62 protein-coding genes and 3 pseudogenes (1 of these 65 running past the window's edge) are annotated in these 54545 nt (G+C 56.7%); 38 read left to right on the forward strand and 27 right to left on the reverse strand.

Translation table 11 applies throughout. The annotated features are described in order from the left end of the window. Positions 1 to 139 precede the first annotated feature (139 nt). From QRN60_RS20400 to QRN60_RS20430, 7 genes are all read right to left on the reverse strand, one after another. Positions 140 to 427, reverse strand: coding sequence for a MurR/RpiR family transcriptional regulator (locus tag QRN60_RS20400; RefSeq protein ID WP_077998740.1), 288 nt, complete (start codon positions 425 to 427; stop codon positions 140 to 142). A 35-nt stretch (positions 428 to 462) separates the two neighbouring features. Beyond that, positions 463 to 1392 carry a myo-inosose-2 dehydratase gene (gene iolE, locus QRN60_RS20405; RefSeq protein ID WP_020808112.1) on the reverse strand — a complete coding sequence of 310 codons (930 nt, stop codon included), beginning with the start codon at positions 1390 to 1392 and terminating at the stop codon, positions 463 to 465. A 137-nt stretch (positions 1393 to 1529) separates the two neighbouring features. After that, positions 1530 to 2549 (reverse strand): Gfo/Idh/MocA family oxidoreductase, encoded by a 1020-nt coding sequence (locus QRN60_RS20410; protein WP_020808113.1) that lies wholly within the window; start codon positions 2547 to 2549, stop codon positions 1530 to 1532. Positions 2550 to 2570: 21 nt separating this feature from the next. Continuing rightward, positions 2571 to 3365, reverse strand: a complete 795-nt coding sequence (locus QRN60_RS20415; protein ID WP_020808114.1) for a TIM barrel protein — start codon at positions 3363 to 3365, stop codon at positions 2571 to 2573. 82 nt (positions 3366 to 3447) lie between these two features. Next, a complete protein-coding gene (locus QRN60_RS20420; protein WP_020808115.1) occupies positions 3448 to 4236 on the reverse strand; it encodes an ATP-binding cassette domain-containing protein in 789 nt (262 codons plus the stop codon). Then, complete coding sequence (locus QRN60_RS20425) at positions 4236 to 5357, reverse strand: ABC transporter permease (RefSeq protein WP_087747263.1); 1122 nt, start codon at positions 5355 to 5357, stop codon at positions 4236 to 4238. Before QRN60_RS20425 ends, QRN60_RS20420 begins: the two co-directional genes overlap by 1 nt. A gap of 125 nt (positions 5358 to 5482) precedes the next feature. Further along, positions 5483 to 6436 (reverse strand): sugar ABC transporter substrate-binding protein, encoded by a 954-nt coding sequence (locus tag QRN60_RS20430; RefSeq protein WP_087747265.1) that lies wholly within the window; start codon positions 6434 to 6436, stop codon positions 5483 to 5485. Between the two features lie 174 nt (positions 6437 to 6610). Between QRN60_RS20430 and QRN60_RS20435 the strand changes: the two genes are divergently transcribed. Continuing rightward, positions 6611 to 7606, forward strand: coding sequence for a LacI family DNA-binding transcriptional regulator (locus tag QRN60_RS20435; RefSeq protein WP_020808118.1), 996 nt, complete (start codon positions 6611 to 6613; stop codon positions 7604 to 7606). An 812-nt stretch (positions 7607 to 8418) separates the two neighbouring features. Here QRN60_RS20435 and QRN60_RS20440 read toward each other — a convergent pair. The 5 genes and pseudogenes from QRN60_RS20440 to QRN60_RS20460 form a co-directional block, all read right to left on the reverse strand. Beyond that, positions 8419 to 8598 (reverse strand): hypothetical protein, encoded by a 180-nt coding sequence (locus tag QRN60_RS20440; protein ID WP_077998741.1) that lies wholly within the window; start codon positions 8596 to 8598, stop codon positions 8419 to 8421. 157 nt (positions 8599 to 8755) lie between these two features. Next, positions 8756 to 9010: a DUF3175 domain-containing protein gene (locus QRN60_RS20445; protein WP_336376888.1), complete on the reverse strand. Its 255-nt coding sequence runs from the start codon at positions 9008 to 9010 to the stop codon at positions 8756 to 8758. After that, positions 8985 to 9113, reverse strand: a complete 129-nt coding sequence (locus QRN60_RS20450) for a hypothetical protein (protein ID WP_284766534.1) — start codon at positions 9111 to 9113, stop codon at positions 8985 to 8987. The genes QRN60_RS20445 and QRN60_RS20450 overlap by 26 nt, the downstream gene beginning before the upstream one ends. Continuing rightward, a pseudogene (locus tag QRN60_RS20455) lies at positions 9076 to 9259 on the reverse strand (hypothetical protein); the annotation flags it as partial. The pseudogene QRN60_RS20455 and the gene QRN60_RS20450, both read right to left, overlap by 38 nt. Before the next feature lie 42 nt (positions 9260 to 9301). After that, positions 9302 to 9505: a hypothetical protein gene (locus tag QRN60_RS20460; protein WP_020808119.1), complete on the reverse strand. Its 204-nt coding sequence runs from the start codon at positions 9503 to 9505 to the stop codon at positions 9302 to 9304. Between the two features lie 146 nt (positions 9506 to 9651). Here QRN60_RS20460 and QRN60_RS20465 point away from each other — a divergent pair, with 146 nt between their 5' ends. Both QRN60_RS20465 and QRN60_RS20470 read left to right on the forward strand, forming a co-directional pair. Beyond that, positions 9652 to 9840 carry a hypothetical protein gene (locus QRN60_RS20465; RefSeq protein ID WP_087747267.1) on the forward strand — a complete coding sequence of 63 codons (189 nt, stop codon included), beginning with the start codon at positions 9652 to 9654 and terminating at the stop codon, positions 9838 to 9840. A gap of 55 nt (positions 9841 to 9895) precedes the next feature. Continuing rightward, positions 9896 to 10135 (forward strand): DUF6894 family protein, encoded by a 240-nt coding sequence (locus QRN60_RS20470; RefSeq protein WP_031233226.1) that lies wholly within the window; start codon positions 9896 to 9898, stop codon positions 10133 to 10135. On the opposite strand, the gene QRN60_RS20475 is transcribed toward QRN60_RS20470, so the two are convergent. Continuing rightward, complete coding sequence (locus tag QRN60_RS20475) at positions 10118 to 10864, reverse strand: Crp/Fnr family transcriptional regulator (protein ID WP_113100807.1); 747 nt, start codon at positions 10862 to 10864, stop codon at positions 10118 to 10120. The genes QRN60_RS20470 and QRN60_RS20475 overlap by 18 nt on opposite strands. 128 nt (positions 10865 to 10992) lie before the next feature. On the opposite strand from QRN60_RS20475, the gene QRN60_RS20480 reads away from it, so the two are divergent. After that, positions 10993 to 11562, forward strand: coding sequence for a uracil-DNA glycosylase family protein (locus QRN60_RS20480; protein WP_284766537.1), 570 nt, complete (start codon positions 10993 to 10995; stop codon positions 11560 to 11562). 170 nt (positions 11563 to 11732) lie between these two features. Beyond that, on the forward strand, positions 11733 to 12071 hold the full coding sequence (locus tag QRN60_RS20485) for a hypothetical protein (RefSeq protein ID WP_020808126.1): 339 nt from the start codon (positions 11733 to 11735) through the stop codon (positions 12069 to 12071). Positions 12072 to 12205: 134 nt separating this feature from the next. Here the strand turns inward: QRN60_RS20485 and QRN60_RS20490 are convergent, their stop codons facing one another. After that, positions 12206 to 12346, reverse strand: coding sequence for a hypothetical protein (locus tag QRN60_RS20490; protein ID WP_236731845.1), 141 nt, complete (start codon positions 12344 to 12346; stop codon positions 12206 to 12208). Between the two features lie 242 nt (positions 12347 to 12588). Here QRN60_RS20490 and QRN60_RS20495 point away from each other — a divergent pair, with 242 nt between their 5' ends. The 6 genes from QRN60_RS20495 to treZ all read left to right on the forward strand — a co-directional run bounded on the left by QRN60_RS20495 (position 12589) and on the right by treZ (position 17979). Further along, positions 12589 to 12948, forward strand: a complete 360-nt coding sequence (locus QRN60_RS20495; protein ID WP_020808127.1) for a hypothetical protein — start codon at positions 12589 to 12591, stop codon at positions 12946 to 12948. A gap of 15 nt (positions 12949 to 12963) precedes the next feature. Further along, positions 12964 to 13737, forward strand: coding sequence for a Crp/Fnr family transcriptional regulator (locus QRN60_RS20500; RefSeq protein WP_020808128.1), 774 nt, complete (start codon positions 12964 to 12966; stop codon positions 13735 to 13737). A 119-nt stretch (positions 13738 to 13856) separates the two neighbouring features. Then, positions 13857 to 14084 (forward strand): hypothetical protein, encoded by a 228-nt coding sequence (locus tag QRN60_RS20505; RefSeq protein ID WP_031233228.1) that lies wholly within the window; start codon positions 13857 to 13859, stop codon positions 14082 to 14084. A 245-nt stretch (positions 14085 to 14329) separates the two neighbouring features. Beyond that, positions 14330 to 14512 carry a hypothetical protein gene (locus QRN60_RS20510; RefSeq protein ID WP_060727472.1) on the forward strand — a complete coding sequence of 61 codons (183 nt, stop codon included), beginning with the start codon at positions 14330 to 14332 and terminating at the stop codon, positions 14510 to 14512. A gap of 93 nt (positions 14513 to 14605) precedes the next feature. Next, positions 14606 to 16159, forward strand: a complete 1554-nt coding sequence (gene glgA / locus QRN60_RS20515; RefSeq protein ID WP_087747273.1) for a glycogen synthase GlgA — start codon at positions 14606 to 14608, stop codon at positions 16157 to 16159. Continuing rightward, on the forward strand, positions 16159 to 17979 hold the full coding sequence (gene treZ, locus QRN60_RS20520) for a malto-oligosyltrehalose trehalohydrolase (protein WP_020808131.1): 1821 nt from the start codon (positions 16159 to 16161) through the stop codon (positions 17977 to 17979). Before glgA ends, treZ begins: the two co-directional genes overlap by 1 nt. Here the strand turns inward: treZ and QRN60_RS20525 are convergent. Then, on the reverse strand, positions 17939 to 18463 hold the full coding sequence (locus QRN60_RS20525; RefSeq protein ID WP_020808132.1) for a sigma-70 family RNA polymerase sigma factor: 525 nt from the start codon (positions 18461 to 18463) through the stop codon (positions 17939 to 17941). The two genes, treZ and QRN60_RS20525, sit on opposite strands and share 41 nt — an antisense overlap. A gap of 446 nt (positions 18464 to 18909) precedes the next feature. Between QRN60_RS20525 and QRN60_RS20530 the strand changes: the two genes are divergently transcribed. Beyond that, the gene (locus QRN60_RS20530; RefSeq protein ID WP_020808134.1) at positions 18910 to 19140 is read left to right on the forward strand and encodes a hypothetical protein; all 231 of its coding nucleotides are present in this window, start codon (positions 18910 to 18912) and stop codon (positions 19138 to 19140) included. 21 nt (positions 19141 to 19161) lie between these two features. Here QRN60_RS20530 and QRN60_RS20535 read toward each other — a convergent pair whose 3' ends face one another. From QRN60_RS20535 to QRN60_RS20575, 9 genes are all read right to left on the reverse strand, one after another. Then, positions 19162 to 19359, reverse strand: coding sequence for a hypothetical protein (locus tag QRN60_RS20535; RefSeq protein WP_020808135.1), 198 nt, complete (start codon positions 19357 to 19359; stop codon positions 19162 to 19164). 32 nt (positions 19360 to 19391) lie between these two features. Further along, positions 19392 to 20018 (reverse strand): cysteine hydrolase family protein, encoded by a 627-nt coding sequence (locus QRN60_RS20540; RefSeq protein WP_284766538.1) that lies wholly within the window; start codon positions 20016 to 20018, stop codon positions 19392 to 19394. A gap of 9 nt (positions 20019 to 20027) precedes the next feature. Continuing rightward, on the reverse strand, positions 20028 to 20687 hold the full coding sequence (locus QRN60_RS20545; RefSeq protein WP_020808137.1) for a DUF6766 family protein: 660 nt from the start codon (positions 20685 to 20687) through the stop codon (positions 20028 to 20030). 76 nt (positions 20688 to 20763) lie between these two features. Then, positions 20764 to 21264 carry a YciE/YciF ferroxidase family protein gene (locus QRN60_RS20550; protein ID WP_113100804.1) on the reverse strand — a complete coding sequence of 167 codons (501 nt, stop codon included), beginning with the start codon at positions 21262 to 21264 and terminating at the stop codon, positions 20764 to 20766. A gap of 47 nt (positions 21265 to 21311) precedes the next feature. Then, a complete protein-coding gene (katE, locus tag QRN60_RS20555; protein WP_031233230.1) occupies positions 21312 to 23459 on the reverse strand; it encodes a catalase in 2148 nt (715 codons plus the stop codon). A gap of 67 nt (positions 23460 to 23526) precedes the next feature. Further along, the gene (locus QRN60_RS20560) at positions 23527 to 24135 is read right to left on the reverse strand and encodes a general stress protein (RefSeq protein WP_020808140.1); all 609 of its coding nucleotides are present in this window, start codon (positions 24133 to 24135) and stop codon (positions 23527 to 23529) included. Between the two features lie 26 nt (positions 24136 to 24161). After that, a complete protein-coding gene (locus QRN60_RS20565; RefSeq protein ID WP_020808141.1) occupies positions 24162 to 24479 on the reverse strand; it encodes a hypothetical protein in 318 nt (105 codons plus the stop codon). A gap of 280 nt (positions 24480 to 24759) precedes the next feature. Continuing rightward, complete coding sequence (locus QRN60_RS20570) at positions 24760 to 25377, reverse strand: flavodoxin family protein (RefSeq protein WP_020808142.1); 618 nt, start codon at positions 25375 to 25377, stop codon at positions 24760 to 24762. A 102-nt stretch (positions 25378 to 25479) separates the two neighbouring features. Then, positions 25480 to 25887 carry a low affinity iron permease family protein gene (locus QRN60_RS20575; protein WP_080865402.1) on the reverse strand — a complete coding sequence of 136 codons (408 nt, stop codon included), beginning with the start codon at positions 25885 to 25887 and terminating at the stop codon, positions 25480 to 25482. Positions 25888 to 26218: 331 nt separating this feature from the next. On the opposite strand from QRN60_RS20575, the gene QRN60_RS20580 reads away from it, so the two are divergent. Together QRN60_RS20580 and QRN60_RS20585 are read left to right on the forward strand one after the other, a co-directional pair. Then, positions 26219 to 26893, forward strand: a complete 675-nt coding sequence (locus QRN60_RS20580; protein WP_087747287.1) for a GAD-like domain-containing protein — start codon at positions 26219 to 26221, stop codon at positions 26891 to 26893. 120 nt (positions 26894 to 27013) lie between these two features. Further along, positions 27014 to 27268 (forward strand): PAAR domain-containing protein, encoded by a 255-nt coding sequence (locus QRN60_RS20585; RefSeq protein WP_198958600.1) that lies wholly within the window; start codon positions 27014 to 27016, stop codon positions 27266 to 27268. A 193-nt stretch (positions 27269 to 27461) separates the two neighbouring features. Here QRN60_RS20585 and QRN60_RS20590 read toward each other — a convergent pair whose 3' ends face one another. Beyond that, on the reverse strand, positions 27462 to 27635 hold the full coding sequence (locus QRN60_RS20590) for a hypothetical protein (RefSeq protein ID WP_158212509.1): 174 nt from the start codon (positions 27633 to 27635) through the stop codon (positions 27462 to 27464). Between the two features lie 252 nt (positions 27636 to 27887). Between QRN60_RS20590 and QRN60_RS20595 the strand changes: the two genes are divergently transcribed. The 15 genes from QRN60_RS20595 (at position 27888) to QRN60_RS20665 (ending at position 43165) form a co-directional block, all read left to right on the forward strand. Then, positions 27888 to 28676, forward strand: coding sequence for a GntR family transcriptional regulator (locus QRN60_RS20595; protein WP_236760297.1), 789 nt, complete (start codon positions 27888 to 27890; stop codon positions 28674 to 28676). A gap of 30 nt (positions 28677 to 28706) precedes the next feature. Then, a complete protein-coding gene (locus tag QRN60_RS20600; RefSeq protein WP_080865401.1) occupies positions 28707 to 29822 on the forward strand; it encodes an ABC transporter ATP-binding protein in 1116 nt (371 codons plus the stop codon). Continuing rightward, positions 29819 to 30748: an ABC transporter permease gene (locus QRN60_RS20605; RefSeq protein WP_060727473.1), complete on the forward strand. Its 930-nt coding sequence runs from the start codon at positions 29819 to 29821 to the stop codon at positions 30746 to 30748. The genes QRN60_RS20600 and QRN60_RS20605 overlap by 4 nt, the downstream gene beginning before the upstream one ends. 11 nt (positions 30749 to 30759) lie before the next feature. Beyond that, positions 30760 to 31641 carry a carbohydrate ABC transporter permease gene (locus QRN60_RS20610; protein ID WP_020808147.1) on the forward strand — a complete coding sequence of 294 codons (882 nt, stop codon included), beginning with the start codon at positions 30760 to 30762 and terminating at the stop codon, positions 31639 to 31641. 60 nt (positions 31642 to 31701) lie between these two features. Then, positions 31702 to 33231, forward strand: a complete 1530-nt coding sequence (locus tag QRN60_RS20615; protein ID WP_031233233.1) for an extracellular solute-binding protein — start codon at positions 31702 to 31704, stop codon at positions 33229 to 33231. A 71-nt stretch (positions 33232 to 33302) separates the two neighbouring features. Then, positions 33303 to 35633: an alginate lyase gene (locus tag QRN60_RS20620; protein ID WP_020808149.1), complete on the forward strand. Its 2331-nt coding sequence runs from the start codon at positions 33303 to 33305 to the stop codon at positions 35631 to 35633. Between the two features lie 18 nt (positions 35634 to 35651). Next, positions 35652 to 36401: an SDR family NAD(P)-dependent oxidoreductase gene (locus tag QRN60_RS20625; RefSeq protein ID WP_020808150.1), complete on the forward strand. Its 750-nt coding sequence runs from the start codon at positions 35652 to 35654 to the stop codon at positions 36399 to 36401. Positions 36402 to 36416: 15 nt separating this feature from the next. Next, on the forward strand, positions 36417 to 37586 hold the full coding sequence (locus tag QRN60_RS20630; RefSeq protein ID WP_020808151.1) for an SGNH/GDSL hydrolase family protein: 1170 nt from the start codon (positions 36417 to 36419) through the stop codon (positions 37584 to 37586). Then, complete coding sequence (locus tag QRN60_RS20635) at positions 37583 to 38617, forward strand: hydroxyacid dehydrogenase (protein ID WP_020808152.1); 1035 nt, start codon at positions 37583 to 37585, stop codon at positions 38615 to 38617. The genes QRN60_RS20630 and QRN60_RS20635 overlap by 4 nt, the downstream gene beginning before the upstream one ends. Then, positions 38614 to 39411: a sugar phosphate isomerase/epimerase family protein gene (locus QRN60_RS20640; RefSeq protein WP_020808153.1), complete on the forward strand. Its 798-nt coding sequence runs from the start codon at positions 38614 to 38616 to the stop codon at positions 39409 to 39411. Before QRN60_RS20635 ends, QRN60_RS20640 begins: the two co-directional genes overlap by 4 nt. Continuing rightward, positions 39411 to 40658 carry a glucarate dehydratase family protein gene (locus QRN60_RS20645; protein WP_020808154.1) on the forward strand — a complete coding sequence of 416 codons (1248 nt, stop codon included), beginning with the start codon at positions 39411 to 39413 and terminating at the stop codon, positions 40656 to 40658. Before QRN60_RS20640 ends, QRN60_RS20645 begins: the two co-directional genes overlap by 1 nt. 425 nt (positions 40659 to 41083) lie before the next feature. Then, on the forward strand, positions 41084 to 41782 hold the full coding sequence (gst, locus tag QRN60_RS20650) for a glutathione transferase, Atu5508 family (protein ID WP_080865393.1): 699 nt from the start codon (positions 41084 to 41086) through the stop codon (positions 41780 to 41782). Between the two features lie 39 nt (positions 41783 to 41821). After that, the gene (locus QRN60_RS20655; protein ID WP_373427970.1) at positions 41822 to 42481 is read left to right on the forward strand and encodes a DUF2383 domain-containing protein; all 660 of its coding nucleotides are present in this window, start codon (positions 41822 to 41824) and stop codon (positions 42479 to 42481) included. Positions 42482 to 42528: 47 nt separating this feature from the next. Then, a complete protein-coding gene (locus tag QRN60_RS20660) occupies positions 42529 to 42693 on the forward strand; it encodes a hypothetical protein (protein WP_162694674.1) in 165 nt (54 codons plus the stop codon). 325 nt (positions 42694 to 43018) lie between these two features. Further along, positions 43019 to 43165 (forward strand): hypothetical protein, encoded by a 147-nt coding sequence (locus tag QRN60_RS20665; protein WP_020808157.1) that lies wholly within the window; start codon positions 43019 to 43021, stop codon positions 43163 to 43165. Here the strand turns inward: QRN60_RS20665 and QRN60_RS20670 are convergent. Continuing rightward, positions 43111 to 43518: pseudogene (locus QRN60_RS20670) on the reverse strand (exodeoxyribonuclease III); the annotation flags it as partial. The gene QRN60_RS20665 and the pseudogene QRN60_RS20670 sit on opposite strands and share 55 nt — an antisense overlap. A gap of 201 nt (positions 43519 to 43719) precedes the next feature. Here QRN60_RS20670 and QRN60_RS20675 point away from each other — a divergent pair. From QRN60_RS20675 to QRN60_RS20695, 5 genes and pseudogenes are all read left to right on the forward strand, one after another. Continuing rightward, complete coding sequence (locus QRN60_RS20675) at positions 43720 to 44016, forward strand: hypothetical protein (RefSeq protein ID WP_020808159.1); 297 nt, start codon at positions 43720 to 43722, stop codon at positions 44014 to 44016. A gap of 19 nt (positions 44017 to 44035) precedes the next feature. After that, positions 44036 to 45010: a TIGR03885 family FMN-dependent LLM class oxidoreductase gene (locus tag QRN60_RS20680; RefSeq protein ID WP_020808160.1), complete on the forward strand. Its 975-nt coding sequence runs from the start codon at positions 44036 to 44038 to the stop codon at positions 45008 to 45010. 48 nt (positions 45011 to 45058) lie between these two features. Then, positions 45059 to 45337, forward strand: coding sequence for a SemiSWEET family sugar transporter (locus QRN60_RS20685; RefSeq protein ID WP_049832250.1), 279 nt, complete (start codon positions 45059 to 45061; stop codon positions 45335 to 45337). A gap of 457 nt (positions 45338 to 45794) precedes the next feature. Next, a pseudogene (locus tag QRN60_RS20690) lies at positions 45795 to 46012 on the forward strand (glycogen debranching protein GlgX); the annotation flags it as partial. 443 nt (positions 46013 to 46455) lie between these two features. Continuing rightward, positions 46456 to 47889, forward strand: coding sequence for a PAS domain-containing HWE histidine kinase family protein (locus tag QRN60_RS20695; RefSeq protein WP_284766552.1), 1434 nt, complete (start codon positions 46456 to 46458; stop codon positions 47887 to 47889). A gap of 37 nt (positions 47890 to 47926) precedes the next feature. Here QRN60_RS20695 and QRN60_RS20700 read toward each other — a convergent pair whose 3' ends face one another. Then, complete coding sequence (locus tag QRN60_RS20700; protein WP_111785174.1) at positions 47927 to 48163, reverse strand: DUF6894 family protein; 237 nt, start codon at positions 48161 to 48163, stop codon at positions 47927 to 47929. A 323-nt stretch (positions 48164 to 48486) separates the two neighbouring features. On the opposite strand from QRN60_RS20700, the gene QRN60_RS20705 reads away from it, so the two are divergent. The 4 genes from QRN60_RS20705 to QRN60_RS20720 form a co-directional block, all read left to right on the forward strand. Beyond that, a complete protein-coding gene (locus QRN60_RS20705) occupies positions 48487 to 49530 on the forward strand; it encodes a helix-turn-helix domain-containing protein (protein WP_111792772.1) in 1044 nt (347 codons plus the stop codon). Positions 49531 to 49771: 241 nt separating this feature from the next. Next, positions 49772 to 50398 (forward strand): outer membrane protein, encoded by a 627-nt coding sequence (locus tag QRN60_RS20710; RefSeq protein ID WP_129567474.1) that lies wholly within the window; start codon positions 49772 to 49774, stop codon positions 50396 to 50398. Between the two features lie 54 nt (positions 50399 to 50452). After that, a complete protein-coding gene (locus QRN60_RS20715) occupies positions 50453 to 53191 on the forward strand; it encodes an autotransporter family protein (protein WP_165001899.1) in 2739 nt (912 codons plus the stop codon). Between the two features lie 1223 nt (positions 53192 to 54414). After that, positions 54415 to 54545: the 5' portion of a hypothetical protein gene (locus tag QRN60_RS20720; protein WP_080865387.1), read on the forward strand. Its footprint extends 85 nt past the window's final position; 131 of the gene's 216 nt are visible here — the first part of the coding sequence; the start codon lies at positions 54415 to 54417; its stop codon lies beyond the right edge, outside the window.

Raw genomic sequence — 54545 nt, forward strand, 5'->3', positions numbered from 1 at the left:
GGGAGTGTGACATTCCAACTTTGCAGAAACACGACACTTTAACTTTGCGGCTACAAACAATAATCGCATAAGATAGATTATGGAACTGAAAAACTTGCGAACGCTTTATTTTTGAGGCGTTCGCGCTAGATCACATCCATCATAAGCCTCTAACTCCGTTCGCTCGAACGTGATGACGGAAAATTTGTCTGAACTCCCTGAAGCTTCCAAATCCCAGCGAGATTGCCAGCCTCATGACTGTTGATTGCGAAACGCGACAATAATCGGCAAGCGAATGAGTTGTTCCGAACGCCACCATTTCGGGATGTGCGGCAGCCGTCCGCGCCACCCGTTCCTGGTCCCTGGAAAGCCTGACATGGGCCTCTGCAATCATGCCCTTGAGTTCGGCAAAAGTTGTCGGTTTTGCGATAACGATATCGTTTCTCATGATGGTTATCCCAAGACGGTGCGCAGTCTCGAAGGTTAGCCCGCTTCCACAGGCGAGCCCCTGAACTTCATTTGAATGAATTCGAATGCTTTCGCAGTATATTCCTTAGGCGGTGCGTTCGCCGGGTCCTGTTCCGCCTCGATAACCAGCCATCCGGTGTAAGCGCTGTCCTTGACGAAACGGACGACCGGATCGAAATCAACGACGCCATCGCCGGGGACGGTGAACAGACCATTCCGCACACCGTCGTTGAAGCTGAGATCCTTCGAACGCACATCATCGTGGACTGCCATGCGGATGTCCTTCAGGTGGATGTGGACGATACGGTCCCCGAAGCGCTTGATCAGCTTAGCATAGTCAAAGCCCGCTGCGGCGGCGTGTCCGGTATCGAGAAGAAGACCGGCCTCCGGCCCGGCTTTACCTATGACGGCGGAAACCTCCTCGAAGGTTTCTGCGACCATCATCAGGTGATGATGATAAGCAAGCTTCAGGCCGTAAGCGTCGAAGAGACGCTTGCCAAAGTCGGTCAGGCGTGCGGAATAGGCGGCCCTGTCCGCAGTCGGCATGACAAGACGGCGGGACATCGGGGCATCGAACGGCGCCCCCGGCGTCATCATCGCAACTTCGCCATAGACGAGAACGCTGCATCCCATCGCTTTCAGCAGCGCGGCGTGATCCCCGACAGAGGCGATCTCGTCCTCGACCGACCTTTCCGCAAGCTGTCCCGAATGCCATCCTGATGCCAGGGCAAGACCTTGATTTTCAAGCAATGGCCGTAACACCGATGCATCGCGCGGAAATTTCCGGCCGAGTTCGATGCCCGCATAACCGTTCGATGCGGCCTCGGACAGACAGGTCTGCAGCGAGATCTCGGCCCCCAGATCCTCCAGGACATCGTTCGCCCACGAAAGAGGGCTTACCGCAAGGCGGGCTTTTGACAGGGGCAATGTCGTGTTATGGCCCATGGAAAATTCTCTCCTGTTTTTGAGCCTGTCTCCGTGACGTCACGTCGGCTTCGATACTGTGCAACCGCACCTCCTTTTCGGAATATCGGTTTGCCGGCGGGAGGGATATTCGCGCGCCGTCCCCGCCACAAGCCATATCAACCCATGCGGAACGGCTGTTTCTTCGACACGGACTCGATCGCAGCAAGTGCGATCGCCAGAGCGTTGCGGGCGTCGGCGCCTGTCGGTGCATCCTTGATCTCACCGTCGCGGACAGCCTCGACGAATGACGCGAGCTGGGCCGTATAGCCCTGAACGAAATGGTCCGTGTCACGACGCCAGGTGTCGTTGGAGACACCGTCCTTGTCGAAGAGCGTCATGCTGGAGCGGCGAACGTCGCCCATGGTGATCATGCCGCCCGAACCGAAGACTTCGCCACGGATATCGTAGCCGTACATCGCGCAGAAATTTGCCTCGGCGACGGCGATGGAACCATTGTCAAAGCGGATGTTGACAACTGCCGTATCGAGAAATCCCTTATCGCGGGCGTCCGGACGGACAAGCGCATCCGCCATCGCGAAGACTTCGACGGGTTTCGCGCCGGGGTTCAGCCACAGCAGCGTGTCGAAGTCATGGATCAACGTTTCGTAAAAGACCGTCCATAGGGGAATCCTGTCTGGATCGGCCCCGAATGGACCCGGGTCGCGGGTCAGCGAGCGGATGAGTTGCGGTGCGCCCACTTTCCCTGCGTCGATGGCCGCGCGGCCTTCAGCGAAGGCCTGGTCCCAGCGGCGGTTGAAACCGACCTGAAGCGGAACGCCCGCAGCTTTGGCCGCAGCGATACCACGGTCGGCGTCTTCAAGGGTGAGCGCCATCGGCTTTTCGCAGAAGACTGCTTTGCCCGCCTCGGCAGCCTGTACCAGAACGTTGGTATGGAAGCGCGCGGGGGTTGCGATGATGACGGCATCCAGACTCGGATGCGCCAGCATCTCAGCGACATCGGTGTAGGAAGCATCGACGTCCAGAATTTCAGCAAGCTTCGCAGCCGCACCGGGCGCAGGATCTGCGATGGCTACGAGTTCGGCGTCCACGATCCTCCTGGCAACGCTTTCACCGTGGAAGGAGCCGATGCGTCCGGCACCGATGAGACCGACATTGACAGTTTTGACCTTGGCCATAAGTTTTGTCCTGTTATGAAATTAGAGAGTGAATACTTCGCGGAAGGACGAGAGCGCAGCGTCCGAATCTCCGGCCGCCCATGCTTCCATCCCGATCGGGCCGGAATAGCCCATGGCGTTCAATGCCTTGGCGACGCCGTTCCAGTTAACTTCGCCCGTGCCCGGCTCGCAGCGACCGGGAACGTCGGCGACCTGGATCTCGCCGATCCATGGCAGGCACTTACCGCACAGCTCGATCAGGTTCCCCTCGCCGATCTGCGCATGGTAGAGGTCGAGATTGAGACGGAGACGGGGATGGTCGATGCTCGATACCAGAGCCAACGTGTCTTCAGCGCGGCCAAAGGGCACTCCGGGATGGTCGACCGGGAGGTTCAGGTTTTCGAGCGTGAAGACGACGTTTTCCTCTTCCGCCAGATCAACGATGCGGCGTAGCGCGTCCTGCGCCTTCAACCACATGGCTCCCGTGACGACCTCGATCGGCTGAACGGGAAGCCCACGGTCGCCGAGGCCGGTTCCGTGAAGATTGAGCCGCTGGACGCCGAGACGCTTGCCGATCTGAGCAGTTTCGCGGGCTGTCCTGAGGAGTTCGGCCGTACCCTCGTCATCGGTGAGACGGCCCGTGAGATAGCCGTTCATGATTGTGAAGGTTGCGCCTGTCGCCTCCAGCTTGCCGATATCGTGCTCCGGCCAGTTCCAGAGGCCAACGCCGAATCCCAACTCCTTCAGGCGGGAGGCGCGCCATTCGATCGGCTTGTCCCGCCACAGCATCTCGGCGCAGGCGGCCAGTGGAAACGCGTTGTTATTGGCATTGCTCATCGGGGTGTTTCCTGGTTTTTGGAACATGGTTGTCCGAAGCGCGGCGCGAGCGCCGAGCCGCGTTTCGTTTTTGCGCGCTGCGTCAGATCGTTCCGCCGAGTTCCGCAGAGATCGACTGAAGTTCCTTGCCGCCAGCCATCAGGTTCTGGAGGCCATCGAGATTGATTTCGTCCTTAGCGAATGTCCCGAGCGTTTTGCCCCGGTTCAACGCCGTGAAACGGTTTCCCACCGCATAGGCGTGACGGACGTTATGGGTAATGAAGATTACCCCCAGCCCTTTGCTGCGCACCTGATCGATATATTTTAGAACCATCGAGGTCTGCGCCACACCAAGGGCGGAGGTCGGCTCATCGAGAATGAGCACCTTCGCTCCGAAATAGACAGCACGGGCAATCGCCACACATTGCCGTTCGCCACCGGAAAGGGTGCCGACGGCCTGCCCGGGCTCGCGGACATCGATGCCGATCCTTCTCATCTCCTCGCTTGTGACACGATCCGCAAATTCCATGTCCATGTATTTGAACGGACCGAAACCCTTGAGCGGTTCGCGACCCATGAAGAAGTTGCGGGTCACTGACATCAGCGGGATCATCGCCAGATCCTGGTAGACGGTAGCGATGCCCGCATCGAGCGCACCGCGCGGACCGTTGAAGGCGTGCGGTTTTCCTTCGACCAGAAAGTCGCCCGATGTCGGCTTGTGTACGCCAGAAAGCGTGTTGATGAGGGTGGACTTGCCTGCTCCATTGTCTCCGAGAAGGCAGAGAACTTCGCCGGCATGGACGCTCAGGGAAACGCCGTTGAGTGCGATGATGGACCCGAAGTGCTTCACGAGGTTCTTGACCTCGACGAGTGGCGTGTGAGTGTTGCTCATCAGCGTTCTCCCGTCACGCGCTTGCGAATGAGGTTGTTGAATATGACCGCCGTTAGAAGCATGCCGCCGAGGAAGACGAGGTACCAATCCTGATCGATGGAGGTGTAGGTCAAGCCGATCAGCACCATGCCGAAGATGATGGAGCCGAAGAAGGCGCCGATTGCCGAACCGTAACCGCCCGTCAGAAGACATCCGCCGATAACGGCCGCGATGATGGCTTCGAATTCCTTCTGGAAGCCGCGCCGGGCGTCGGTGGAACCGGCATCGAGAACCGTTAGTATTGCAACAAGTGTGGCGCACATGGCGGTGACGATGAACAGGGTTGTTTTCACACGGGCGACAGGCACGCCGGATTTGCGGGCGGCCTTCGGATCGCCGCCGGATGCGAAGATCCAGTTACCAAAGCGCGTCCGAAGCAAGACCCATGTGGCGACGAGCGCAATAAGGACGAACCAGAGTATTTCGACAGGGATACCCGGAACCCTGGGCGCGCCGTTCGGAAAAGTGTCGATGATCCCGGCATTGGCAAGCCATTTAAACAATCCGGGAAAGGCATCACCGGAGAACAGCGGAGCGAGCGGGCTGTCGACAACCGCTTCCTTCATTCCGCGAAGCTGGGTTGCGCCGCCGCTTGCCCATTTCAGTCCGACGAGCGTGAGGCCGCGGAGAATGAAGAGGAATGCGAGTGTGACAATGAATGACGGCAGTCCGGTGCGCATTGTAAGCTGGGCATTGGTAATGCCAATGACCACGGCGAAACCCAGCGCGATCAGGATTGCGACACTGAGCGGCAGATCAAGGACAACGAGCGCCGTGCCGAAGACGAGGCCCGCAAAGGCAACCATGGAGCCGATAGACAGATCGAACTCGCCGCCGATCATAAGAAGCGCCGCGCCAATCGCCAGAATTCCAAGCTGGGCGGCTGGCGCCATGAAATTGACCACGCCGGCAAGCGTAAACATGGCGGGGTTGGCAGTGGAAAAGAAGAATATCGTTACGACGACCAGTCCTGCGACAGCGCCGAGTTCCGGACGCCGGGCGAGTGCGGTCATGGTCGATACCTTTTTCAGGCGTTCGTCAGATCGAGCCGAAGACCCGTTCTGTTCGTTGGCCAGCGTCATGGTCGTACCTCAGAGTTAAGTTGTTTTCCGTGCGCCATCGGTTTCCACTCACGCGTCACGCGGATCGGATGTCGGGCGATGAATGCAGCTCCCGCCGGAGGAGCGGGAGCTGCCGCAGGTCCCGCTCAGCGGACCCCCTGGGAGGATTTCTCGATAACCGAAGCCGCCGCGTCCTTCTCGACGAAGCTCGGACCCGAAGCGACATTGCCGGCCGGGATCGTCCCGTAGCGGGCATTGAGCGCGAGGAGCGTGACCGGGAGATAGCCCTGAAGATAGGGCTGCTGGTCGACGGCAAAGAGCGCCTTGCCCTCGGATACAGACTTCAGAAAATTGGCCGAAAGGTCATAGGAAGCAACCTTGACCTTGTCGCCATTGCCCATCTTCTCAACGACAGCCACCGCGCGCTCACCCACGAGTGGAGCGGACAGGCCGAGAACAACGTCGATGGACGGATCGGAGGTCAGAGCAGCCTGAATCTTGGACTCGATTTCGGCAGGATCCGCAGTCGCCGGCAGAATGGTGACCTTTCCACCTTCGAAGCCCTTCTCAGTGCCGGCGCAGCGCTGGTCGAGAGCGGCGTTACCGACTTCCTGATTGACGCAGAGAACATGTTTCAGGCCGAGCGACTTGAGCTTTGCACCAACTTTCACGCCCGCCGGAAGTTCGTCCTGACCGACGTGGAGCTTGATGCCGAGCTTTTCAGCGGCGGCAATGCCCGAATTCATGGAAATGACCGGAATGCCGGCGGTAACGGCCTTCTCGATGGCCGGGCCAAGCGCGTCCGGATCGGGATTGGAAATCACAATGCCCGCCGGGCTCAGATTGACCGCAGCTTCGATAAGTTGCGCCATGGCAACCATATCGAAGGTCTCAGGCGCGCGATAGTCAACCTTAACATTGATGTCCTTACCGGCCTGCATCATCCCGTTCTTGACGATGGACCAGAATGGGTCCGACGCCTGACCGTGAGTTACGGCAATGATGCTGGGCTGTTCGTCAGCCTTCGCACCAACCGACCATGAACCTGCAAGTGAAACGGCAAGAGCTGCGGAAGCCAGATAATTCAAAATCGATTTCATTTTTTCCTCCTCAATACCATCCACTCCTCTGGACGGAAATTCGAATGCTACCGGGTGCAAATTTGTTTGCTACCGGGTGCAAGCAGGTGCATCCTATGTCAGAATACGTTAAAAGCAAGAATTAATTTCATTGATATCAAGAAATGGAATGTACGTTCCATTTCGGGAGAGGTTATGCGCAAGAGAGCAACGGCAAAGCAGGTAGCGGAAGCCGCCGGGGTATCGAAATGGACCGTGATCCGCGCATTTACGCCGGGCGCCTCGATCACCGAAGAGAGCAAACGCAAGGTGCTGGAGATTGCGGCGGCACTGAATTACACCCCTAACCTGCTGGCCCGCAGTCTCGCCACCAACACCACCGGACAGGTTGCCGTCTTCGTTGACGACTTCTCGAATCCGCAGAAACTGCCGTTCCTGGAAGCACTGACGGAGAAACTTCAGGCTGCGGGACTGGTGGTGATGCTCATCAACATCAACAACCATTTCGACCATGTGAACGCGCTGCTCCATGCCGACCAGCGGCAGGTAGACGCAATCGTGCTCTTCGGTACGGCGTTTCGCGATGAGACCCTAATCGATCTGCAGCACGGCAACGGAATACCCCCGATGTTCGTACTTGCGCGCGACAGCCAGATCGAGGGCGTTCCCGCCGTCGTCTGCGACGCGGAACTTGCGTTGAGGGAGATCGTCGATCATCTCCATGCGAAGGGCTACAAACGGCCCGGCTTCATGAGCGGAGCTGCGGCGCTGTCAACGGCATTGCGGCGTCGCCACCACTTCACCGAGTTCTGGGCGCAGAAGGGAATAACGGAAATCGCCCTTCTGTCCGCCGAGAAATACAGCGCCGAAGCCGGGGCCGTATCTGTCAGGCGCTATCTGTCCGAGACCGCAGCGCAAGATCGCGTCGATGTGCTGATGTGTGAGAACGATATTCTGGCAATCGGAGCCTTGGACGAAATCCGCGGAAAATTTGGCCTTAGAGTACCGGAAGAGATCGCCGTCGTCGGCTTTGACAATTACGAATTGAGCGGATCGTTTGCCTATGGTCTCACGACCTATGAACAACCGCGCAACGAAATGGTTGATGTGATCCTCAAGATGATCAAGGGAACGATCGAACTCGAAACGGTGACGCTGCCGGGCACGCTGATAGTGAGGAAATCGGCATAGCAGCCCCGACGTCAGGATCGTAACACTCTCCCATCATGCGAAACAGCTGGACGCGATACTCTGGTGCGAGCGTTGCCCACGCTCCAGAGGTAACAGTCGCTCAAGAAGGTTCTGGCGAAGGCTGGTTTTATGTTGGCTCGTCATCTGCATTCTTACCAGTGATCAAGCTGAAAAACTCGTGAATGGCGTGGTGGATGCTGGAGATGTTTGGTGTCAATGAAGGCGAATTTAGCAAAGGTCAGTATCCTCCCGACGACCACCGCTTGTGCCAAAAGGAGTCTTGAAGCGCGACCAGCTACGGAACATTTAAAATTGGATTGCGGAGACTGGCGACCGGTCTGTTGGGATCATAACAGCCGGGGGCGCGTCCCCAATCTCCGCAATGAGATGGTTATTCCGCACAGATGGCATGATCAAGACACAGGTGCCGTCATCTACTAACGAGATCGAAGCGCGTCCGGCGTATGAGGTTTGAGCCAATTGTCGACTGCCAGTTCCATTGCATGAGGTATAGCCACCTTTTCTATAACTCACCATCACTTGAAATATTGTTATAGCAAATCATTTTATCACTGAACGGCGCCCAAAAAGGCCTCAGACCCAATGGAGCATGGCCAGACGCGATCATGCATCACGTCACTTTAAGCGAAAATCTCCGAATTCTGCGAGGAGCGGGAGAAGCGCTTTGCGGCCTTGCGAAGTCGCTACGTCAAGAGAGCTGCGGGCAAGCGGCCATGTAACTTTCCTGTTTCATGGGGAACAGAACAAAGAAATCCCCGCGATACGCGCGGGGATTTCCCATTTTTCTGGCATCAGGAATTTTTGTGACTCTGCTGACCCGCCTTTACATGCTGCTCGTGTGTGCCGCCTCGGGTTTTACCATTATCGCTATTGTTGGAGGCCGACGCCGACTTCGAACGATTGTCGCTGTTCTTGTGGCTCTGCTGACCGGCCTTCACGTGCTGTTCGTGCGTACCACCTTGATTTGCCATGATATGTACTCCTCATATTGGTGATTTGTCACTTGCGTGCCCTGTGGCATGCCCTAACCCAACCAATCGGCACGAGAGGAGTTCCGAGATTTAATATTTCGTGAGGAACGATGAATAGTTCAAAAGGCAGGTTCGCAGGCCTCGCAACGAAGACAAATCAAGTGCGCGCTGCCGTTGTTTGCCTCACTCCTTGCGAAGCTTCCCCTTCGCGTCTTTCAGCACAACGTTGGGTCTTTCTGGCAGCACGCGGCCAGCCCAGTTGACACCGCATTGACATTGCAGATCGGAACGGATTGGCCTTGCGGCTGTAAGATTGGTCTGCGGAGTCTTTTAGAGGCCGTGCGATCTGCGAGGGCTCACTTTTCGTGAACACCTCTTTCTCGAGATCAAGCGCATTGCTTTCCCTGGTCACCTTTTGCGACGATCTTTTCCTTTTTCACCTTTTTCACCTTTTTCATCGTTCTTGCTGGCGGATCATTAATTTCGGTCGGGGTCATGGGTGTGGTGACTGTCACGCTCACCACCTCCCCCGGAAACCCTGCTCTTCGAACGCTCGTCATGTCCCCAGCGGGGTTTTTGGTTTCCAAAGGCGCCTTCGCGTTTTCATGTGATGCGTCGGCCCTCCCTGACGGGTGCTGGCCGACGTTTTTGTGGACGCGGCCTGTTTTCTCTTGTTACCGGGTGGCGTCGATAACCTGCCGGATTACTGGTCGTCGCGCGTCTTCATCGCGTCAGAAATACGTTTTTTGCGGGGGTCTTTGAGGTTCTCCCCAACAGCATCCCGATCGTGCTCGGGGTCGTCGGTGGGTTTCATGTAGCCTCTTGGCCGGTTTTCCTTTGGCCCCTCCCAGCGGGGCGACTGGTCGGTGGTGCCGGGAGTGCCATCTCGTGGAGAATTACTGGTCATCACTGCCTCCGATTGAGTTTCGACCTACCCAACCAATCTGAGGCGACGATGTTCCGCGAGACAACGACAGCAGGGGAACTTTTTTCGAAACAATTGCGCGCTCCCCGGGTTAGGCGCGTGAGAAAATTCAATCCGAGGAACAGAAGATGACGGACAAATCCAGCAAATCCGATCGCATCGCCAGAATAGCCTATGAGCAGCAGCAGGACTTTCTCAGGCGTTCGTCACTGCAATTCCTGGAATGTGCGATTCATTTATGCGCGACGAATATGAGCATTTCCGAACTTGCTACCCGGCTTGAGAAACAGGCCCAGCATTTGCGACAGTTTGGATGAGGACAAGCCGCGCCGAGCGCCAGCGGCGAGCATGTCTTTTCTTGGGAAGACCGCCATGCCAAGATTTTTCTTCACCGTGATCAGCGGCAAAAGCGTCCTTGATGATCTGGAGGGGAGCGATCTGTCTTCGCTCGACCGGGCAATTGAAGAGGCGCTTAAAGATGCCCGCGCCCTGATGAGCGAGGCAATCCTGCAAGGGCGTGACATCTCCGAGGGATGCATCATCATACGGAATATAGAGCAGGAGGTGCTGAAAGTAGTCCGCTTCGTCGACGCCCTAGACAGAAATCACTGACGGGGCCACAACATCCGTCCGTATACGAGCCATTAGTTTTTCATATTCTTTCTCGGGTACGCCGTAGGTTGTGTCGGCGACGTCTTCCAATATGCTGCGATTGATGATCCGGACGTTCCCGCGGCTGGCACGAATCGCATGAATGCCTTCGAGAACGTGCAATTCGTTGGTAACGCCCGGTCGGCGTACTCCAAGAACCGTGGAGAGGAATTCATGGGTAATCGGCAGATCATCGGTATCGAGTCGGTCACGGCACATCAGCAACCAGCGCGCGAGCCTTTCCCGTAAACTATATTGTCCATTTGCCAGGACAAGCTGGCCTACCTGTAGCATGCAGATATTAACGTAGCCCAGCAACAGCTCACGCAGGTGCGTGTCCCCTTCCATCTGACGCATTAGTTCGATAACCGGGATCAGGAGGCCCCGACCACCCATCCTCATCACAGTTTCATCCGGTGTGGTTTCCGCACCCAGAAGAGCGGGCCAGCCGGTGACACCCTCGTGCCCGACAAGCACGGTTTCAATTCTTTTGCCGCCCTCATCGTGAACAATTGTCGATGCAAGACCGGTTTCGATAAAACAGAAATGGGAAATGGGCATGCCAGTCGCAACCAGCTGATATCCGGCCTGCAGGTTCACCGGCTCCATCCGGGAGACAAGCTGCAACAGCCGTTCTGTGCCGAGTGTTTTCAACAATCGGTTATAAACAACAAAATTTGATCCAAGCATAGCGGTTCGCCCGGTTCGCCCCTTTGCTCGAAACATCAACCTGCAGCCGTCATATTAGCAGCGGAAAATCGAATGAAAACAGTGAGTACGTTACCGTACAAATTTGGAGAAGGGGACGACCCTGCATCATGAAATGGCCAATATTCGCAATTTCGGCCCATGTTCGAGACAGCGCCATAAACCGAAACCCGGTCATTCGGTATGTCTCTCGGCACCGTCGCGGAAATCGGAGCCAATGGGCACACCGACGGAAGAAAACACCTTGGCCAGAACCACGGGAAGAAGCCGTCCCACCTGCCTTTCAGCCCGAGGGAGAACAGCCCGGCAATGAAGAAAATCTGAAAGGCAGGCCGTTCGTCGGTCCAGCAGGCCGTCTGCCTGAGGAATGTCTGGTTGTCGATCGTTCGCAATGTTATGTCATCAACGCCGTAAAACACTTCAGATTCGAACAGCGTGGCAAGCGGCGGTCGCATGACCATCCAAACGGCGGCGAAGTGCTAAGCTGCGTCTGGTGGTTGAGAGCGGGAGCTGTCCCTTCTCGATCTGGACCTTATCGTGGCAATGGGTGCGAACGCTCTCTATGCACTCACCGGACGCACAAGCGGCGTGACGAAGGACCGCAGACATGTCCGTTTGACGCCAGGCGGCATACGTCTTTTCGTCACGACACATCCTTCCTTTCTGCTGCGCCTTCGTGACCATAAGCAAGGGCATCACAGCAGCGCGCCTTCATAGCCGACCTGCGCAGAATTGAGGAAATGCTTGCTGAGACCACCGGGCGCAGCCGGTCTGCGGCATTCGCCTTGGCAATCAGGAACAAGCTTTTCCCATCTTGGTTAGGTGCTCCCAAACAGGGAGGTTTGAACACATGGACAAGAAACTCGAATACCAGATCACGGCGCATGAAAACGGTTGGGCGGTTGTCATCTCAGAGGCGATAAGGGGCGTTTACCCCAGCCGTCACCTGGCCTTGGCCGCGGCAAAGTTGCTGGATAGCGATATGCTCCCGGCCGAGGAGACGCAACGTTTTGCTACAGCCAACTATCTGGCTGTGACCGATGCTGTGGCACCCAGCCGGTTCCGCTCCTCGCCGCAACCGGTGGTAGCTGTGCCTTATCAGGTGGATGTTCCCTTGCGGCGCAGAAGAGGAGAAATCACCTTTCCATCATCAATTGGCGGACTCAACCCGGCAAAGGGTAAGGCCTAGACTGAAAGGCAGCGCCCCGTGCCGCTTCGCGCGGCGCGGCCAGGATGCATTCCAATCAGGAAATAAAGCGCAAGCGCGGCAGCCAGTGCAAATATCACAAGTCCATAGATCATCATGGTCTGCCATGTGCGCTTTCACCAGCGAAAATCGCCGTCATCTATGCCGATGGGTGAGAATTTTGAATCGAGCTTTTCGCTCATCGGTCGGTTCAGGTCCTGCTTGGGTCTGATGCCTTCCTTCGGCGCGTTAGCCAGGTCGTCATTTTTGGCCTGCATCGGATACCTCCTCATGGGCACCGCGCCCTAACCCCATCCATCCGCAATTGTTCCGCAACGGAAACGGCAATGGCTAAGGGATGAGGCCAAGACGTTTTATCTTCAGGAATCGATTCCTGATGCCGAGGCATTCCCTCGTGCGCATATTTGATAAATTCGGTTACCGGGCTGAAATCAGCTTGTTCACGCGTTATGGTACGTAGAACGGCGCACGCATGCGGACAGTATGCGAGGAGTAAAGCATGCGGACTGTTAAACGCCTCACCATCGCAATCATCGGCATGACAGACACTGTTACGTCGGAAATCAGGATGGCCTGGTTTCACGCCCAGATCGGCTTGGAAGGGCCGTACTCGGCCAGCTTTATAGAGGGGGAAACGGCTCTGAAATTTGTCGCTGCGATTATCGACGTCCGGTACGAGGCAGACGTTTTGCTGCGTCTCACAGAACAACTGGATGGCGAAGCCATTCCTTATCTTTTTTTCGTGCCGGAGACGCTTATCGACAGGGAGCCGGGACCTTTTGTCCTCTCCGGACGTTCGGAGGACATCGAGAACATTGTCTCCGCTTTGATAGCGCAAGGAGGGGGCATCAGACATTAGAGCGAGGCGCATCTCATGCTGGAGCGACTGCAGAGCCATAATGATGAAAATATTCTGCTTTCTCTTTTACCCGATGACATCAGGCGCGAGGTCATGGGGACCTGTAACCCGATAAAGCTTGTCTTGGGCGATGTGCTGATATCCGCTGGCGCGCCGATCGAGCGTATCTTCTTCCTGTCATCCGGCATCGCCTCCATCGTGGTGGTGACAAAATCGGGGCGTAAAATCGAAGCAGGGATCGTCGGGAGAGAAGGTTTTGTGCCGACAGGAGCTGCGGCGGGTGCGGAAACAAACCTGACCGAGATCGTGGTGCAGGCCCCGGGCGAAGCACTTTTCATGGACATCGGCTCGTTTGACGCGCTTCTTGCAAAACATCGGATATTCTCCGACATTCTGGTCCGCGCCCTGCACATTTCGAGAACACAGGTCGAATGCACGGCCTCTTCCAATGCCACCCAGTCCGTAACGGAGCGCCTCGCCCGCTGGCTACTGATGTGCCACGACAGGTTGGAGGGCAACCAGCTGCGACTAACACACGATTTTTTGTCGACTATGCTGGCAGTTAGACGAGCGAGCGTGACAGACGCCCTTCACGTTCTCGAAAGCCATGGGTTCATTCGCTCCGAAAGGGGAAAAATTACGATCAGGAACCGCGAAACGCTGGAAAATTATGCCGGTGACCTCTATGGCATGCCTGAGGAGGAAAACAATCGCGTGCTCGCCCGCTTTTTACCGCTCCGATCCCCGCTTGACGAGCTGACGGCTGTTGGGAGAGACGGGATTCGGTAGGCCGCACAAACACCGCAGTCGTTTGTACGCTTTCGACATTTATCTTTGGTGGTTTCCCTGTAGAATGGATGCATCATCCCTCACACTGTGAAATGCGGATCGCGTTTCAAGGAGGTGAAATGTACGCCAATCACGAGTACAAAAGTTCCGGGATTTTTCTGGATAAAGACATCGATATCGTTAAGACAGCCTACGAGGCTGTAGTGTCTGGGGAACGCGACCCTGCGTTAAGCCGGGCAGACGTCGCTCGCTATGTCCTGAAAATGTACGATCGCGGTGTTGTCAATCCGTCAAAACTTCAGCAATTGGCCGCTCTCTATTTTCGAACCAAGTTGCGTGTGGGCTGACACCCAGGAATTGCGCCTGGCATGGCGCCTTGGTTACGGTCTTGATTCTTCCAAAAGGAAGCTCCCCCGGTCTCGGATGATTCGGCATCTCGCCACGTCGGGAGGTGGAACGTTGTCCCATTCCTGCACCTTGGTCCCCACGTGGGATTACTCGTCCGCGCGATGAAACGTGGTGGCAACGGGAACAAAGATGAGAAAGTACGGTTTGGTTCGCTCTACGGCACTCATGCCCGACGAGGTGTAACATGACCAGGAAAACACTGCCCATTCCCGAAAGCAACCGTAGCCAGCAAGGTTCCGGTGACAATGATCGTCTGAGCACGGACGATACCTCCCCTGTCAAGGAACAGAATGCTTCAACCCGGACGGGCAGACAGGCAAACATCAAGATAAACACGACGCATCAGGGCCACCACCAGGACAGGTAAGCGCCCGCCTGTTCCCGGCAGGTGGCTTGGTTGTTACCAACCTGTTTCCGGGCTCCCCACAGTCTGAAATCAATGCGTTCCCGGAGGCGCCAAATGCGGATTCTTGCCGTTACGGCCGAAATGTTTCCCTTCGTAAAAACCGGCGGATTGGCCGATGCCGCGGGCGCTCTGCCGGAGGCACTGGAACGACAGGGGGCGGATGTTCGGACATTACTACCCCTCTACCGCAGGCTCACGCCGCTTGTCCGCGGCCAGAAGCCGTGTCTGGTTGCCAATATTCTGGAGCAGCCGGTATCGCTTTATTCCGTTGTTTCCGATGGTCACAAGCTTCTGCTTCTTGAAGCGGCAAGCCTCTTCGACAGAGACGGACATCCCTATGGCGTAAAAGGTAAACCTTTTGCCGACAACGATCTACGCTTTGCGGTTCTGTCCAAGGTAGCGGCGGAAATAGCCCTCGGCGCCATTGACGGCTGGAAGCCGGATGTTGTCCATGTCCATGATTGGCACACGGCTTTGACCTGCGTTTATCTCGCCGATTCGACGCCGGCGGTAGCTTCCGTTCTAACCCTTCACAATCTCGCATTTCAGGGACAGTATCCGCTGGAGCGGGCGGGTATGCTTGGACTGCCCCCGCACCTCTGCACTGTCGATTGCCTTGAATATTACGGTGACATGTCATTTTTGAAGGGCGGCCTGACGACTGCATCGGCGGTAACGACAGTTAGTCCGACTTATGCAAGAGAAATCCTGACACCGGAAATGGGGATGGGAATGCATGGCGTGCTTGCCAAGCGGCGAGACGACCTGCGCGGCATCGTCAACGGTGTCGATCAGGACGTCTGGAATCCGGCGACAGATCCCTACATTCTCGCAAATTTTACGGCTGCCACGGCGACAAGACGGAGCCTCAACAAATATGCCTTGCTTCGGGCCCTTGGCCTAGCCCCGACCCAAGGCCCTGTGTTCGGCGTGGTTAGCCGTCTGACCTGGCAAAAGGGTATTGATCTCCTCCCTCAGGTCGTCTCCCTTATCATTGCACAAAAAGGGCGGCTGATCATTCACGGAGAGGGTGACACGGCACTGGAAGACAGCTTGCGTGCGCTGGCACAACGTTATCCGGAACTGGTCTGTGTCCATATCGGCTACGATGAGCGCCTGGCGCATATGATTCAGGCCGGCTCGGACTTCATCATCCAGCCTTCACGGTTCGAACCCTGCGGGCTGACACAGCTATATGCCCTGCGATACGGCGCGCTGCCCATCGTCAGCCGCACGGGTGGGCTGGCGGAAACCATCATCGATGCGAATGATGCAGCCATTGAAGCGGGAGTGGCAACGGGCTTTCAATTCGAGCCGGGAAATGAGGACGATCTGCGTGCCGCGCTTGATCGAGCCATTAACGCCTATAATGACCGGGAACTTTTCAGGCGACTTCAGACACAGGCCATGCAGGCCAATTTTTCGTGGGACAAGAGTGCTGCGCAATATATGGCGCTTTTCGAAAGCCTTGTTCGCGACAGCAAGCGTGGAACGGATGTCGTTGCTGACATCAGGCCGGAGACTTTTGCAAAGAGACGAGCCGACAGGCGACAGGCGACAGCAGGATCATCAACAGGTCTGGCCACTGACAATGGGAGGCTCTGGTGATGAAGGCAGTGAATCATCGCGAATGGGGCGCGCAGCGCAATCAATCCGGGGAAACGGATTTTACCATCTGGGCACCCGCACTAGCCGCCGTAAAACTGCGGCTTAACGATGCGGAATTCGACATGCACAGAACCGGTGACGGCTGGCACCACATCAAAAAAAACTCCCTTGTAGGCGATCACTATTGCTTCGTTCTGGCCGATGGAAACAGGGTTCCCGATCCAGCTTCCAATCAGCAGCACGAAGGCCCGCTTGGCCCATCCCTGATCGTCAACCATGACTTTGTCTGGAAAAACCAGGACTGGGAGGGTCGTCCCTGGCACGAAACGATCGTCTATGAGCTTCATGTCGGAACTTTTACACCCGAAGGCACCTTTGCGGCCGCTGCAGGTAAACTTGAATATCTCAACGACATCGGAATTACCGTGGTCGAACTTATGCCGCTCGCGACGTTTGCCGGAAATCGCGGGTGGGGTTATGACGGCGTCCTGCAGTTTTCCCCGCAACGGGACTACGGCTCTCCCGACGAGCTAAAGGCCTTCATCGATAAAGCCCATGGTCACGGAATCATGGTGCTGCTGGATGTCGTCTATAATCACTTCGGCCCCGCCGGAAACGCGCTTCAAGGGTATGTGCCCACATTTTTCAAAAAGGATGCGACGCCGTGGGGTCCCGCGCCGGATTTTAACCGATCCGAGGTCCGGTCATTCTTCATTCAAAACGCATTATACTGGCTTCAAACCTATCGATTTGACGGATTGCGGATCGATGCTGCCGATCATCTCGCCGGCAGCGATGAGGACGTCGACTTCCTCATTGAGCTGGCGTTGGAAGTGAGACAAACTATAAAAGGCAGGAATGTCCATCTCGTTATAGAGGACGCGAGAAACGCAGCCTCGCCAATGACACCCGCCGCCGATGGCACGGTGCTGATTGATGCGGAGTGGAACGACGACTGGCACCACGTCATCCATGTTGCGACGACGAATGAAGACGGCGGCGTCTATGGTGACTTCGCGATACGGCCCCGTGACAAGCTTCGCCGATCGCTTGCGACCGGTTTTGTCTATCAGGGAGAACCACGCCCTTCACGGGATTTCGCGAGCAGTGGAGAGCCAAGCGGCCATCTGCCGCCGCAACGATTTGTGAATTTTCTCCATAACCATGATCAGGCCGGAAACCGGCTACGGGGTGAAAGGCTGCGTGCCCTTATTCCGCCGTCTCTCTTCATGACGCTCGAAACAATTCTCCTCCTTTCCCCGCAGACGCCATTAATCTTCATGGGCGATGACCACGGCTCGGCCAACCCTTTTTTCTTCTTCTCCGACCATCCGGATTACGATAAGGAACAGGAAATAAAAAACCGGCTTAAACAGGCGGAAATTTTTCAAGGAAACCTGCCGCCCGATGCCCGGCAGGTGGTTCGGGACCCTAACGATCCCTGCACGATGCAGCTTTCGACATTGAACTGGCAGGAGGCAGAAAACACAGACGGAAGACTGGCGAGGGCGAGGATGGCCGCGTTACTTTCAAAACGGCGCCATCACATCTGGCCTCTTCTTTGCTCACATTTCGAGAAAGGTGTTTTCCTTGAGTGTAGCCTTCAAGGCCTTGCAATCGACTGGTATTTCAAAACGGGACGGCTGCAAATGAGGGCAAACCTTTCGGCAGATACATGCGAGCTGCCGCCGGTAAAGGGAGAAATCTTTCATTTGCATGGCAGCATCGATGACATGCGGTACAAAGGTTATGGGGCGCAATTTGCGGTCGAACCCGCGCTCATTCGAGATTGCGCCGTAGCGATTCCCTTGCCCGGTTGACCCGGCTTTTGATGGTGCCTACCCGGCAACCGCAAATAGCCGCGGCATCGGAGTAACTCGTCCCTTCGGCCACAAGCAGCAGAGCTCTTTTTTGATCCCTGTCGAGATCGCGAATCGCCCGCATCACTTCCTGATGCTGCACACGCCATTCCTGGCTAGCAGGGGTAGACATGATTTGTTCGATACCGACAGGCAAACCGATGCATTCGCGTTTCGACACCTTGTAGCGGGTACAGAAAGTGTTGCGCAAAATGGTGAAAAGCCACGATTTTAACGCCGTGCCGGGAGTAAAACCGTGCAGAGCTCGAAGCCCCCGCAACATCGTCTCCTGAACAAGGTCATCGACATCTTCCTCATTTCTGACGAAGCGGCGGGCAAAAGCCGTCAAGGCCGGTGCAAGATCTGCAATACCGACGCGCAACGCCTCCAGCTGCGCGTCACTCAATTTGTCTCCGGAAACTCCACTCACAGCGTGCTTGGCCATTTTTCCATCCTTTCACGATGGGCAAATGTCTCGCGAGCCGCTTGGTTGCCGTACGCCAACGTACAATCGCAAAATCAGTAACTGTCCCGGCGTCGGGATCCGAACAGCTGAATCGCTCCCAGCCCCACAATTGATCAGGCGTTTTCCGGGCCGCCGGTTGGGTGCCTCCGCTGCCTCCGCTCGATCGTATGCTCCGCGTTTTTTCTCGTCTGTTCCCTGTCCTGGCGGCTTTCGTCGCCATCGCCGGAGCGGGCATCATCTGTACCGGGTTCTGGCTTGGTATCTTCGTCTGGTCGATTCATCGCTTTATCTCCGCTTGTGGATCCGGGAATGACGGATCTATCCCGGGGTCTAACTGCGGCATCTGAAGGCGGTTCCAGCCTGACAAAGGCTTTGAGGGAACAGTGACGCGGGAAAACGGTTAGTAAAGGACCAAGGAGGATACCATGAACAAGGACGAAAAGCTGAAGCAGATTCACAAGGACAGCGAACCGCAATTTGCGCGCGGCAAAAAAACCTCTGATAACAACGGCGTCGTGAGCGCAAAGCCGAGGGTAATCACAGGGTCTGACGACGCAACAGCCAACAAGCTGCCGCCCGGTGCCAAAAAGCCCGAAAAAGACTGGGATTTGAACTACGACGAGCGAGACATTAACGAGGGTGATTTCAGGGGTTAACCCCGGTCCCAAGTCCCTACCCTACTGCGCCAGGTCCTCGATCGTGAGTTCGATGGATTGAGATTCGGCGCCCTCTCGTGTCTTGACCGTCAGAACGCTGCCGGTGTTGAGGACACCCTCAAGTACCGTGCGCTCGCCCACAATGATTTTGATTACCTTCGGGGTCGCGGCTTCGATATTCAGGCTGTTGCTGGTTTGATGATCAACTGTTTCGGTCATCGCTCGATCTCCGGGTGGCGGGAACAGGTGGCCTAACTTCGCTCAGGCAGTCTTGTTCCTTTCTTCGATGGGAGCGCTGCAAGAAGCGTTGCCGTATCGCATACCTGCAATTGCGTTGAAAAACGATCCGAGAGCAGCTTCAAGGCTGCATCGTGTGTCGCATCCCGTCCGCTGCAAAGTGCATCCTCGACCAGAATGACGTAAAAACCCTGGTCTATCGCCCCAAGAACGGTAGCGAGAACACAGACATCTGTTTCCCCGCCGATAATCACCAAGGTCGAAACCTGCTCCTGCCGCAGGATTTCGCCGAGGCCTCCATGTTGCCACGGCGAATAGACACTTTTGCGGAAGATGCGGGCGGGCGGGATGTAGCGCGATAACGAGGGGATAACCCCGATGAGTTCGGGAGCCAGCGCCTGCTGTGTCATCATCGGCCATTTTTCATAATAGGCTCGCCACGCACCGGGGGCCTCCTCTACAGACCTCGGCGGCACAAAACAGGTGAAGATGCATCGCTCGGGGTCGCCCTGAACCACAGCCTCTACCTCTTCACTGATGCGGTCCATCCATTCGACATGCCATGGCGTATCTTCAGCGAAGACACGCTGCATATCGACGCACAGGTGCCGCCAGTCTCCCTCCGCAGAAAACTCGATCATTCCTCCTCCCTATCCGCCGGTCTCACTGTGAGGCGCGGCAACGGGTTTCGATTCCGGTGATCCACGGAAGCGCAGGAAGATCGAAAGAACCACAAGAACGGCGGTCGAAAGAAACTCCGATTGCCAGTTCTGAAACGATTCAAACCAGAACTCTACACTTCCCAGATGCGCAAACAGCGTTGTCTCGGGATCGCCGTGCATGGCAGCCTCCAAAGCAGCCGCGTCGGCGCTGTATTTCAGATGCAAGACAAAACTGACAATAAAAAGGAAGAACAGGGCAAGCCCCAAGGAGTAGGAATAGATGGCGCGGATAAATCCCCCTGCTCTCACTGCCCGGGGTGTCTCGGGATCATCTGCTTTTTGCGCAGGGTCTTCATCCTGTGACGCTGGCTCGTCGGGGTCTTTGGATTCGGACGAGCCTCGTTGAAACAGAAAAGCGGTCAGCATGACATACGCCGACATCTGCAAAAATTCGCTCTCCCAGTTTTCGAACAGGGCGGAAAGAAAATGGCCGCTCTTTGCGTAAGAAAAAAGCGTGAGCGGCGTCGCCTGATGCTGCACAAGCTCCTCGTTGTAAACAGCCCAGCCGGTCGCGAGCATGCCACCAATCGTTAACAGGGAAGTCAGGACAAGGACAATCGTCAATCCATTGTCGCGTAACAGCCTCATGGTTCAGCCTCGCATGAAAGAGACAACGGCAAAACCGGACGTGCCGCCGGTTTAAGCGGCACGTCCGTGTGGCGGATCATGCCGCCTTGGATTTGGCCTTGATGTTGGCACGTGCCTGGGCAAGCGAGGAAAGAGCCGTATCCGTTGCGCTTTCTTCGCCCAGTGTCTGTTCGAACAGCTTGGCTGCTTCTTTCATGCCGAGTTCAACCGCCCAGGTTTTCAAAGTGCCGTAACGGGTGATCTCGTAGTGTTCCACCGCCTGGGCCGAAGAAATCAGCCCGGCATCGAGCGCTGGCGAGCCCTTGAATTCCTCCATGATCTCCTCCCCTTCCGCGATGATGCCCTGGATCGCCTCACAGGTCTTGCCTCGCGCCGGCTTTCCGAGCAGTTCAAAGACATTCTGTAAACGCTCCACATGGACCTCGGTCTCGTCCCTGTGTTTTTCAAATGCGGCCTTCAAATCCGCCGACTGTGCAGCGCGTGCCATCTTCGGGAGCGCCTTGAGAATCTGGCGCTCGGCGAAATAAATATCTTTTACCGCATCGAGGAAAAGGTCTTCCAATGTCTTCTCAGCCATTTTTAGTCTCCTGTTGCTTTGGTTGGTGAGTGGGAGTCAGGGTTTCTTCATTGCTTATTGACAGGAATAGAGGCCTTGCCGAGTTTGAGTGACGGCTCGCGCGCCCAGACCCGCAGCTTGCCGAGTTCGGACACGAAAGCCGCTAGCCCCCCTTCGCCCGGCAAGGGGAGCACCCCTTCATCCATGGCATCTGCAATTCCCGCTTTTTCCAGTAGCGGCAGCGCCGACTGGTCGTAACCGATGAATTTGCAGTGCTGGAACGCGTCTGCAACGAAATCCCGGGCGGTTGCCTCCTTGATCAGCTCATCGATGGCCGCTGCCGATGGCAGCAGCGCCACCGCATCGAAAAGCACCGAAGGGCCGCCATCAATCATGTGATGTGCCTCGATAAAGGTGCCGTCAGATGCAGTTACACCGCCAACCTTGGGCGCGATAAACTCGAAGACGGCTTTCTCGGCTGTTACCGCTTGGGTCAGCCCCTTTAGCAATTTAGCATCCACGCCATCGGCGATAAGAATGCCGAGCTTGCGACCTTCGAACCGTTTGGGACCCCGTTGAACGATGCTGAGCGCCGGCGACGGATCGAGATCCTGACGGGTGGGCATGGCCGCGTCTGCCGGTTTCGGCATGGTCGGAAAGCCGAGCTTCTGTGCCACGGTCGCGGCAAGCGTTTCGTCGATATTGAGAAGATGCGAAACCATCCTCTCACGAATGACCAACGTTTCCACCTTGCTGAGTTCGAAGGTGAGCGCCGATGCGATATGGCGTTGCTCGGCCGGCGTCTGACTGATGTAGAACTGGCGCGCCTGACTGTAGTGATCGGCGAAACTTTCCGGCCGCAACCTTGCCTTGGGGCCCTGCTCCTCAGCGGGGAAATGCTGGAAACCACGCATGCGCGATTCCCTTGGTCCCTCCCCGAAGGAGTTCGGTTGATAATTGGCGCGTCCTGCCGGATTGTGCATCGCCATATGGCCATCCTGCTGGAAATTTGCGAAAGGACACTTGGGCGCATTGACGGGCAGGTGCGTGAAGTTGGGCCCGCCGAGCCGCTTCAACTGTGTATCGAGATAGGAGAAATTCCTTCCCTGCAGCAGCGGATCATTGCTGAAATCTATGCCGGGCGGAACGTTCTGGGTCATGAACGCCACCTGCTCGGTTTCGGCAAAGAAGTTGTCCGGCATGCGGTCGAGGATGAGACGTCCGACCGGTTTCGGCGCAAGTATTTCCTCGGGGATGATCTTGGTGGGGTCGAGAACGTCGAAATCGAAGCTGTCGGCGAAATCCTGGTCAAAAAGCTGAACCTGCAGTTCCCACTCCGGAAAATTTCCTGACTGGATCGCGGTCCAGAGATCACGCCGGTGAAAATCGGGATCGGCGCCGTTGATCTTGACCGCCTCGTTCCACGCCACCGACTGCAACCCGAGCTTCGGCTTCCAGTGAAATTTCACGAAGGTCGATTGCTCCTTCGCATTTACGAAGCGGAAAGTGTGCACACCGAACCCTTCCATGAACCGGAAGGAACGTGGAAGGGTCCGGTCGGACATGATCCACATGACCATGTGCATGCTTTCGGGCGTGAGGCTAATGAAATCCCAGAAGGTATCATGCGCCGTTTGCGCCTGCGGAAAGGCGCGATCGGGTTCCTGTTTGGCAGCATGGACGAGATCCGGAAACTTGATCGCGTCCTGAATGAAGAATACCGGAATGTTGTTGCCGACGAGGTCCCAGTTTCCCTCCTTGGTGTAGAGCTTCACGGCAAAACCGCGCACATCCCGCGCGAGGTCGGCCGAGCCCTTGTTGCCGGCAACCGTCGAGAACCGCACAAAAGCGGGAGTCCTTTCACCCGCCCGCCGAAACAGATCAGCCTTGGTGTGAGCGGCAAGGGATTCATAGGTCTCGAAATAGCCATGCGCGCCATAACCGCGGGCGTGAACAACGCGTTCGGGAATCCTCTCATGGTCGAAGTGGAAGATTTTCTCGCGGAAATGAAAATCATCCACAACGAGCGGCCCGCGAGGACCAATCCGAAGCGAATTCTGGTCGTCCGCAACTGGCCCACCCTGGGCGGTCGTCAGCACGGGATCGTCGCCGGAGGCAGTCTGGTGCAGTTCCCCACCTGCCCCCCGAACAAGCTTCTGGTCGTGAATGGTGGCGGCGCCGGATGATGATGAGGTGGAATCTGGTTTTTGGGCCATGTTAGCTCCTGCAAGGCGTTGACCGGGGGCGATGGCGGACCACGCCCCTGGATGACGGGCGGTCTCGTCAAATTGCCGAGCGGCGATAGCGGCTACGCTCGTGCTCAACGTCTTCCGGCGCATAGGGCCTCGACATTTCATCGAAACCCGTCCAGCCCTGTTCACGATAGGCGGCACGGCGTTCTTCAGGATCGACCCAGCCTTGCCGCTTGAGCACGGCTTCGGCCTCCGGTACGAGATTGTCTTCCACGCGTGCGGTTACGAGCGTACCGCCCCGGCGCACCCCCTCCGCGTAGAAATTGGCGTCCTCTTCGGAAACACCCGAGCGGGTCATGGCTCCGATCAGCCCGCCAGCAGCGCCACCGGCGACGGCACCGCCCGCTGCTCCTACAGCGGTCGCGGCAAGCCAGCCCGCTGCTACCACCGGCCCAACTCCCGGGATAGCCATCAATCCAAGCCCCGTCAGCAGGCCGCCGGCACCACCGACAAGTGCGCCGATGCCCGCACCGGTGCCTGCGCCCTCCGCAGCGTTGGAATCGGAATCTTCTGCATGTCGTCTGTCGGCGTTGCTTGCCACGACGCTGATATCACTTGACGGTACGCCTGCTCTCTCCAGTTCGGAGACAGCGGCGCTTGCATCATCATAATCATCAAAAAGTCCAGTCAAGGTTCTCATGTCACTTCTCCCAAATCCCGCGCGCCTCACTTGGCGACGACGTTGCCCTGATAATCGAGCGCTATGGCCACGGTCTTGCCGCCCTTCATGCCCGATGCCATCCACACACCCTTGTCGTCTTTCGTCAGGTCCTTGACCTGCGTGTAACCGGCATCTTCCATTCTCTGTCTGGCCTGCGCTTCGGTGAAGCTGTTGGCACCCACCACCGGAGCCGTGGGATTATTGGCGTTTGGTGTGGCGACAGCCGGCGTATCGCCACCCGGGTTGGCGGTTGGAGCCTGCTGGGCGAAAGCCGACAGCGCACCGCCACCGACAAGCAACGCAACGAAAACAGTTTTCTTCATTTGGATTTTTCCTCCGCTATGATCATGGATTGCGAGCCTCCCTTTCGGGAGATTGCTCCGAGGGAAACTAGTCTCGGGCCGGCATGAACGTCCTTCGAACCAGCAGACGCGCAGAGAGTTCCGAAAATAATTATTGGCAGGGGAAATGTCGCCTTAGGTGACGACCGCCGTAGTGGTGACATCAGCCCGGGCACGGTACAAAAGGGTGACAGGCGCCTTTACACGCGGCCCCTTTGTGACCAGGAGCGAGGAAGAGCCGGCAGAGTGAGCCCAAACGCTCTCAGGACTCACCGCGCGGATATTGACTGTTCTTCAGAAGCCGAGCCAGATGTACTGTGTTGCGGACAAGCATGGTGACCATAGTTTTAACGGCGTCAGGCGTTTCATCGAGATCGACGAAATTCCTCGAACCCATTGCCTCCCCAACCCAGTAGGCAACTGCATTTGCGGGAACGGTAAAGCCGACATCGTTCAGGGCCTGGAAAAGTTCCGCCGACACATGATGAGCGCCGTCCTCATTTCCCACAACCGCGACGGCCCCGACCTTTCCGTATGAAACCATACGTCCCTGTTCATCGGTTTCGTCCAGGAATGCATCCATGCGCTCTAATGTTCTTTTGCACACGCTCGAGGGCTGCCCGAGCCATATCGGTGTTCCAATCAGAAGAATATCGACAGCAAGGATCTTTTCGCGGATGGCCGGCCAGGCGTCACCCTCGCCCTCGTTGGACGTGACGCCAGCCTTGATGTCATGATCAACAAGCCGGACTATCTCGGTTTGCACATCATGATTGCCGAGTTCCTGAAGGATCAATGCCAGTATTTTTTCCGTCGACGATGGTTCCGCCGACGTTGAAGACTTGAGTGTCGCATTCAATGCCAGAGCCGTGAGAGACATGGCAGTTCCTTCTTTCAGCGAACTTTGTCGCAGTTGGTTTTGGGTGACCTGTCCGGCGACAGCACACGGCCACCGCCGCCTCTATGAGAAAAAACGACTGACCTAACGCCGGGAAAGCAATCGCGTCATGGCGTGATGGGGAGAAGGCTTCTCGCCTTCAGGTCCGTTTTCCTTTTCCAGCCGAGCGCGAATATCCTCGATTTCTTCTTCTGTGAGATGCTCGATCCCGATAAAATCTGCGCGTGCCTGCTCTACGGCCCTCAGCAGTTCGTCCAGCTTTGCTTCCATCGCTGCAGAATCCCGGTTCTGCGAGTTCTGCACGAGGAAAATCATGAGAAATGTCACGATCGTCGTGCCCGTGTTGATGACCAGTTGCCAGACTTCCGAAAATTCGAACAGCGGCCCGCTTGCCGCCCAGACGATAATTGTGCCGAGCGCGACGACAAACGCAGTGGACGAACCGGAAAACGACGCTGTGCGGCTCGCAAAATTTGTGAAGAACTTGTTCATAGCGCGCTGACCTCGCCGCTGACACCGGGGACGACGCAAAACGCACCTGTCTTTCCGCCAAAAAATGACCGGTTCCGCATTATGCGCCGTGTTTTAGTTCCACTAACAAAGGAAGCACACGAAGGTTCCGCGGTTAGCGGCAGGCGAAAGTAAGCAGTTTCCAACACGCAGAAAAGGCACGCCAAAAGGGCGAAAAAAGTAATACCAAACTTAAATTGTGTGACGAGGCTGGCGCCTCCGACCCCGACAATGCAACATCAGGGGGCAGCATTGGGGGGGGGTCAGGACAAGGTCAGCCAAATACTCCAACGTCCTGAGTAAGGTGGATCATATGGTTTCATATCAAACTAGGCTTGAAGCTGTTCTTACCAAATTGGCTGCGGGTCAGCAGGAAAAGGGGCGTGGCCCGGTTGACAGCGAAAAGTACATGGGCCGCCTTCCAGAATCTATCTTCAAAGTTTGGGACGAGCTTGGCCTTGGGATTTTTTGGAACGGTTACTTTCAACTTTGCGATCCTAGCACGTATCGACCTATTCTCGACCAAGTACTTTTGGGAGATAGTGATTTAGATCCGGAGAGAACTCACGCCATAGGCTTCAGCGCCTTCGGGGAAATAATTGCTTGGAACGAAACTCATCGGAGTGTTTATGTCAATCTACCGGAAAGTCAGGTGTCGTGCCGCTGGCTAATCTCTCCTAAACAGGGGGTCGACCCAAACTTGACGATCTTAACGAGTTTGCTGATGGTTGACGATGACTCATACGACATGCCAGACGAAAACGGCAGACCATTATTTAAGGTGGCACAATCGAAACTTGGTGATCTTGGAGCCGGGCAAATCTACGGGTTCAAGCCCATCCTTGCCTTTGGTGGCCCCAGAAACGCCAACAGCTTGATCGTATATGACGCCTTTCCACATATGAGCATGCTTGCACAGGCGCATGATTTCCAACTGGTTGATATGACACCTTTCCCACCCCGACCCGTGCGCAGAATCGGTAACTAGTTGTTTGGTCATCTTCGGTCACAACGCTTGATTGCCAATCCATACTAAGATTGTCCGAAAAAAGGAAAGTTGAATGGTTGGACGCCCGGTCAGTTTAAAGGCCATATGCATATATGTCCTATGATCGATCCCGGTCCTAAACCTCATATTGGGGGACCGGTAAATTCGACGCAGCAGAGTTTTGTGAACGTCGAAGGTGTACCAATCGCCACAGTTGGTGACACATGTCTGTGCGCAGGCGTGCCTACTAATGACAAGATCATCGCAGGCTCGTCCGTTGCAAGTATTAATGGGAAACAGATATCCCGCCTAGGCGACAGCTGCGCGCATGGTGGGAGGCTCGTTCAAGGTGTTCCGTGGCTAACTTTTGAGTAGAGCTGATACGACTCGCAGTGCCCCAGTAAAAGTTCGGGTCGCCGAATTGCCGAAGATTAGGGTATAGCTTTGGCGTTCTTAACCTGAATGTCTGTCAGTGCCATTTTACGGTATCGGCTTCCTATCATGATGACGAATACCGTAATTTCTACCGACAAAATTGCTGGATGTCACTGCATGCCGTTGCACTACCTCACGCGCGCGCGAGGCAAAAACGCTGGGAAATCAGCGCTTGTTGGACGTCGTTGATCTTCTTGGAAAGGTCGCTGGAGCGGGTGAAGATCTCTGTAACATCGACGGGAAAGTAAAGTTCCATCACCGGGGACCCTTTCGTTTGCTCGCGACTGATGCGCAACAGGTGTGACATTTCGGTTTAATCCGCCGCGCCATATCGTCGACTTGCCCCGAAACTGAGCATGAATATCGAGCTCGCTGGGTCATTCGTCGCCATTTCGCAAGCTTCACGAAGTCTGTGCTGTCCGTGCACTCTGCTCCTCAAACTGATTACCCACGCCCCTGGTATCACCCGCTCTATATTTGCTCTGGACGGATCGCTTGACACGGCCCGGCAATGCCGATATGTCAGAAACTAATCTGATATCTCAGTTATGGATTTGATATGTCTGAAACGTACGAGTTTCCATCCCTGCCCTTGGTCGAGCTCGTCACGCCCGGCGAGCTGCCGGAGGGCGGCAACATGACCAACCGGATCCATGCGCTGCTCCGCAAGCTGATCGTGGAAGTCAAGCTGCTTCCAGGACGCGCACTGTCAGAAAAAGAGATCGCCGCCCTCTTGAATGTAAGCAAAACGCCGGTACGCGAAGCGATCATCCGTCTGTCTGAAGAGGGCTTCGTCACTGTTGTTCCGCAGGGTGGTACGTACATCTCGCCGATCGATGTGCAGCGGTATATGGAAGCCTGCTTTATACGGTTCAAACTGGAAGAGGGCGCGGTCATAGAGGCAGCCAAACGTCATTCGCTCGAAGACATTGCGCGCCTCAAGACCTGCCTTTCAAATCAGCGCATTGCTGCCAAAGACGAAGAATTCACAAACTTCTTCCTGCTTGACGAGGAATTCCACAAGAACATCTTTGCGGCCGCTCGTCTTCCGGGAGCGTGGAGTGTTGTCAACCAGGCCAAGGGCGAAATGGACCGCATGCGGCATCTGAAGCGCGTATTTGCAGTCAGACGCACAGAAAAGGTTATCGAGGAGCACGAGGCAATCGTGGATGGAATTGAGTCAGGCGATGTCGAAGCGGCACGCGAAGCCGTCCAGCGCCACCTCGGATCACTCGAAACCAAAATCGCGGAACTCTCCAGGAACCCGAAAATCTGGACCTTCATCGAGCAGGTCAACACGCGCGTCACGAGGAAGCGCGCTTCACGGGGGCCGAAGACGCCTGACTGAACATTCAAGGCTTTTGAGGAGGGGCCTTTCATGTCTGCAGTTCAAATCAACGACGTTGTCAAGCGCTATGGTGCCCTTGAAGTCGTCCATGGTATCAATCTTTCCATACAGCCGCAGGAATTCGTTGTCCTCGTTGGTCCTTCGGGATGCGGAAAGTCCACCACGCTGCGCATGCTCGCCGGGCTGGAGGATATTTCGGATGGCACGGTCTCGATGGACGGCCGCGTGGTCAACAAGATCGCCCCGAAAGACCGCGATGTCGCCATGGTATTCCAGAATTACGCGCTTTACCCGCATCTGAGCGTGGCGGAGAATATCGCGTTCGGCCTGCGCGTCAGGGGCGAGAAACGAGCCGTCATCGACAAGGCCGTTGCGGAAGCCGCGCAGATATTGGGGCTTACCGAATATCTGGCCCGCAAGCCGGCCGATCTTTCCGGTGGCCAGCGCCAGCGCGTCGCCATGGGCCGCGCCATCGTGCGTCAGCCGAAAATCTTCCTGTTCGATGAACCCCTCTCCAATCTAGACGCCAAGCTGCGTACCCATATGCGCGCCGAGATCAAGCTGCTGCACAAGCGAATGCAGGCTACCAGCATCTATGTCACCCACGACCAGGTGGAGGCGATGACGCTTGCCGACCGCATCGTCATCATGAATGGCGGCCATATCGAACAGGTCGGCTCGCCGATGGAGGTGTTTCTCGAACCGGCAAACACATTTGTCGCGAGCTTCATCGGCTCGCCGCCGATGAACCTTCTCGATGGAATGATCGAAAAGCACGATGGCACGGTGAAGGTCAGGCTGCCAGGCGGCTCAGGGCAGCGCTTCAGTATTCCCGATGCCTTTGCGAAGAATGCAACGGAAGGGCAGACCGTCCAGCTCGGCCTGCGGCCGGAAATCTTGTCGGTAGAAGCTGGCGAGGGTCGTGAGGTTCTCAATTGCAGCGTCGACCTGGTGGAGCCTCTCGGGGCTGAAGCGCTGCTGCATGGAACGGCGGATGGCCAGCCGTTTATCGCCAAGGCGGAAACCCTCTATGGCGATCATGCGCTCGCTGGCGTCAGCCGGCTTTCCATTGATACAGCGCGCGTCCATGTCTTCGATGCCGCGACCGGCAGATCGCTCAAAGATCGAGATGGAGCGCGACCATGAAACAGGGATTTCAAGGGCGCCTTCACAATCTTCAGGAAGACATGCGCCGCGACTGGCAGCTCTATCTGCTGTTGGCGCCAATGCTCATCTGGTTCGCCGTTTTTCTCTATAAGCCCATGTACGGGCTGGTCATCGCGTTTCAGGACTTCTCGATCTTTCGCGGCATTGCAAAGAGCCCGTGGGTAGGTTTTGAAAACTTTGCGGAGCTCTTTCACAATGACATGTTCATCCGCGCCTTCTGGAACACCATCAAGATCAGTGGCCTTGGCCTGATCTTCGCCTTTCCCGTCCCCATCATACTGGCCCTGATGTTCAACGAGGTTCAAAGTGTCGTTGCCCGCCGCTGGGCGCAGACCGTTGTTTACCTGCCGCATTTCATTTCGGTTGTGATCGTCGCCGGCATCGTCATCAATTTCCTCTCGCCCTCGATCGGCATCGTCAATCTTCTGCTGAAAGGCCTTGGATTTGAACCGGTCTACTTCCTGACCCAGCCGGAATGGTTCCGTCCGATTTATATCGGCTCGTCGGTCTGGAAAGAGGCGGGCTTCGAATCCATCGTCTATCTCGCCGCCATCGCCGGCGTGAGCCCGACGCTCTATGAATCCGCACGGGTGGACGGGGCATCGCGCTGGCAGATGATGTGGCGGATTACCCTGCCCTGCATTCTGCCGACAATCGTGATTATGCTGATCATCCGCATCGGCAATCTGGTCGAGGTCGGGTTCGAATACATCATTCTGCTCTATCGCCCATCCACCTACGAGACAGCGGACGTCGTTTCCACCTTCATCTATCGCACCGGCCTGCAGGGCACCCAATACGATCTTGCAACGGCCGCCGGACTGTTCAACGCGGTCATCGCTTTTGTCCTCGTCTATTCGGCAAACCGCATCAGCCGAAAAGTCTCGTCGACGTCGCTGTGGTGAGGAGCTGAAACATGGCAAACTTTAATCTATATTCTCGCGGCGACCGGATTTTTGGCTGGGCAAATGCCATTCTTCTGGGCCTCTTTGTCCTGTCGACGCTTTATCCCTTCATCTATGTGCTGTCAGTCTCGCTGTCTTCAGGCGCCGCCGTTACGGCTGGCCGCGTCACCTTCTGGCCGGTCGATATCACGCTTGCCGCCTACGACAGGGTATTGTCCGACAGGATGTTCTGGGTCGCCTATGGCAACACCTTCATCTACACCTTCGGCGGCACGCTGATGAGCCTGCTGATAATGATCCCCGGGGCCTATGCCCTTTCGCGCAAGCGCCTGCGCGGCCGCACCTTCTTCAACATCGCCATTGCCTTCACCCTGTGGTTCAACGCCGGCATGATCCCCTTCTTTCTGAACATGCGCGATCTTGGACTTCTCGACAGCCGCTTCGGTATCATCCTCGGCTTTGCCGCAAACGCCTTCAATGTCATTCTGCTGCGCAATTTTTTCGAGGCCGTGCCGAAGTCCTTCGAAGAAGCCGCCAAAATGGATGGCGCCAGCGAATTGCAGCTGCTGTGGAAGGTGTTCATTCCACTTTCCAAACCGGCAATCGTTACCGTTGCACTGTTCTGCATCGTTTCGCGCTGGAACGGCTACTTCTGGGCAATGGTACTGCTGCGCGGCGAGGAAAAGATCCCGCTTCAGGTCTATCTGAAGCGCGTGATCGTCGATCTGAACTCGAACGACGAATTCGCCTCGAGCCTGCTCACCGCCCACTATTCGTTCGAGACGGTGACATCAGCGATCATGATCGCTTCCATCATTCCCGTCCTCATCATTTACCCCTACGCGCAGAAGTATTTCACCAAAGGAATTCTGCTGGGCGGAGTGAAAGAGTAGCAGCACAAGGGAGGAGAACCTGTGAGAGCACTACGAAAAGGCGCGCCCCTACTGGCGTTGATGGCAGCCGCAACCCTTTCCCTGCCGGTATCGGCGCAGGATTCAGGGAAAATTTCCGAGGATCCGCTCGAGCTCACCATCCATTTCCACTTCCGCGACAAATACGTCTACTCGGAAAAATGGCCCGTCGAGCAGAAGGCCGCGGAAATCACCAACATCCATGTCCGCAACGTGGCGTCCTTGGCGACCACCAGCAGCCGCGATGCATTCAACCTTCTGATCGCCTCAGGTAACCTTCCCGACATCGTCGGTGGCGACGCCACCGGCGGGCTGAAGGAAGACTTCATTCGCTACGGGCTGGAGGGCGCATTCATTCCGCTCGATGACCTGATCGAGGAAAATGCCCCCAACCTCAAGGCATTCTTCGACAGCCACAAGGAGATCCGCAACGCCATCTCCGGACCGGATGGCAAGCTTTATTTCATTCCCTATGTGCCCGATGGCAAGTTCTCGCGCGGCTGGTTCATCCGCCAGGACTGGCTCGACAAGCTCGGCCTTAAGCAGCCGGAAACCCCGGAAGAGGTCTACGAGGTTCTGAAAGCCTTTCGTGACAAGGACCCGAACGGCAACGGCCTCAAAGATGAAGTTCCTTATTTTGCCCGTGAGGAAATCGATGCCGTCCGCCTCATCAACCTGTGGGGTGCGCGCGTGTCCGGGTCCGAACGTTATGGCGACTTTGCCGTTTATGATGGGCAACTGCGTCATCCCTGGGCGGAGGAAAACTACAAGACCGGAATTTCCAATGTCGCCAAATGGTACAAGGAAGGCCTGATCGACAAGGAGATTTTCACCCGCGGCGCTCGCTCGCGTGAATATCTTCTGGGCAACAATCTCGGCGGCATGACGCATGACTGGTTCGCCAGTACCTCGACCTATAACGACGCCCTGTCGCCGAAGATCGACGGCTTCGCACTGAAGCCGATGCTGCCGCCAAAGACGGTCTCGGGCCAGCGGTTCGAGGACTCCCGTCGGCTGCGTGTCCAGCCCGTTGGCTGGGCTATTTCGGCGACCAATGAACACCCGGTCGAAACCATAAAATATTTCGATTTCTGGTTCTCGCAGCAGGGCCGAATCCTGTCGAATTTCGGCGTCGAGGGTCTGACCTACGAGATGGTCGACGGCAAGCCGCAGTTCAAGAAGGAAATCCTCGACAACAAGGATCCGGTGAATGCCCAGCTGTGGGCAGTCGGTGCGGCGATCCCGCGCGGGTACTGGATGGACTACGAATATGAACGCCAGTGGACTAACAAGATCGCGCTTGAAGGCATCGACATGTATGAGAAGTGCAGTTGCCTCAAGGACGAGTTCATGGGTGTTTCCCTGAACGCCGAGGAAAAGGCGACCTTCGACCGCTACTGGCCAAGCATCCTTACCTACATGACCGAGATGCAGCAGACCTGGATCCTCGGCGCGCAGGACGTCGATACCGGTTGGGATGCCTACAAAAAGCACCTCACTGCCCTCGGTTACGACGAGGTCATCAAGATGATGCAATCCGCCTATGACCGCCAGTACCAAGCGGCGCAATAAATCCTCCGACGACGATGGCGGCTTTGTCGCCGCCATCCTTTCCCTTCTGTTTTCATAGGAGTTAGAGCGCAATGCGTCCCTCTGCCCCGGCCATCTCCAGACAGACACTTCTCGATGAACCCCGGCCGGGTTCATTGACCATTGGCTACGAGCCGAGCGAAGAAGTACCGCCCACGGAGAACCCTCCGCGCTTTTCATGGCTGCCCGACATCGACGACGGCGCGCATTACGTGCTGCGCATTTCCACCGATCCCGGCTTTGCAGACAAAAAGACGCTCGTCTTTGAAGATCTCGCCTGGAATTTTTTCACGCCGGACGAAGCCTTGCCGGAAGGCCGTTATCACTGGTGTTATGCGCTGTGGGACCAGAAGTCCGCGACGCCGGATTCCAACTGGAGTGCCGCGCGCAGCTTCGAGATCGGCGCTTCGCTGCCGAAAACGCCGCTACCCGGCAGGCCAGCCCGTCATGCAGCCGCGCATGCCGGCCATCCGCGGCTCTGGCTCAATCCGGAACAATTGAACTCCTTCTCGCAGACCGTAGCAAAGGACCCGGGTCATTGCGGCTGGTCCGAATTCTACGAAAAATCGGTAAAGCCCTGGCTGGAGCGGCCGGTGATGCCGGAACCACAGCCCTATCCCGACAATACGCGCACCGCGACGCTCTGGCGGCAAATGTATATCGACTGCCAGGAAGTGATCTATGCCATCCGGCATCTGGCCATCGCCGGCCGCGTGCTCGGACGCGACGATCTGCTCGATGCATCCAGAAAGTGGCTGCTGGCCGTTGCCGGGTGGGATCCGAAAGGCACGACCTCCCGGGCCTATAATGACGAGGCGGGGTTCCGTGTCGTCGTGGCACTCGCCTGGGGCTATGACTGGCTATACGACCATCTGAGCGGGGACGAGCGCGAGGTCGTGCGGTCGATTCTTCTCGAACGGACACGTGAGGTTGCCGACCATGTCATTGCGCATGCCCGCATTCACGTGTTTCCCTATGACAGCCACGCGGTGCGTTCGCTGTCGGCAGTCCTGACACCGGCCTGTATCGCGCTTCAGGGCGAAAGCGACGAGGCGGGCGAATGGTTCGATTACACCGTTGAATTCCTCGCCACCCTCTATTCCCCATGGGCTGGAACCGATGGCGGCTGGGCGGAGGGGCCGCATTATTGGATGACCGGCATGGCCTATCTCATAGAGGCCGCCAATCTTATCCGTTCCTATATCGGTTACGACCTCTATCAACGGCCGTTTTTCCAGAACACGGGGCGCTTCCCGCTTTACACCAAGGCGCCGGGAACCCGCCGCGCCAATTTTGGCGACGACTCCACGCTTGGCGATCTTCCCGGCCTGAAGCTGGGTTACAACGTCCGGCAGTTCGCCGGCGTCACAGGCGACGGCCATTACCAATGGTATTTCGATCACATCAAGGCTGATGCGACGGGCACGGAAATGGCCTTCTACAATTACGGCTGGTGGGACCTGAACTTCGATGATCTCGTCTATCGCCACGATTATCAGCAGGTGGAAGCCGCCTCGCCTGGCGACCTGCCGGCACTCGCCGTTTTCGATGACATCGGTTGGGCGACTATCCAGAAACATATGGAAGACCCGGAACGGCATCTGCAATTCGTCTTCAAATCCAGCCCTTACGGTTCGCTGAGCCATAGCCATGGCGACCAGAATGCCTTTGTTCTCTATGCCTACGGCGAGGATCTGGCGATCCAGTCCGGCTATTACGTGGCGTTCAATTCGCAGATGCATCTGAACTGGCGTCGTCAGACACGGTCGAAAAACGCCGTCCTGATCGGCGGAAAGGGACAATATGCGGAAAAGGACAAGGCGCTGGCGCGCCGTGCCGCCGGCCGCATCGTCTCGGTTGAGGAAGAGCCCGGGCATATCCGTATTCTCGGCGATGCGTCAGCTGCGTATCAGGTGGCAAACCCGCTGGTTCTAAAGGCTGAGCGCGAAATTCACTTTCTCAACGACAGCTACTTCGTGATTGTCGATGAGGTGGAATGTTCGGAACCCCAGGAACTGCAATGGCTTTGCCACACGGCAGGGGCACCGCAGACCGGCAGATCGAGCTTTCGCTACAATGGTGAAAAGGCGGGCTTTTATGGCCAGTTTGTCTTCTCGTCAGCCGGCACACCGCAGATCGCGGCCGTCGAAGGTTTTCCCGACATCGATCCTAGGGAGTTCGAGGGTCTCGACATCCACTATCATGTCTGCGCCACGGTTCCGGCGGCCACCCGGCATCGGCTGGTCACGCTTCTGGTGCCGTACAGCCTTAAGGAACCGAAGCGCATCTTCAGCTTTATCGACGACCAGGGTTTTTCGACCGACATCTATTTCAGCGACGTCGACGACGAGCGTTTCAAGCTCTCCCTTCCCAAGCAATTCTAACCATACGAGGTTTTTCAAATGCAGCGTTTTACCAACAGGACCGTTGTTGTCGCCGGTGCCGGCCGGGATATCGGCCGGGCATGCGCCATACGTTTTGCCCAGGAAGGTGCCAATGTCGTTCTCACCTATAATGGTGCGGCCGAGGGTGCGGTCACGGCGGTTGCCGAAATCGAAAAGCTTGGCCGTTCGGCTCTGGCAATCAAGGCGGATTTGACAAAGGCAAGCCAAATCGAGGCCGCGATTTCTGCCGCCACAGACAAATTCGGCGAGATCCATGGCCTCGTCCATGTTGCCGGCGGCCTTATCGCCCGCAAGACAATCACGGATATGGACGAAGCCTTCTGGCATCAGGTCCTCGACGTCAACCTGACGTCACTCTTCCTGATGACCAAGGCCGCATTGCCCAAAATGGCGAAGGGCGGGGCGATCGTTACCTTCTCGTCGCAGGCCGGCCGGGACGGCGGCGGTCCAGGAGCCCTCGCCTATGCCACCTCCAAAGGTGCCGTGATGACCTTTACCCGCGGACTTGCCAAGGAAGTCGGCCCTGATATCCGGATCAACGCCGTTTGCCCCGGCATGATCTCGACCACCTTCCACGACACCTTCACCAAACCCGAAGTGCGTGAAAGGGTGGCAGGCGCCACGTCGCTAAAGCGGGAAGGATCGAGTGAAGACGTTGCCGGTCTGGTAGCTTTCCTTGCGTCCGGCGATGCCGCTTATATCACCGGCGCCTGCTACGACATCAATGGCGGCATCCTCTTCTCCTGATAACCGGTAAGAACCATGTCCGTATCGTTACCAAGGGCGAGCCGGATTGCCGTTCTCGGCACTTCGCTCGTCCAGCAGAACCATATTGGCGACGCAACCTCGCTTGCCACGTCGGCACGCGGCTGGTTGAGCTGGGCCGAGGTATTGTCGCATGGCAGGCTTTGCTGCCCTGTCTACCATGATCCATCCGTGCCGCCCGGCTGGGAGCCGAGCAATCGGCCGGGTGTCAGCCGGTTCTTTTCCGGCCTCAATTTCGGGGTTTCCGGTCAGAAGGCAATCGAGATTGAACGGCGGCTGCCGCGACTGCTGCAATCGGATTTCGATCTGATCATCGTTGATGCCGGCACCAACGACATGATGGTGGAAACACGCCAGACGATTGCGGATACACGAGCGCGGATCGTTTCGGCTTTGCTCGATGCGGGCAAGACTGTCATCCTTCTCCCGATCCTCGCCCGTGGCATTGGGAAATGGCCGGCCGGCGGTGCGGAGCGGGCAAAGGCGCATTGGATCAACCGGCAGAGCATCGAATTTGCTGCGGCTCACGCCAATTGCCATGTCTTCGACTGGAACTCGGCCTGGGTCGATCCCGAAAGTGAATTCGGCGAGCCCTATCCCGGCTATTCCGACGACGGCACCCATTTTGCGGTGACAGGCGCCTTTGCCGTCGGAAAGCTGCTTGCTACCTATCTGGAAACGATCGTGCCGCGCGCGCCGGCCCGTATAGTGGCGAAAGACGACCGTTTTGACCCGGTGAACAATCCAGCGGGCAATCTGGCATCGGATTTTTCAGCTCTGACAGTCACGGAAGTGAGTGAGCAGAGCCACCGTCTCGGCGGGCGGCTTGTCCATCCGGGCGCAGGTTTTTGGATCGAGGCCATATGCGATGTAGATGTGCCGGCGCATAGCGACGTGCTCGGAATATCGCTCCGTCTGAAAGATGCTGCAGCCGAGGGGCAGGAGGCAGTTGCACTTGCGCCGTTCCGTTCGGTGGACGGCACATTTTTTCTTTTCCCAGCCACCCAATGGCACGGGGCGCTCAGAACCCCTCCCCTGAAACTCAGGCCAGGTGAAGTCCCTCCCGAACTTTTTTTCGATGTGATCCTGCGGCCCGGTTCTCGACCGCTCAAAATCGGCGTCACCCGCATCGAGGTTCGCCCTGTTTCAAGTCCGGTACGCCCATGAGACAATACCAAGACAAACCACGGCTTTTGATCGCCATGCGCCACGAACTTCCCGAAGGTTTCTTTGGTTCGCGCGAATGGGCGCGGTTGAATGCAATTACCGACATCATCCCGGGTTTCCCCTATACGGATTTCGACACGGAAGCGGGCGCCGAAGCGCTGGCCGGGGCGGATATTCTGCTGGCCGCCTGGGGCACGCCGCCCCTGACGCGCGCGCGCCTCGCCCGTGCGCCAAAGCTCAGGATGGTAGCCTATGCCGCATCCTCGGTGCGCACGGTCGCACCTGCCGAATTTTGGGAAACATCCGATATTCTCATTACCACGGCGGCATCCGCCATGGCCGTGCCGGTTGCGGAGTTTACCTGTGCGGCAATCATCATGTGCGGCAAGGATGTGTTTCGTCTGCGAGACGAACACCGGGCAGAGCGCGGCACGGGCGGTTTTGGCAGCAGGCGTGGCATGAGCCTGCCCTGTCTCGGCAATTATTCGCGCAAAGTCGGCATTGTTGGCGCATCACGGATTGGTCGGCTGGTCATGGAGATGTTGGCACGCGGAAAATTCCAGATCGCCGTCTACGACCCCTTTCTTTCGGTGGAAGACGCGGCCGCATTTGGTGCTACAAAAATGGAGCTCGACGAGCTTCTCGCCTGGTCCGATGTGGTCACCATGCACGCGCCGATCCTGCCCGAAACCCGCCACATGATTGGTGCCCGTGAACTGGCGCTGATGGCCGATCATGCGATCTTCATCAATACGGCACGCGGCTGGCTGGTTGATCACGATGCCTTGCTCGCCGAAGCAGTTTCAGGGCGTTTGCGTATTCTGATCGATACTCCGGAGCCGGAGCCCTTGCCGACGGATAGCCCTTTCTACGATTTGCCCAATGTTGTGCTCACCCCCCACATTGCCGGGGCACTGGGCAATGAATTGCGGGCGCTTTCCGATCTGGCCATTACCGAGATCGAACGTTTCGTCGCGGGGCTTGCCCCGCTTCACCCGGTTCACAAGCGGGACATGGAGCGGATGGCATGAACGCTTTCAACTATTGCTTTTCGACGCTCGGCTGCTCCGAATTCAGTCTGCACGAGGCCGCAGATCTGGCCAAGTGTCATGGCATCGCAACCGTGGAGTTGCGCGCGCTGTCCGGTACGGCCGACCTGATCCCGGCGCTCACTGCCGAATTTGCCACTCCTTCCAGATTTGCAGCCTTTCTGGCCGAACGCGATCTCAAGGTTGCCGCCCTCAACACGTCCATTCGGCTGTTCGGCAGCACCGATCTTTCCGCCGTCGAGCCTTTCATTGACTGGGCGGAAGCGGCAGACATTTCCCATTTGCGCATCTTCGACGGCGGCAAACATTTGGGACAGGATGAGATGGCACAGGCGGCGGGCCTGTTGGACGGCTGGCAGGCGCTGCGACAATCACGCGGGCTGAATGTCGACCTGATGATCGAGACACACGACTCGCTGGCGGACTTCGATCAGCTTCTCGCCTTCATCACGCGCTTGCCGGCAGCCAGGATTTTGTGGGACACCCACCACACCTGGACCAAAGGCAGCGATCTCAAAACCCTTTGGCAACACATCGAAAGAAATGTCGTCCATCTGCACGTCAAGGACAGCACGACGCGCAACGATGGCCGACGACGCTACGTATTGCCCGGCCACGGCGATTTTCCCATGGCGGAACTGCTTTCGGTTTTACAGTCACATGAACGACACATCCCCCTCAGTCTGGAATGGGAGCGCCACTGGCATCCCGAACTGCCCCCGCTGGACGATGCGCTAAAGGCTGCGCGCGGCTGGTGGCGAAAAGGAGCTTTTTGATGCGCATAGCCGAAATTCACCTCACACCGGTCGCCATTCCCGACCGGCCGTTGCTTAACTGCAAGGGGGTGCATCAGCCCCATGCGTTGCGCACCATTATCGAAGTCGTATGCGACGACGGCACGGTCGGTCTTGGAGAAAGTTACGGAAGCATCAAGGCGCTGGATGGTTTGCGACGCGCGGCTCCTGCCCTGATCGGGCTCGATCCGTTTCGCCTTCACGAGTTGAAATCGCGCGTCATGACCGCATTGCCCGGTAGTGGCGGCATCAATGCCAAATCGGCGGTGGCCGATCACAAGCTGACAGATGTGGTCGCGTCCGCCTTTGAAGTTCCCTGTCTCGACATTCAGGGCAAACTCCTCGGGCGCCCGGTGTGCGACCTCCTCGGAGGTGCAGTCCGGACGAGTGTCCCTTTCAGTGCCTATCTGTTTTTCAAGTTTGCCGGGCATATCAGTGAGGACCCGGACGAATGGGGGGAAGTCCTGACACCGGACCAGATGGTCGGCGAAGCCCGCAGGATGGTTGCAAAATACGGCTTCCAGTCACTAAAACTTAAAGGAGGCGTACTCCACCCCGACCTCGAAATAGAAACAATGCTGAAACTTCGGGAAGCCTTCCCGCACCATCCTTTGCGCATTGACCCGAATGGCGCCTGGACCGTCGAGACTGCAATCTATGTGGCGCGCAAACTCGAAAATATTCTGGAATATCTGGAAGATCCTGTCCTGGGCATGGACCAGATGGCGCAAGTGGCCGCTGCAACCTCAATCCCCTTGGCGACAAACATGATCGTACTGGAGTTCGATCACATTGCCGCCGCCTTTGAAAAAAATGCGGTGAAGATAGTACTTTCGGACCATCATTACTGGGGGGGACTTCGGGCCTCTTCCCATCTTGCAAAAATCTGCGAAGTTCTAGGCCTCGGCCTTTCGATGCATTCCAACTCACATCTGGGGATCACCCTCGCTGCGATGGTCCACGCCGCGGCAGCAACACCAAATCTTACTTTCGACTGTGACACGCACTACCCTTGGACGGCTACCGACGTAACCGAGGGGACGCCCTTCACTTTCCGTGAGGGGAAACTCGGCCTGCCGGCAAATCCGGGGCTTGGCGTTTCGCTGGACAGGAAAAAAGTCGCGTCTCTTGCTGCACTTTACGAGGAAAGCCGTTTGAAGGAGCGCGATGATACAGCTTACATGAAGCTGTTTGATCCGCAGTACGAAAGACTTGTGCCGCGTTGGTGAGGTGCCGCCGGCTCGCCGGGACACGATCACACCACGCCGGGATGTACATGCCTGCGGCCACAGTGGACGTACGACCATGCTTTTGAATACTGCGCGTCGATTGCCCTCGCCACAATGCTTTCCGTGTCAGGGCCAGAGAAGGTGCACAGCTATGGATCGAACGGAACGGCCGCCGGTCTGTCGGGTTCACGGGATTCAAACCCGTATGACCTCCTGTCGGTTGGGGTGTGCTGGTGGCGATCAGGGGAACGACAAGGCGACGGTTTTGGCCCGTCCCAAGCGCCCGATGGGCGTTGACTGCGGCTGAACTGCCTCTCAATGCAGATGTGACCAGAGACGGTGGCGAAGGATGATGGCCGATCGTCAAACAAAGGAACTGGCAACGGCCTGCGCCGTTAGTGCTTCGCATGGGAAGGGAATACGTCATGAGCAACTTCGAACTCTATTACTGGCCAGTTCCGTTTCGGGGTCAGTTCATTCGTGGAATTCTGGCGCACTGCGAATATTCCTGGGACGAACACGGCGCAGATGGTGTCGAAGAGATTATGAGCCGCGAGCCCGGAAAACAGCCGGTTGCTTTCATGGGACCACCGGTTCTGATTGACCGCGAACGAAGTTTTGCAATTTCCCAGATGCCTGCGATCGCCATGTATCTTGGTGAGCGGCTGGATCTCTTGCCTAAAACTGTTGAGGGCCGTGCGCTCAGCGCCAAACTCGTGAACGATGCCAACGACGTCCTTGACGAATTGACGCTCGACGGCGGGCGCGAGATGTGGACGCCGGAAAAGTGGGGGGAGTTCGTTCCGCGCTTGCAGAAGTGGGTGCGCATTTTCGAGGACACGGGAACAAGGCACGGCCTGAGCGCGGGCACCGGTTTTTTGCTCGGCACCGAAAGCCCAGGCGTCGCAGATATCGTAACCGCAATTCTGTGGAGGACGATGGCCAGCCGCTTCCCGACCATCAGGCGGATAATAGAGGACACCTCGCCGGTCATCTGGGGCCTTTCAACGCGAGTGGATGGTGGAACTCCGCTGGCGGGCCTGAGCCGTCGGAGTTTTGAAGACTATGGCGAGGCCTATTGTGGCGGAGAGATTGAGCGATCCCTTCGAAAGGTGGCTGGCTGAACTTTCTACGGCGAGTTTCTGGAGACAGGGAATCGTTCCATGCCTGATCCCGTTCCTGCCGCGAGAGCTCCCGCTGCCGAACGGATAAAAGGTCGTGATTTTCTTTCGGCGGCCGCGGTCAGCGCGCGTGCCCTTCAGCCCGTCGGGCGGCACTTCCTCAATGTACGAATCCGGACCGGCGTGTTGCAAATGGAACTCAAGCAGGCCTCTTCCGTTCCACGTCCTGTGAAGCCACCCGAGGAGGACATGATGGTTACGATGGTAGGAAATGAAGCAGACATCAAGGACTTGGTGAGGAACCTTCTTTATCTGGAACACGACGCGATCGCCGCATACGATTCCTGCACGCAGAGGCTCGAGAGCCGGGAGCTTGCGAGCCAGATGGCAGCCTTTAAAGAAGATCACCTGCAGCACGTTCGGGTTCTCACAGAAATCGCGCTTGAACTCGGTATCAAAGCGCCGATTGAAGGTGACTTGAAGCAAATGTTGACCACCGGTAAAATTGCGTTGGCGGATTTGATGGGAGACCGGGCGATCCTGAAGGCAATGAAAACGAACGAGGATGACACCGTGACCGCCTACGAGCGTGCCGCTCGTCACGAAGGCGCGATCCCGGCCACAAAAGCCTTCTTCCTGACCGCTCACCAGGACGAGGAAAAACACCGGGCGTGGATGGATTCGGCGGCGCGGACACTCTGAACCGGCCCTGTACACCCGGCGCTTCAACTCAAGAACCGGATGAGTGAATGTTGCTGCTTGCCCCGATCACGGAACGGGAGCGGGATGCCTGCGGCAGCTATCGGCGGATTGCGCTCGTCGCCGTTGGTGAAGATACCCGTCCCGTCCCCCTGCTCGCTGCGGTGTGCCTTGATTGCCTCCTGTCGTCCAGTCTGCTGGCAATATACTCGTAAATAGCCTGGCATCCTGCCGAAGGAGAACCCGGCAGGCGCCCTTGGTTCCTTGGACAAGTTCTTCGTTTGGTGCTTCGGAAAATCGGTGACCGACATCTATCCCGATCCGACTGGCGACATTGCAACCAGCGATCAGATTTGGACAGGTACACGGTCTTGCGGCGGCTCGATCTAACCCCTCGGAGAAACTGGCAAGATCTCCTTCGTTCGCGCTCCCAGTGGACGCTGGGACATAGCAGCCGGAAGCTGTTCCTTGTGAGCCCGGCGTTGAGACAGCGGCGTTGCTGAACCGGGAGCTTCGGCACTGCTTATTTGGGCAGTCGAGGTGGAACTGTTTTTAACGCTGACACGTCCGCACACTGATATTTCCACCGGCCTCTCCGGCATTGCAGCGAATTCCGGCTCGCCATCCCGCTCCTATGCGCCGCTTCTGTCCTCCGGCACGTCAACCTCGATCATCACTGGCGCATGATCGCTCGTGTGGGCCCAGCTTCGTGGCTCGCGGCGGACGCTTGCTGATTTCAACCATGGTGCTGCAACCGGGCTGAGAAGGATGTGATCAATTCTTAGCCCGGCATCGCGTTCGAAGGAATTTCGCCAGTATTTCCAGAAAGTGTAGATTCGTTCGTACGGATGCAGATGTCTTATCGCGTCCGCCCATCCTTTGGTTACAAGATCGGCGTAGGCTCTTCGAACTTCCGGCCTGACGAGAGCGTCCTTACGCCAACGCTCTGGCTTGTGGACGTCAAGGTCGGTTGGCATCACATTGAAATCCCCGATCATCAGGACCGGGATCTCGAGTTGAAGAAGCCCGGCCGCGTAGTCCTGACTGGGATCCCCTCTGGCTTGCTACACCGATTGTTCGCAAGGAGCGGGTGGAGAGATCCTGCATTCATTGCCTGGGCAGACGACTATCGTCGGGACGAGATAGCGAAGTGATCATGCTGGTCAAATGAGTTCTCAGGGTTCAACGGAACAAGTCCCTGACCACGAGGTTCGGACCTCGATTCGCTCGGAAAGGCTATAATGTCATATCTCGTTGAAATATTGCTTCCAGTCACCGCCAACATGGTCAGCCAGGTACTCGACACCATCTGTTACGATTTGACCGAGCAGTTCGGCGGCGTGACTATTCATGAGAAAGCCCCCGCTGAAGGTTTTTGGAAGGACGGTCGCAAGGTGGAGCATGACCATATTTTTCTCGTCGAGGTCATGACGGACGAAATTAACCGCAGTTGGTGGGCGCAGTATCGCGAACGCTTGGCGCTGATGCTTTCCCAAGAGGAAATCGTCGTGCGTGCGATACCGTTTGAACGTCTGTAACGGGCACAGGAGCGACGACATGATTATTGGATACCATGCGTCTCATGAGCAGTTCCCACCAAGCGAGTTGCTTGCTTTCGTAAGGCAGGCCGAGGAAGCTGGTTTCAAAGCTGTCATGACCTCGGATCACATCACCCCATGGAGCGCGCGCCAAGGGAACTCCGGCAATAACTGGGCCTGGCTGGGAGCTGCCTTGGCAGCGACGTCCCTGCCCTTCGGCAGTCTCGCCATTCCTGGAGGCTTCCGATATCACCCTGTGGTTCTCGCGCATTTGATTGCCACTCTCTCGGAAATGTTTCCAGACCGATTACGCTGGATTGCCGTCGGAAGCGGCGAAGCCATGAACGAACATGTTGTAGGGGGGCGTTGGCCGGACAAACCGGAGCGGGATCAGCGCCTGCAGGCCGGGTCTGACATTATGCGAAGGCTTCTGAGAGGCGAAACGGTTTCCCGTGCGCTGCCCTGGTTTTCGGTCGAGGACGCCAGGCTTTGGTCACTTCCCGGAAGGCCTCCCGCGGTTTTCGGTGCCGCGCTCTCGGCCGGGACTGCCGCATGGATGGGAGGATGGACCGATGGTTTGGTTACCGTACGCAAGCCGCAGAAGGAGTTGGCAGAGATCATTACCCGGTTCAGGGCGGAAGGAGGCTCGGGAAAGCCGCTTGCGCTTCAGCTTCAGCTCAGTTGGGGCACCACGAGGGATGACGCTCGCGCCGCCGCATGGGATCAATGGCGAACGGCAGCAGTGCCTGCAGATCATCTCGCCAACCTTAAAAGCCCCGCCGCATTCGACAATGTGACTCGTGAGGTCCTCCCGGATGACATGGGACAGTTCGTCCCCCTCGTTACAGAAGGGGAGGACGTTCTTCACCTCATTGCCGAATGCCGTTCCTGCGGAATCACGGAAATTTATATCCATAACGTCTCTCGCGACCAGCAGGGCTTTATCCGTTTCATGGCACGAGAGGTTCTCCCGGCAGTTAACGCGATGTCCTGATCATTTGACGTCGTTCGCGGGAACTTTGCAGAAAAAGGAAATATGTTCATGGATGCAGGTTTGGTTGTTGGCTATCTCGCTTCCATCTGCTCTGTGGCTAGCTTCATCCCGCAGGTTTGGAAAGTGATGAGGACGGGTGATACAGCAGCGATTTCGGCGCGCATGTATATGCTGAGTGTGACCGGATTTGCGCTCTGGGCAGGGTTCGGGTTCCTTCGTGGCGAATGGCCGATCATCATGACGAACTCCATCTGCTTTTGCCTGTCCGGTATTATCCTGTTCAAAAAGCTCCTGGCACGCGGCAGGCCTGAACGAAATCACCGATAAGGTACGGCCGGTGATATCCCGCTTGCCTGCGACGAAGACCGATCCCGTTGGAACTTTCGTCGGGGAGCAGTGTTGGGCACAACATCGATGTTCACTACCACGGGAAAAAAATGGGTACCGATCGCGAGGAATGGATATCAAAGCGCTCTTATGAACTCCGGGAGGAGGCAGGCAGGCAGGCCTGACGGACACGACGAAGAGCAGTGGCACCTGCCAGTGCAGAATGGGAGGCTGAATTCGGACCCGTTGACGCACCGCTTCAAAACGGCATCGCTGCGGACAATTCTGATGAACAGCTGAAAGAATTCTCGGGATCCTCATAAGGGGAAACTGTTCGAGGCAGCGGAAGTCGTTTCGATCGCATTGCGATTGTTTTCTCGGCAATAAACGACGGCGTTTTTCCCGGAAATGGTTACGACAACCACCCCTTATCCAATCAGTGTTTTCAGAGGCAAAAATGACCGGCAGACTTTCCCGAATCGGCTCCGGCGACCATCGTCAGCTGGGCGCGATTGCGGATAATACGGCGTGAATTTCGCGCTGTTCAGAGCCCATGCAGAGCGGATGGAACTGTGTCTGGTTGCAGGTCACGGTAAGACGGAAATCGGCCGGATCAAACTTCCCGAATATACCAACGAGGTCTGGCACGGTTACGCGCCGGGGCTAAAACCGGGCGTGACCGGCATGCAGAAACTGAACTGAATAAAATATTGAGCGAGGCCTCACAGCAGATAGAGGCCATGCTTCTTTTAATGAACACAAATCCTCGCTGCACTGAGGGCTGATATTGCATCCATACACGTCATGAGCTTCAGTCCTTCGATGGGGCTGATCTCCCGACAATGGAGCTGTCGCCGTTTCGAGAGCAGCCCGAGGTCGCCGCCGCTGCATCTCCGCAGCCAAGCGCTTGACGCTGCGGGCAACGCGACAATCTCAGACTGCACGAAGCCCGGGCGGCCACGTGGGTGAAGACCAAAGGGATCAAGGGAGCGGCCATGTTCCGGGTTGTCAGGTCGTCTTCCACAAGATAGCTTCCTGTCCCTTGACAACAGGACTCCAACGTAAGCGAAGCTATATGCCATCCTCCCGGATCAACACGAGCGAGTCAGAGGTATCAAGTGTCCGGACACACCGATGATGATGATAATCGAGCGTTTCGTTCCAATCTCGCTCGCGGGTCGCCGAGCGAGATGTTGGACGGACATCTGGCGTCGCGCGATTTTCTGAAGGTTTCGCCGATTGCGGGTTATCTCACCGACAACGCCGGCATCCTCACATTTTACAACGAGTTGGCTACCGACATATGGGGGCTCAAGCCCCATCTAAAGGAAATCAGATACTGCGGATCCCTCAGGCTTCGCACACCCGATGGCAAGCCATTGCCACACGCAGAGAGCCCGATGGCGATGGCCCTGCGCGAGAAGCAAGCGGTGCGAGATTATCGGATGCTTGTAGAGCGAGCCGATGGAAGCCAGGTTCCGGTGCGTGCGTTCGCTACACCGATATTCGATGCCGGGGGCGCCATCTCCGGTGGGATCAACATGCTTGTCGAAGAACCCGATGATCAATTCGATAACGAGATCACACAACGTATGAGGGCCATAATCCAGTCCTCGGATGACGCAATTCTGGCAAAAGATCTGAACGGCATTATCACGGACTGGAATCGAGGCGCCGAACAGTTGTTTGGCTACACTGCAGAAGAAGCCGTTGGCCGCTCCGTCACGATGTTGATCCCGCCGGATCGAACCGATGAGGAGCCCAGCATTCTTGCGCGCCTTCGGCGCGGCGAGAAGATCGATCACTATGAAACGGTCCGCCAGCGCAAGGACGGCACACGTGTTGATATTTCCCTGTCTGTTTCGCCAATCAGAAACCGGTCAGGTCAGGTCATAGGTGCTTCCAAGATCGCACGCGACATAACGGAACGCCGGCGCGCTGAGGAGCAACAACATCTGTTGATCCACGAAATGAACCATCGGGTAAAAAACCTCTTCACTGTGGCGAGCAGCATAGTGTCTCTCAGTGCAAGAACGGCAAATACGACAGCCGAGCTCGCAGCCGCAGTGCGAGACAGGCTTGGCGCTCTTTCGCGGGCACATACGTTGACAGTTCCGCACACCTCCGAAGAATCAGATCGCCTTGCTCGGGCGACAACACTTCATGCATTGCTTGAAACAATCCTCGCCCCTTATGGTCAGGGCGCGGCTCCTCACGTGATAATTAGTGGTCCAGATATCACAATTACCGGCGGTTCTCTGACGAGTTATGCGCTTCTGCTACACGAATTCGCGACCAACGCAGCAAAATACGGCTCGCTGTCAACCGAGCAAGGACGTGTTGAAATCACATGTCAAAGCGACGACAAGCTGTTCACCCTCATCTGGGCCGAGAAAGGTGGGCCGCCGGTCAAGCGGACGTCCGACGGGGAAGGTTTTGGGACAATTCTCGGCCGCGCAACCGTTGGTAGTCAGCTTGGCGGAGAAATTCATCGAGACTGGAATTCTGACGGCTTGGTCATCCGGCTGACCGCCGCTCGTGACCGCCTCTAGGTCGAGGATAAATACAGGAACGTAGGTCGTATTCGAACTACTTGAACCGGATTACGGATTTTAGCGGAATTTTTGCGACTAGAAATCCATCACTACGCACCACTTCAAACGCGTTGCCATCCAGAATTTCGTCTTTGAGAATTTTCTCGGCTAACATTTCCTTCGCAGCCTGAACGGCTTCACGCCTTGCTTGCTCATCCGTAGAAAGGACAGCTCCTTCCATATCCACGGAGAGCCCCTGCGCGTCACGCACATGGAAAAAGTACCTTGGCATTGCGAAATTCCTGATATGGTTTCGTGGGGCCTTGGGCGCTAACGAATTTCGCGATGGCAGGTTCCCAATCTGGCCGCGTAGTTCGCAGCTCTTCATTGCCTTCTCTTACCGCGCACCGGGGATTTTTTTGAGGATGTTTCACGCAAATCAGGTTCAGTGCCGGCAACCAGTTTATGGAACGACGGGCTTCCGGCCACGACAGGCGTTGTCTTCGCCTGACGAGGTGATGCCTCCCGGTTGTCGAAAACACCCTGACAGTCTTTTACTGACACGCAGGTGGGCAAACGTGCGTATCAGGCCCCAATCCGACAAAAGAAGATGATATGACCGTCGACCCTGCACGCGATGTAATAAAAATCAACCCGCCGACGCTCCTGTTCAAAACGGATACGCGCGGCACCACTCTTAAAAAGGCTCTCGCCTTCTGGGAGGAATCGGCAGGTTCGTTGTATGATTTCAAACTCACCGATCCGAGCGGCTTTTACACCCGGCATCTTACGTTTCGTCTGGGCGACCTTCTGCTCACCCACTGCGAGAGTGTCGGACAGACGCTCAGCCGGTCCAGCTATCGGATTGCTGCGGATGGTTACGAACATTTCGAAGTGCAGTTTTTCACCAGTGGATGGTGGCGGCGACAGGACGGTCGTGCGGAAGCCGAGGCCGCTCCCGGAGATCTGATCGTTCATGATACGGCCCAGGCCCATGCCGGATCAGCGAACGATTTTTCCAATATTACTCTCTTCATTCCTCGCCAGATGCTGGTGGGGTTGTTAAACCATCCCGACGAGCAGAATATGAGGGTCCTTTCAGCGCATCAGCCGATGGTGGTACTGCTTCGCAAACACATCGATAATATCTTTCACACTCTTCCACTTCTGAATCAAAGACAGGCCGCGGCTTTGGTTCAGCCGACGATCGAACTCGTCGCTGCCACCCTTAACGGGGCTCCGAGAGAGGATTTGGCCAGGGGCCTCGTTCACGTGCAGCGTGAGGAAATCCGCCGCCATATTGATGCGAAGCTGCTAAGCCCGGAATTGTCCCCTGTCGGAATTGCGGCAACCTTCGGTATATCGATACGTAAACTGACCTACCTCTTTTCCGATGACGGCGGTGTGGCTTCCTATATTCTGAAACGGCGGCTGGAAATGGCGCGCAAGGTGCTTCGCGATCCGGCGTACAGCTCCAGGTCCATCGCCGATATCGGTTTGGAACACGGTTTCCTGTACGCGCATAATTTTACGCGCGCGTTCCAGCGTATCTACGGATTGAGCCCGCGCGAGATGCGTGCCCTTGCGCAGCAAAACGCGCTGGCGAGACAGGGCGAGTCACAAACCTGGTTCGATCACGCCTCTAGATGGGGACGATAACCGCAATCCGCGGTCTGCAGGATTTGCGTTTAATGATTGTTTTATCCAGTGCCATTTGCGCGCAGGGATAGATTTGCCACTGCCGGTCCGAAAACTCTTCTATCCCCTGTGAAATTTCGATTGTCTGCACTGTGGGCGCACACACCAGGCGTTTCCGGCGCGCCGTCAATTCAGGGCGTCGGCGGCGCAGAGCGGAGTTTCAACGAGCGCCACATCGTCGTCTCCAATCAGGCTTCACACCGTGAAAATATTCTTTCTGCCTGCCGCTCTAGCATTGACCGTATCCGCAGCGATTGCGGCGGATGTCACCGTTGAGGACACCGCGCAGCCCGTTGCGGAGAAACCGGAGTTCACCTGGTCCGGAACCTATTTCGGAGTTCATGCCGGTGGAGGTTGGGCCAACGGCGCGTTTTCAGGCTTCGGTGTCGCCGGAACTGAAAACGCCAATGGCAGTCTCTTCGGTGGATTTGCAGGCTACCATTACCAGCCCGGCGACAATGTTGTTGTCGCCGTAGAGGGCGATATTGAACGCCACTGGAATGAACAGGAAGTCTTTGGCGCTGTTTTCGGTCTGGACTGGGCTGGGGCGCTGCGTGGCCGTGTCGGTTACACCTTTAACAACGTCCTTGCGTACGCTACGGCGGGATGGGCCGGAACGCGGGCCTATGTGGACGCGCCGGAATTGGACAAACAGGAAAAGACATTCAGCGGTTACACGATCGGCGCCGGGCTGGACTATGCCTTCACCGACAATATGTTCAGTCGTATCGAATACCGTTATACTGATTATGGAGACAAGTCCCTTCAGGGCGTCGCTGTCGATACCGGCCAGCACACGGTCAGGGTTGGCCCAGGCATAAAGTTCTGACCTATGCCGCCATTTTTTAGGTCTACACTTACGCTGGATGGAACGCGCCGGTATTTGTCAATCGTAATACTGACCGCTTTCATAAGCATTCTGACGGCAGTTGCCGCCTCGGCACAGGTGCCCGTTGTCACCCGACATCCGGTCGCGGTTTCCGTTTCGGAAGGCCGGGGCGCCATTTTCAGCGTCGAGGTTCAGGACGCCGCCACCTCGATACAATGGCAAAAGGCCTATAGCCCGAGCGGGCAGTTTTCCAATGTCAGCAACGGCAACGGAGCGGAACTCCACTTGCCGAACGTCAGGCTTTCTGACAGCGGCACCTATTATCGAGTTGCGGCAACGCTGGCAGGTAGCACCGTTTACTCCGCTCCGGCGTCCTTGACGGTCCTTTCCGCTGTCGCGCCGGGGGTGCGAACCGTCGACGTGCCGGCGAACGGACACTACAACGCCGGTCAAACATTGAGTTTCCACGTTCACATGGACCAGAGTGTTTGGATCACCGGTACTCCCGCTATTCAACTCATCATCGGCGCGACCACCCGGCAAGCCGCCTATCGATCCGGTACCGGCTCCAGCGTCCTCACATTTTCATATACTGTCCAGTCCGGCGATGTGGATATGGACGGAATTGCTCTTGGCACATCCATCGCATTAAATGGTGGCACAATTGCAAATTCCGTTGGCGAGCCAGCCGAACTTGCCCTGAACAGCGTTCCCCCGACGGGCCAGATACTCGTCAATGCAAATTCCCCAACGGTCACTCTTTCTACCTCTTCCTCCCCTGATGATTCCATTCGCCGTATAACAGTCACGTTTTCGGAAGCGGTTACCGGACTGACGCAGGGGGATTTCAGTTTGATCCCGACCGGGTCGGCGGTCGGTTCTGTTACGGGGCTTCGAACCGACGATAATATTACCTACGACGTTCTGGTATTTTACACCTCCGGTGCGGGTACTTTCAGTCTTCGCTTGCCGGCAAATTCCGCAATCAACACGGGCGGAAATGGCAACCTCGCGTCCAACACTCTGACCTGGCGAGTCGGCTCTTCGATAAATGCGGATTTGCAAGACATCAGACCGAGCGCCGGCACCCTCACCCCATCCTTCTCGGCATCCATAACCTCTTATGTCGTGAGTGTCGGAAGCGATATAGAGCGTGTTTCCCTGACAGCCGTTGCTGCCGACGCCGCAGCAACAATCACGCTGAACGGGTCGCCCGTCCCGGGCGGTCTTCCGAGCCCGGCAATACCACTCGCCATCGGCAACAATGCGGCCGACATAACCGTCACGGCCCGGGACGGGGTAAGCACAAATACATACCGCGTCAATATCGTCCGCGCTCAGTCCGGAAATACAAGTCTTGCTGCGCTGGTCACGTCGGTCGGAAGTCTTGAACCGGCATTTTCGCCGGGCGTCGCTAATTATATGCTTTCCCTTCCTTTCGACACCGCTACGCTTCAGGTGATGCCGACAGCCGCCGACCCTTTCGCTGCCGTCACGATACATGGCAATGTGATCGCATCGGGGAATATGAGCCCGCCCATCGAACTGGCCGTGGGTATAAACACCGTATCCGTGCTGGTGACGGCGCAAAACGGAGCTGCACGTTCCTACACGATCTCCATCAACAGGGAGAAACTTGTTTTTCCGGATCCAACAATGGACGCCGACGTTGTTGGTTTGCTCAACGCGCAGACGAGCGCCGCAGGACGTTTTGCGCAGGTTCAGATACGCAATTTCCAAAATCGGCTTGAGCGACTTCATAACGAGGGCGAGCGCAGAAAGTCGAGTTTCGGTATACGTTTTGGGGGACAGTCGACGGGCGCCGGTTCCGGTTCGCCCGTGGAGCCCGAGCCGGATCCGGGTGGCACCGGCATTGCATCGCTCGGTTATGCGACCGAGAACAAGCAAGGGCTTCCTGAGAAAGTCGTCGCTCCCGGGGAATATCAATTCCCGGAGCGAGATTTTGACCCCGGTCCTTTCGCTGTCTGGACGAGCGGCTTCGTCAATTTCGGTGAGCGGGAAGATGGCAGGCTCGATCTCGATTACACGCTTGCGGGCGTCAGCGGTGGCATTGACTACCGTTTCTCGGAAGAGCTCATCGCAGGTGTTGGCGTCGGCTATGGACGTGATAGCACAGATGTTGGCAACAATGGCACGCAAAGTCGTGCCAACGCCTACAGCGCCGCTTTCTATGGCAGCTATACACCGTTCGAGAATCTGTTTATTGACGCGCTTCTCGGCGGTAGCGTTCTGGATTTCAATTCGGTACGGTTCATTGCGGCCGACAGCAATTTCACAAGCGGAAGACGTAACGGCAGTCAGTTGTTTGGTTCACTGACGGCCGCTTACGAGTTCCGTAACGAATCGTGGCTGGTATCGCCCTACGGCCGGGTGGAGATGTCACGATCCTGGCTTCAGGGCTTTTCCGAAGCAGGTGACAGCACCTATCGCCTCACTTACGGTGACCAGACGGTCGACAATGTAGCGGGCGTTCTGGGCCTGCGCGCCAGTTACGCGTTCGACCATGAATGGGGCAGGCTGATCCCAGGCGTCAGGGCTGAATATGCACTCGACTTCAAGGATTCCGGCCGTGCCATAATGGGTTATGCCGCATCTGGCGGGCTTCCCTATGCGCTCGACAGAAAGGATGAGACCTCCGGTTATGGCAACATCGGGCTTACGCTTGATGCGATCTTCAATGTATGGTCCGCTGGCCTGGAGTACCGGACCGGCTTCGATGATTCCGGGACCCGGGACCATGCGGTGCGCATAAAAATCGAAACCAGATTCTAGCGAACAACCGGTTTCGCTGACCAGTTCCTTTACACCGCAGGTCGCTGGATTGTCGTATCTGCTTCGATTTTTTTGACCGTTCGGATCGCATCGAACGCCCGTAGTTGCTCTCGTAAATCCGCAGCCCCGGAACGCTATCGTCGCTGCCGCCACACTTTTATGCTGCTAAATCGACCATTGAACGGTCGTATTTTCCAAATCCGATGCACGAGCTATCGCTGTGCCGGCGTTGCAGGAAAGGAAAAGGCTGAAGGAGGCCCGGCAGAGGTCTCATGCCCGCCCATTGTCGTGACGCATCAGTTCGCGATGGCATATTGATTCCTGCGTCGCGGAATCAGCCAAGCATTCCTGACAATCGCAGCAATACGACCCCGATTGCCGCGGAAATTACGGTCAGCGATATACATGCATATAACCGGTACACTCTCTCCTTGGACGTCAAGAGGATATAGATTGATGCGACCGCGAGAAGGATTATTGTCACAAGAGCGCCATGCGCCCGATACTCGTCCGAGTAAAGCCATGTCCCCAAAGCCAAAAAAGCGCCTATAACAAAAACAAGCTCGAGCTTTGGCAAAACGACACCTCAAAAGAATCTGCTGGCGATTCTAGGGTCTCAATCTCACAGGTCAATATTGTTATCAGGTAACTGCGGGGGCGCGGCGCTGATCCGAGGAAGGAACACCAGATCCGGGTTTGGCAATTAACCAACTGCTAACCATGTTGGCCTAGTTATGACTCATGAGCCGAGCTTGACCCCCTGCGCACCAAGGCCACGATTTCGTTTCGCGTTCTGGCACGTTGCTTGTACTCCTCGCGTGAAAGTGGAACGTCGAATGCGGTCTCCAGCCCTCGTTTGCATACTTGCCGCAGGCATGTTGGTAACCGGTTGTGCAAACGGTTCAAGTCTGCGAAAGCAGCCGACAAGCACTGGCGGTGCGGAAACCTCCGGCAGTCAGGTGAGCGGATCGAATGGCATCGATTTGCCGGGTGTGACAGGTTCCGTCACCGCTCCGGTGAAACAGGCGAGTTTCAGCAGGACCGAGCATAAAGGACCTCTTTCGGGCCTCCTTCAACAGGCCGAGCGCAACTGCCGATATACGGGCCCGAACCCAGTCTCCGGCGGGAGTGGCAATTTAGATAAAATTTACGCTAAATCTTAGGGATTTGGACTGATCCTGCCGTGCTACGTTCAACCACGTGGAAACGGGAGGCGAGTAACAATGATCTGGGACCTGAGGAAGCTTGAAAAAGAACGCCGCGATCTCATTGAGGTCGTCGACAGTCTCAAGAGTTGGCAACGTTTCTCGCCAGATGATCCGCGTACTATCTCCTTGCAGGTCGCGGCACATAT

It is taken from the genome of Agrobacterium sp. CFBP2214, from assembly GCF_030209895.1.
Classification (GTDB): domain Bacteria; phylum Pseudomonadota; class Alphaproteobacteria; order Rhizobiales; family Rhizobiaceae; genus Agrobacterium; species Agrobacterium radiobacter.

Bases quoted from the DNA above. Each gene is read 5' to 3' on its own strand.
- QRN60_RS20400 (WP_077998740.1), bottom strand. From the start codon at position 427: ATGAGAAACGATATCGTTATCGCAAAACCGACAACTTTTGCCGAACTC.
- iolE (WP_020808112.1), bottom strand. From the start codon at position 1,392: ATGGGCCATAACACGACATTGCCCCTGTCAAAAGCCCGCCTTGCGGTA.
- QRN60_RS20410 (WP_020808113.1), bottom strand. From the start codon at position 2,549: ATGGCCAAGGTCAAAACTGTCAATGTCGGTCTCATCGGTGCCGGACGC.
- QRN60_RS20415 (WP_020808114.1), bottom strand. From the start codon at position 3,365: ATGAGCAATGCCAATAACAACGCGTTTCCACTGGCCGCCTGCGCCGAG.
- QRN60_RS20420 (WP_020808115.1), bottom strand. From the start codon at position 4,236: ATGAGCAACACTCACACGCCACTCGTCGAGGTCAAGAACCTCGTGAAG.
- QRN60_RS20425 (WP_087747263.1), bottom strand. From the start codon at position 5,357: ATGACGCTGGCCAACGAACAGAACGGGTCTTCGGCTCGATCTGACGAA.
- QRN60_RS20430 (WP_087747265.1), bottom strand. From the start codon at position 6,436: ATGAAATCGATTTTGAATTATCTGGCTTCCGCAGCTCTTGCCGTTTCA.
- QRN60_RS20435 (WP_020808118.1), top strand. From the start codon at position 6,611: ATGCGCAAGAGAGCAACGGCAAAGCAGGTAGCGGAAGCCGCCGGGGTA.
- QRN60_RS20440 (WP_077998741.1), bottom strand. From the start codon at position 8,598: ATGGCAAATCAAGGTGGTACGCACGAACAGCACGTGAAGGCCGGTCAG.
- QRN60_RS20460 (WP_020808119.1), bottom strand. From the start codon at position 9,505: ATGACCAGTAATTCTCCACGAGATGGCACTCCCGGCACCACCGACCAG.
- QRN60_RS20465 (WP_087747267.1), top strand. From the start codon at position 9,652: ATGACGGACAAATCCAGCAAATCCGATCGCATCGCCAGAATAGCCTAT.
- QRN60_RS20470 (WP_031233226.1), top strand. From the start codon at position 9,896: ATGCCAAGATTTTTCTTCACCGTGATCAGCGGCAAAAGCGTCCTTGAT.
- QRN60_RS20475 (WP_113100807.1), bottom strand. From the start codon at position 10,864: ATGCTTGGATCAAATTTTGTTGTTTATAACCGATTGTTGAAAACACTC.
- QRN60_RS20480 (WP_284766537.1), top strand. From the start codon at position 10,993: ATGAAATGGCCAATATTCGCAATTTCGGCCCATGTTCGAGACAGCGCC.
- QRN60_RS20485 (WP_020808126.1), top strand. From the start codon at position 11,733: ATGGACAAGAAACTCGAATACCAGATCACGGCGCATGAAAACGGTTGG.
- QRN60_RS20490 (WP_236731845.1), bottom strand. From the start codon at position 12,346: ATGCAGGCCAAAAATGACGACCTGGCTAACGCGCCGAAGGAAGGCATC.
- QRN60_RS20495 (WP_020808127.1), top strand. From the start codon at position 12,589: ATGCGGACTGTTAAACGCCTCACCATCGCAATCATCGGCATGACAGAC.
- QRN60_RS20500 (WP_020808128.1), top strand. From the start codon at position 12,964: ATGCTGGAGCGACTGCAGAGCCATAATGATGAAAATATTCTGCTTTCT.
- QRN60_RS20505 (WP_031233228.1), top strand. From the start codon at position 13,857: ATGTACGCCAATCACGAGTACAAAAGTTCCGGGATTTTTCTGGATAAA.
- QRN60_RS20510 (WP_060727472.1), top strand. From the start codon at position 14,330: ATGACCAGGAAAACACTGCCCATTCCCGAAAGCAACCGTAGCCAGCAA.
- glgA (WP_087747273.1), top strand. From the start codon at position 14,606: ATGCGGATTCTTGCCGTTACGGCCGAAATGTTTCCCTTCGTAAAAACC.
- treZ (WP_020808131.1), top strand. From the start codon at position 16,159: ATGAAGGCAGTGAATCATCGCGAATGGGGCGCGCAGCGCAATCAATCC.
- QRN60_RS20525 (WP_020808132.1), bottom strand. From the start codon at position 18,463: ATGGCCAAGCACGCTGTGAGTGGAGTTTCCGGAGACAAATTGAGTGAC.
- QRN60_RS20530 (WP_020808134.1), top strand. From the start codon at position 18,910: ATGAACAAGGACGAAAAGCTGAAGCAGATTCACAAGGACAGCGAACCG.
- QRN60_RS20535 (WP_020808135.1), bottom strand. From the start codon at position 19,359: ATGACCGAAACAGTTGATCATCAAACCAGCAACAGCCTGAATATCGAA.
- QRN60_RS20540 (WP_284766538.1), bottom strand. From the start codon at position 20,018: ATGATCGAGTTTTCTGCGGAGGGAGACTGGCGGCACCTGTGCGTCGAT.
- QRN60_RS20545 (WP_020808137.1), bottom strand. From the start codon at position 20,687: ATGAGGCTGTTACGCGACAATGGATTGACGATTGTCCTTGTCCTGACT.
- QRN60_RS20550 (WP_113100804.1), bottom strand. From the start codon at position 21,264: ATGGCTGAGAAGACATTGGAAGACCTTTTCCTCGATGCGGTAAAAGAT.
- katE (WP_031233230.1), bottom strand. From the start codon at position 23,459: ATGGCCCAAAAACCAGATTCCACCTCATCATCATCCGGCGCCGCCACC.
- QRN60_RS20560 (WP_020808140.1), bottom strand. From the start codon at position 24,135: ATGAGAACCTTGACTGGACTTTTTGATGATTATGATGATGCAAGCGCC.
- QRN60_RS20565 (WP_020808141.1), bottom strand. From the start codon at position 24,479: ATGAAGAAAACTGTTTTCGTTGCGTTGCTTGTCGGTGGCGGTGCGCTG.
- QRN60_RS20570 (WP_020808142.1), bottom strand. From the start codon at position 25,377: ATGTCTCTCACGGCTCTGGCATTGAATGCGACACTCAAGTCTTCAACG.
- QRN60_RS20575 (WP_080865402.1), bottom strand. From the start codon at position 25,887: ATGAACAAGTTCTTCACAAATTTTGCGAGCCGCACAGCGTCGTTTTCC.
- QRN60_RS20580 (WP_087747287.1), top strand. From the start codon at position 26,219: ATGGTTTCATATCAAACTAGGCTTGAAGCTGTTCTTACCAAATTGGCT.
- QRN60_RS20585 (WP_198958600.1), top strand. From the start codon at position 27,014: ATGATCGATCCCGGTCCTAAACCTCATATTGGGGGACCGGTAAATTCG.
- QRN60_RS20590 (WP_158212509.1), bottom strand. From the start codon at position 27,635: ATGTCACACCTGTTGCGCATCAGTCGCGAGCAAACGAAAGGGTCCCCG.
- QRN60_RS20595 (WP_236760297.1), top strand. From the start codon at position 27,888: ATGTCTGAAACGTACGAGTTTCCATCCCTGCCCTTGGTCGAGCTCGTC.
- QRN60_RS20600 (WP_080865401.1), top strand. From the start codon at position 28,707: ATGTCTGCAGTTCAAATCAACGACGTTGTCAAGCGCTATGGTGCCCTT.
- QRN60_RS20605 (WP_060727473.1), top strand. From the start codon at position 29,819: ATGAAACAGGGATTTCAAGGGCGCCTTCACAATCTTCAGGAAGACATG.
- QRN60_RS20610 (WP_020808147.1), top strand. From the start codon at position 30,760: ATGGCAAACTTTAATCTATATTCTCGCGGCGACCGGATTTTTGGCTGG.
- QRN60_RS20615 (WP_031233233.1), top strand. From the start codon at position 31,702: ATGGCAGCCGCAACCCTTTCCCTGCCGGTATCGGCGCAGGATTCAGGG.
- QRN60_RS20620 (WP_020808149.1), top strand. From the start codon at position 33,303: ATGCGTCCCTCTGCCCCGGCCATCTCCAGACAGACACTTCTCGATGAA.
- QRN60_RS20625 (WP_020808150.1), top strand. From the start codon at position 35,652: ATGCAGCGTTTTACCAACAGGACCGTTGTTGTCGCCGGTGCCGGCCGG.
- QRN60_RS20630 (WP_020808151.1), top strand. From the start codon at position 36,417: ATGTCCGTATCGTTACCAAGGGCGAGCCGGATTGCCGTTCTCGGCACT.
- QRN60_RS20635 (WP_020808152.1), top strand. From the start codon at position 37,583: ATGAGACAATACCAAGACAAACCACGGCTTTTGATCGCCATGCGCCAC.
- QRN60_RS20640 (WP_020808153.1), top strand. From the start codon at position 38,614: ATGAACGCTTTCAACTATTGCTTTTCGACGCTCGGCTGCTCCGAATTC.
- QRN60_RS20645 (WP_020808154.1), top strand. From the start codon at position 39,411: ATGCGCATAGCCGAAATTCACCTCACACCGGTCGCCATTCCCGACCGG.
- gst (WP_080865393.1), top strand. From the start codon at position 41,084: ATGAGCAACTTCGAACTCTATTACTGGCCAGTTCCGTTTCGGGGTCAG.
- QRN60_RS20655 (WP_373427970.1), top strand. From the start codon at position 41,822: ATGCCTGATCCCGTTCCTGCCGCGAGAGCTCCCGCTGCCGAACGGATA.
- QRN60_RS20660 (WP_162694674.1), top strand. From the start codon at position 42,529: ATGTTGCTGCTTGCCCCGATCACGGAACGGGAGCGGGATGCCTGCGGC.
- QRN60_RS20675 (WP_020808159.1), top strand. From the start codon at position 43,720: ATGTCATATCTCGTTGAAATATTGCTTCCAGTCACCGCCAACATGGTC.
- QRN60_RS20680 (WP_020808160.1), top strand. From the start codon at position 44,036: ATGATTATTGGATACCATGCGTCTCATGAGCAGTTCCCACCAAGCGAG.
- QRN60_RS20685 (WP_049832250.1), top strand. From the start codon at position 45,059: ATGGATGCAGGTTTGGTTGTTGGCTATCTCGCTTCCATCTGCTCTGTG.
- QRN60_RS20700 (WP_111785174.1), bottom strand. From the start codon at position 48,163: ATGCCAAGGTACTTTTTCCATGTGCGTGACGCGCAGGGGCTCTCCGTG.
- QRN60_RS20705 (WP_111792772.1), top strand. From the start codon at position 48,487: ATGACCGTCGACCCTGCACGCGATGTAATAAAAATCAACCCGCCGACG.